Raw genomic sequence first — 57,671 nt, 5'->3', positions numbered from 1 at the left:
TGCGGTGACGAGCGGGAAGATTCTCGACGGAACGATTGTGACGACGGACATCGCGACCGACGGAGTGACGACAACGAACATCTTGGACGGAACGATCCTGACAGCCGACTTGGCGGACAACTCGGTAACGAGCGCGAAGATTGCCGACGGAACGATCCAGCAGGTTGACTTTGGTCCAGGCCTGACGCTGCCTCCAGGTGGCCCGGCTGGTGGCGATCTGATGGGGACATATCCGAACCCAGACATCGCCCCTGGCGTGGTGACCAGTGTGGAGTTGGCGGATGATGCCGTCACCAGCGCGAAGATTCTTGATGGCGCAATCTTGACGGCAGACTTGGCAGACAACTCGGTGACAACACCGAAGCTGGCCAACGATGCAGTGACGAGCGGGAAGATTCTCGACGGAACGATTGTGACGACGGACATCGCGACCGACGGAGTGACGACGACGAACATTTTGGACGGAACGATCCTGACAGCAGACTTGGCAGACAACTCGGTAACGAGCGCGAAGATTGCCGACGGAACGATCCAACAGGTTGACTTTGGTCCAGGCCTGACGCTGCCTCCAGGTGGTCCAGCTGGTGGCGATTTGATGGGAACATATCCGAACCCAGACATCGCTCCTGGCGTGGTGACAAGCGTGGAGTTGGCGGATGATGCCGTCACCAGCGCGAAGATTCTTGATGGCGCGATCCTGACAGCAGACTTGGCGGACAACTCGGTGACAACACCGAAGCTGGCCAACGATGCGGTGACGAGCGGGAAGATTCTCGACGGAACGATTGTGACGACGGACATCGCGACCGACGGAGTGACGACGACGAACATCTTGGACGGAACGATCCTGACAGCCGACTTGGCGGACAACTCGGTAACGAGCGCGAAGATTGCCGACGGAACGATCCAACAGGTTGACTTTGGTCCAGGCCTGACGCTGCCTCCAGGTGGCCCGGCTGGTGGCGATCTGATGGGAACATATCCGAACCCAGACATCGCCCCGGGTGTGGTGACGAGTGTGGAGTTGGCAAATGATGCGGTCACCAGCGCGAAGATTCTGAACGGAACGATTGCGAACATTGACTTGGCGAACGATGTGATCGCCTCGGCAAACATCATTGATGGCGCGATTCTGACGGCCGACATCGCCAACGACGCGGTGACAGGCGGAAAGATCGCCGATGGAGCGGTTGGAACGTCAAAGATCGCCGACGGTGCAGTCAACTCTGTGAAGATTCAAGATGGCTCGGTGACAACAAACGACATCGCCGACGGAACGATTGCGAACGCCGACTTGTCGGGCAGCTCGGTCTCGACGGCGAACATCATTGACGGAACGATCACGAACGCGGACATCGCGAACGACGCGGTGACGACGAACAACATCATTGATGGTGGGGTTCTCTCGGCAGACTTGGCCAACGGCGCAGTGACGAACGCGAAGTTGGGAGCCGACGCAGTGACGACCGACAAAATTCTGGACGGGACAGTTGGCACAGCCGACTTGGCCGATGGCGGAGTAGGCTCGATTGATCTTGCCAATGCCGCAGTAACGAACGCGAAGTTGGCAACGGATGCAGTCCAAACGACGAACATCTTGGACGGAACGATCCTGACGGCGGATTTGGCGGACAACTCGGTAACGAGCGCGAAGATTGCCGACGGAACGATCCAACAGGTTGACTTTGGTCCAGGCCTGACGCTGCCGCCAGGTGGCCCGGCTGGTGGCGATTTGATGGGAACATATCCGAACCCAGACATCGCTCCAGGTGTGGTGACGAGTGTGGAGTTGGCAAATGATGCGGTAACGAGCGCGAAGATTCTGAACGGAACGATCGCGAATGCGGACTTGGCGAATGATGTGATTGCCTCGGCGAACATCATTGACGGCGCGATTCTGACCGCAGATTTGGCGAACGATGCGGTGACGGCAGGGAAGCTGGCCGATGGAGCGGTTGAACGTCGAAGATCGTTGACGGAGCCGTTACGTCAATCAAGATTGCTGACGGAACGGTGACAACGAACGACATCGCCGACGGAACGATTGCCAACGCCGACTTGGCAGGCAGCTCGGTCTCGACGGCGAACATCATTGACGGAACGATCACGAACGCGGACATCGCGAACGACGCGGTGACGACGAACAACATCATTGATGGTGGGGTTCTCTCGGCAGACTTGGCCAACGGCGCGGTGACGAACGCGAAGTTGGGAGCCGACGCGGTGACGACCGACAAGATTCTGGACGGGACAGTTGGCACAGCCGACTTGGCCGATGGCGGAGTAGGCAGCATTGACTTGGCCAATGCCGCAGTAACAAACGCGAAGTTGGCAACGGATGCTGTCCAAACAACGAACATCTTGGACGGAACGATCCTGACAGCCGACTTGGCGGACAACTCGGTAACGAGCGCGAAGATTGCCGACGGAACGATCCAGCAGGCTGACTTTGGTCCAGGCCTGACGCTGCCGCCAGGTGGCCCGGCTGGTGGCGATTTGATGGGAACATATCCGAACCCAGACATCGCTCCAGGTGTGGTGACGAGTGTGGAGTTGGCAAATGATGCGGTAACGAGCGCGAAGATTCTGAACGGAACGATCGCGAATGCGGACTTGGCGAATGATGTGATTGCCTCGGCGAACATCATTGACGGCGCGATTCTGACCGCAGATTTGGCGAACGATGCGGTGACGGCAGGGAAGCTGGCCGATGGAGCGGTTGGAACGTCGAAGATCGTTGACGGAGCCGTTACGTCAATCAAGATTGCTGACGGAACGGTGACAACGAACGACATCGCCGACGGAACGATTGCCAACGCCGACTTGGCAGGCAGCTCGGTCTCGACGGCGAACATCATTGACGGAACGATCACGAACGCGGACATCGCGAACGACGCGGTGACGACGAACAACATCATTGATGGTGGGGTTCTCTCGGCAGACTTGGCCAACGGCGCGGTGACGAACGCGAAGTTGGGAGCCGACGCGGTGACGACCGACAAGATTCTGGACGGGACAGTTGGCACAGCCGACTTGGCCGATGGCGGAGTAGGCAGCATTGACTTGGCCAATGCCGCAGTAACGAACGCGAAGTTGGCAACGGATGCTGTCCAAACAACGAACATCTTGGACGGAACGATCCAAACGATTGACATTGCCGACAACGCAATTACGCAGGCGAAGATTGCTCCAGGCGTGACGCTGCCTCCAGGCGGCCCAGCCGGTGGTGATCTGACGGGAACGTATCCAAACCCAACGATTGCGAGCAATGCTGTGAACTCGGCAAAGATTGCCGATGCAAGCATCCTGACAGCCGATCTTGCTGATGATGCGGTGACGAGCGCGAAGATTCTGAACGGAACGATCGCGAATGTTGACTTGGCCACCGATGTGATTGCCTCGGCGAACATCATTGATGGCACAGTTCTGACCGCAGATTTGGCGAACGATGCAGTGACGGCAGCGAAGATTCTTGATGGTGCGGTAAGCACCACGAAACTTGCTGACGGCGCGGTGACATCCATCAAGATCGCCGACGGAGGAGTAGGGAACATTGATCTTGCTGCCGATGCCGTAACGAGCGATAAGATCGCCAACGGAACGATCCAGCAGGTTGATTTGGATCCAGGAATCTCGGTTCCACCAAATGGCCCTGCCGGTGGCGACCTAACAGGTAGCTATCCGAATCCAACGATTGCCAACAACGCTGTCAACAGCGTGAAGATCGCCGACAACTCGATCCAATCCATTGACATTCAGGATGGAGGAGTAACCGCGCTCGACATCGCCGACAACGCAATCGTCAACTCGAAGCTGGCCGATAACGCAGTGACATCCGCAGAAATCCTGGATGGCGCGGTGGTGACGGCTAAGCTGGGAGACGGTGCGGTGACCTCGATCAAGATTGCCGACAACGGGATCGCAAACATTGACCTTGGCCCGGATGCGGTGACAACCGACAAGATTGCCGACGGAACGATCACAGTCAACGACATGGGAGCCAACTCCATTAGTGGTGTGGTTCACATCATCAATGGCACGGTGAACACCGACGACATCGCCAACGGAACGATTGATGAGGAGGACATTGCCGACAGCCAGATCACGAACGTGAAGTTGGCCGACAACGCCGTTACCTCCATCAAGATTCTGGATGGAACCATCGTCAATGGAGACCTTGCTGTTGGTGCTGTGACAACCGGAACAATCTTGAACGGAACGATCTTAACGGAAGACCTTGCCGATGATGCAGTGACAACCGCAAAGATTCTGGACGGGACGATCACAACTGCCGATCTTGCCTTCGCAGGCTTGCCACCATCGGGTGCAGCAGGGGGCGATCTGACGGGAACCTATCCAAGCCCAGAGATTGCAGCCAATGCAGTAACAAGTGCTGAAATCCTTGATGGAACAATTGTTGCAGCAGACCTCGGTGCTGGCTCGGTGACAACAACCGCAATCCTTGATGGAACGATTGCTGCTGCCGATATGGGGGCGAACTCGGTTGCAAGTGGCAATATCATTGATGGAACAATCGCTACGGTTGATCTTGGTGCAGGCGTTGTCACCTCCAACGAGATTGCTGATGGCACGGTTGCTAACATTGACATGGCTGCCAACTCGATCAACAGTGGCAACATCGTTGATGGATCGGTCACCAGCACTGACATCACCGATGGCACGATTGCAACGGCGGATATCTCGGCTGGTGCAGTGACAACCACAGAGATTGCTGATGGCACGGTTGGCAACATTGATTTGGCCGCAAACTCGGTCAACACCGGCAACATTGTTGACGGCACGATTGGGAACATTGACATTGCACCTGGTGCAGTCAACAGCGCAAGCATTGCCGATGGAACCGTCACAAGCCTTGACATTACCGACGGCACGATTGCCCTTGCAGATATGGGGGCAAACTCCGTCAACAGCGCGACAATCGTTGATGGCTCGGTTTCGTTGACAACGGATGTGGCTGGCATCCTGCCAATCGCCAACGGTGGAACGAACGGCACAGCAGCACCAACCGCAGGTGCGGTTGCTTATGGCGATGGAACACAATATCAGTTCTCGTTAGCAGGCGTTGCCGGTCAGTTCTTGATCTCCGGTGGTGCGGCTGCTCCAACATGGAGCAACGTGCTGCCAGCGGGAACAACGCTACCGTTCGACCAAATCTCGACAGGAACCAACACCACTGCAGTAATGCAAGTTGGAACCGGCGCATCGCTGGCCCCAACGGGAACCGGTACGGTGACATCGAACGTCTTCATTGCAGCCGCCGGAACAAACGCGGTTGACTTGAATACGGCTGAGGTGGCGGGCATCCTTCCCGATGCCAACCTGACTGGAAACGTGGTGTTGGAAAACGCCAATAACGCGCTGACTGGCAACAACACGTTCGCCGGAACCAGCACGTTCAACGGAGCAACCACAACCACCGCCAACGCAACGTTCGACGCGAACATGACGTTGGGGAATGCACCGGCTGATGTTATCACCATCAATGGTGTGATTGATGCCAATGCCGCAGGAAACACTCTGGGCGATGGAACGGACGCTGTTCAGCTGACGATCAACGGTCCGGGTGCTGGGGCAGTCAACAACACGCTGGATGTGCTTGGCAATATCCACGCAGCGGGCACACTCTCGTCGGGCGCAACTATCGTGATTGACGGTGTTGCGAACCCACGGACAGTGACCTCGGACGGAGCATTGGTCATTGGTTCCGGCGCAGGGGCCAACCTGACGTTGGATGCAGGAGCGGGTGGCCAGATCAACCTTTTGGACAACACCGGGATCACGGGTAACCTGACCGTCTCGGGCATCATCAGCGGTGATGGCTCTGGGTTGACCAATTTGCCGGCAGCGGCAATGGCCAGCTTGCTTGCCGCCAACAACACATGGACCGGAACGAACACGTACAACAACACCGTGACGATGAACGGCACAGCCAACATCGGTGACGGCGGCGATGCAATCGTGTTGAACGGCTCATCGGTGACGGTGACAGGCTTGGGTAACGGTCCGGTTCGCTCAACGGCTGGGGTTCTGTCAACGGGGAATATCAACCTCTCATCGGAGGTGACAGGTACGTTGGCCGACGCAAGCCTCTCGACGAACGTTGCGCTGTTGAACGCTAACCAAACGTTCACGGGTGTCAACACCTTCTCGAACGTAGCCAACAACTTTACCGGTATCGGTACCGGCTTGACGGCACTGAATGCAAGCAACCTTACCAGTGGCACGGTGGCCGATGTTCGCTTAAGCGCAAACGTTGCTCTGTTGAACGCGAACAACGCGTTCACCGGAAACAACACCTATGCGGGCAGCAGCACGATGAACGGGGCATTGGTTGCAAACGACGCGGTCACATTAGGAAACGCAGCGGCTGACGCAATCACGGTGAACGGCACAATGACGGTTGGCAACGGCGCAAGCCTTGCCCCGACAGGAACCGGAACAGTGACGGCCAATCAGTTCGTAGGCGCGACCTCGGTGACCAACAATGTTGACCTGCAAGCAGCAGCGGGTGAGGTTAGCGGCGTGCTGCCGGAAGCAAACGGCGGCACAAGCGAAAGCACCTACGCAACGGGCGATATGTTGTACGCAAGCGCGGCCAACACGCTCGACAAGTTGACGGTTGGCGCGAACGGAGACATCTTGACGGTGGCGGCTGGGGTTCCAACATGGAGCAATAGCTTGCCAGCAACAACAACGATTCCGTTCAACCAAATCTCAAGCGGAAACAACACCACTGCAGCGATGACGGTCGGCAATGGTGCAACGCTTGCTCCGTCGGGAACCGGCGTTGTTACGTCGAACGACTTCGCACGCACCGGCTCGCTAACCGCAGCGGTTGATCTGGCGGTTGCAACCGAAGTCAACGGCATCCTGCCGATTGCCAACGGTGGTACAAACACCAGCACGGCACCAACAACAAACGGCGTGGTCTATGGAAACGCAGGTGCCTACACTTCGTCGGCAGCACCGGCCTCGACCACGCGCCGCTACATGGTGACCAGCACGATCGGAACCGGAGCACCAGCCTACGGACCGGAAATCATCTACGGTCAGCTTGTGCCAGTTGCTCCATTCGTGACGGTCTATCCGGTCGCCGAACCGAACGTGACGGCAACCTCGATCATCAACGTTACCTACCAGGATGTCTCCAGCTCCGGCCAGCGCACGCTGTACGTTACCGCAGTGACACCAGGTACCGGCTTCACGGTGACGATCTCGGCTGCACCAGCGGTTGGAGCCTCACCGGTGATCAACTACACGGTCATCAATCCGTAATTCAGCAGCAGGGCTGGCACAGTATCTGTGCCAGCCCTGCACTGGTATTCAGTCTGCAACGCAGAACTGCGTGCTCTCGCGCGCGCACGCGACAACCAATCACACGACAATCCTACCTTGATTCATTATGCGTACAATCGCTACACCGATAGCCCGTACATGCCTGGTTGCCGGAATACTGCTGACGAGCGGATTGTTGGTTGCTCCAACAACATCGAACGCACAAACCGGTCCACGTGACCTTTCGGCTGAACGGTTCGTTCTTGCACCCGATGCAAGCACGCCGTTCACCATAACCCTTGAAGCACCGGTTCTTACCGGCAATATCCTTCTGCAACTCCCAAATGGAGTTGGCACAGCCTACTTTATCCTCTCAGAATCCACCGGCGGGCAAACCATTAACGACGGCCTGACCGTCAACGATGGCGTAAGTCTGAACGGCGGCATCACTGGAACCGGTGGGTTTACTTTAACAACCGGGTTCTTTAGTGGTGACGGTCAGGGGCTTACAAACCTGAACGCCAGCAATCTTGCCAGCGGGACCGTTCCCAACGGACGGCTAAGCGGGACCTACAGCGGCGCCATCACGATGTCGAATCTGACAATGACTGGTGGAAGCATAAGCAATGCAACAATCAACAACACACCGATTGGTGGCACCACTGCCGCCAGCGGAACGTTCACCACGCTGACGGCAAACACGCAGCTCCGCGTTGCCGAGTCCGGTGGTGGTGGTGATTACACCATCTTCCAAGGGGGCGCGCAAGGGGGGAATATCACCTACACGCTTCCCACCGCTGCGCCAACAGGGAATGGCCAAGTGCTTTCCAGCACAACCGGGGGAACCATGAGCTGGGGACCCCAATTCCTCTCTGCTTCAGCCGCGCTCAATTTTGGGAACACTGGGGCTCAGACAAGCGCAGACCTTACCATCACCGTAAACGGTGCTGCTGCGGGCGATGCGGTCTTCCTGGGCACTCCGAACGGAAGCGTGAACGCGAACTCCACCTTTACCGCATGGGTGTCGGCGGCGAACACTGTGACGGTGCGGTTCAACAACTACAGCAGTGGCTCAATTGATCCTGCAAACGGCACGTTTACCGTCACTGTTGTGAAGTAAGTACGTGGCAACGCTGAAGGTGTGCCGTGGGCGTTTGCAGCCTGCGGCGCACCGCAACTAACATCATCGTGGAACTGGAACTACTTCGAGTCTTCCTCAACTCAACGGGTGAACTTCAATGCCTATCAATCATAACTCTCGATTAGCCCTGGCGCTTGCTGCTGCCGGCCTTGGTGTCGTCTCGGTGCAATCCTCACTTGCGCAAACTGGGCCTCGGGACCTTGCGGCCCAGCGGTTTGTGCTGGATGATGGAACGGGGAACGGGTTTTCCCTAACCTTGCAGGTTCCGGTCCTTACTGGGAACGTCACGCTGAACTTCCCAACCGCGCTTGGCACCGCCTATTTTATCCTCTCCAATTCCGTTTCTGGGCAGACCATCAACGGTCCGCTGACGCTGGATGGGGGAACAAACCTGACGCTGACAAACCCGCTGCGGGCAATTGATGGCGGCACCGGATTCGACACCTACACCACGGGCGATCTGCTGTTTGCCAACAGCACAACAACCTTGCAGCAGCTTGGTATCGGGACCTCGGGGCAGATGCTGATCAGCAATGGCACAACGCCAAACTGGAGCAACTCGCCAACGATTATCGGGGGGACCATTGATAACACGCCGATTGGAGGAACAACCCCCAGCACCGGCACATTCACAAACCTTGCGGTTACGGGAACCACCAGCTTAGGCGATGGTGTAGGCTCGGATGGCGTGACGGTGAACACCAACGGTGGAAATCTTCAGCTAACGGTGGGCGGGGGAGTCTTCTCGCTGAGCAACTCCACGGGGCTGAATGTTGCCACCGATGGGACGTTGAACGACGCTACCGGAGATTTCACCATCAACGACGCACTGACGCAAACCGGCGGCGGCCAAGTCACCTTCAGCGGCAACGTGGACGCGAACAACGGCTTGGACGTTGGCGGGGCCAACCTAACCGTTGGCGGGACCAACTTCACGGTGGATGTTGCTTCGGGGAACACCGCCACCAGCGGAACCTTAACCGTTGCCAGCACCACAACGCTGAACGGCAACGCCTTCATCGGCAATGGCAACGACGACGTTGCGGTCAACACCGGAACGGGCAACTTCTCCGTGAGCAACAGCACCGGATTGAACGTTGCAACCAACGGCACGTTAAGCGATGCCACCGGAAACCTCACGGTCAACGACAATCTTGATGTCACCGGTTCAACCGCTTTAGGCGATGGCGCAGGCACCGACAACCTAACAGTGACGACCAACGGTGGAAACATTTCGTTGGCTGCTGCTGGCGGAACCTTCGCTGTAAGCAACACCACGGGGCTGAACGTTGCCACCGACGGCACGTTAAGCGATGCCACCGGAACCTTGACCGTCAACGATGACCTGTCGGTAACCGGAAACACCACGTTGGGGGATGCGGCAACTGACGTAATCACCATGAACGGCGCATTCGATGCGAACGACCAGGGGAACGTGATTGGCAATAACGCCAACGCGCAGCAACTTCTGATTGATGGTGTGGTTGGCGGCACTGCCGAGCTTCAGCTTGACGGCGATGCCGACATTGATGGAAACCTGAATGTTGATGGGGCAACAACCCTGAACGGAGCGGCCACCATCGGCGACGGCAACGACAACGTGAACATCAATGCTGGCACAGGAACATTCCAGCTTAGCAGCAGCGGGTTGGACATTGCCACCAACGGCGACTTGAGCGATGATGGGGGAGCGGTGACAGTTGCCGATGGATTCTCGCAGACAGGCGGAGCGCAAGTGACGTTCAGCGGCAACGTTGATGCACAAAACGGCGTGGATGTCACCGGAGCCGACCTAACGGTTGGTGGCGCAAACTTCACCGTCACGGTGGGAAGTGGCAACACAGCCGTTGGTGGAACGCTGACCGTGACAGGGGCAACAAACCTGAACGGAGCGGCCAATATCGGCGACGGCAACGACAACGTGAACATCAATGCTGGCACAGGAACATTCCAGCTTAGCAGCAGCGGGTTGGACATTGCCACCAACGGCGACTTGAGCGACGGTGGCGGAGCGGTGACGGTTGCTGATGACCTGACGATCAACAGTGCTGGCGGTACCGATCTCACCATCACCGAGACCGGTGTTGACCGCAGCAACGCCGCCGACCAAACCTTCGCGATTGATAACAGCGGTGCTGGTGGCGTTCGCGTCCTGGTCAACGGTGCTACTTCGGTGACAAACTCGCGGGTGGCGGTTGCCAACGGGCACATCACCTCCCAACAGACCACGGCCCCCACAACCGGAACGCTTGGTGCTGGTGTTGCCAGTGCCACGCTGACAAGGGCAACAGACGTTGCTGGATTGTTGAATATCACAACCAACGGAACCCCAGCAGCCGGCGCACAAGCAACGGTAACGTTCAATCTTACCTACGGAACTGTACCAGTTGTGGTGCTAACCCCTGCAAACGGAAACGCCGTCGGCCCTGGTGCGCACGTCTCGGCAACAACAGGAGGGTTCACCGTCAGCTTTAGTGGTGTGCCTGCGGCTTCGTCAAGCCATCAGTTCAACTATGTTGTGATCGAGACCCAGTAAGGTTACGCAGAACGCGGGAGGAGTGATCCCTTCCCTGTTCGCGCATAGTTCCTCTTGCTCCCCTCTCCCGCCATGCTGCTGGCGATCTCATCTTCAGCGTGGCAGACTGGGAGAGGGGCAGGGATGAAGCGATGATGAATGTTTTTGCACCACACGTTGCTGCTTCAGCACCCCTTCCTCAACCAAGCCTATCATGAGCGGAATGCATTCTTGATGCAAAACTGAAGAGACTGGCTTCCCTTAGCTCCAACTTCTTGTAAACACTCGAACTACCATGATGACAATGTCCACACGGTTTACCCTTTCGCTGGCCGTCGTTGCTGCTTGTTCGGTTCTAACAGCAACAGCACAAAATCGCGATCTGCGCACGCAGAAGCTGGTTCTGGACGACAACAACAACAACATTGTCACCATTCAAACGCCGACCGGCCCAATTACCGGAGGGACCTTAACCATTCCCGATCCGGCTGGCGCGGGGCAGTTCTTGATTTCCACGCCATCGGGGGGGACGCAATCTGTCTCAGGGCATCTGCTCCCGGGCACCGATAATCTCTACGATTTAGGATCGGGGACTTTCCGGTGGCGGCATCTTTTCCTGAGTGGAAACTTGCAGCTTGGAAGCGGTCTTCGCATCACCGAGCCTGGGGGAACTGATTACACGGAGTTTGTTGCCCAAGCGCAAGCCAACAACATCACTTACACACTTCCGGCAGCCAACGGATCCGCCGGGCAAGTGCTTCGGATTGCCAGCAGCCCTGCGCCAACGGCAACCGCAGCAACGTTGGAATGGGGGGCAAGCAGCGGCTGGAATCTAACGGGCAACACAGGCACCACCGCCGGAACGAACTTTGTGGGCACCACCGACAACCAAGCGTTTGAGATTCACGTGGATGAAGCTGGCACCGCCACCGAAGGCCGCCGCCGAGTGATGCGGTTTGAACCAAACGCCACCAGCGCGAACATCATTGGCGGGTTCAACGGGAACAGCGTGACAAGCGGAGTGATTGGCGCAACGGTGTCAGGCGGTGGGTCAACTGGCAATGTGAACTCGGTCACGGATGACTATGGCGTGGTGGGTGGTGGGCAGAACAACCGTGCAGGGGATAACGCGGGAACAACATCCGATCAGAGGTATGCCACCGTGGGTGGCGGAAGGGACAACACGGCATCGAACAGCTATTCGACCGTGAGTGGAGGAAATGCCAACACGGCATCGGAGAGCTATTCGACGGTGGGTGGAGGAGTGACCAACACGGCATCGGAGAACTATTCGACCGTGGGTGGCGGAGCGAACAACACGGCATCGGGGAGTACTTCGACCGTGGGTGGGGGAGAGCTCAACACGGCATCGCAGATCTATTCGACGGTGGGTGGCGGCCGGAGCAACACGGCAGCCGGCGATTATTCGGCAATCCCCGGCGGTCGTGGGCTAACGCTGAGTGCCGCCCGCAGTTTCGGCTTCCTTGGCGGCAATACTGGGAGCAATGACATGACGATCTCCGATGCCAACGTAGCGGTCTTCGGCAACACCGATCTCTGGCTTGCCAACAACGACAACGCGCCAAGCGAGCTGCGGTTCTTCGAGGCGGAAACGGGCACGGGGGCATTCCCAAGCGGCACCAACTACACAGCGTTCAAAGCGGCATCGGTACAAACGGGGGATATCACCTACACGCTTCCGGCAGCGGCACCAAGCACCGATGAACGGCTGCTCCTTTCCACTTCTGGTGGTACGCTCTCCTGGGGGCGCAGGATGATAAAAGTGACGGTGAACCAAAACATTGCCAGCGTTGCTGCCAACGCATCGTCGGTGGAAACCTTCACTGTTGCCGGCGCCCCAACCTCAAGCTCGGTGATCGTCTCCCCACAAAACGCGCTTACCGATGGCTTGATTATCAGCTATGCCCGCGTCTCGGCTTCGGGTACGGTCGAGGTCAAGTTCCGCAACGAAACTGGCGCGGCAATTGACGAAGCGGCGATGGACTTTTACATAACCGTCATTGACTAATATCTGCCCCCTACAAGCCGTAGCGGCGCAGACGGATCAGGGTTGCTTTGCATCGGCCTGAACGGGGCTAAGCTCCGCTTGCCGATGGCAGTTTTGCAACAGAGCAGGGGATTTGCAGCAATCGCAAACCCCCTGTGCTGTTTTTGATAGAACAGAATGTGATTACCGGAAATACCAACACCGATGTTGGTAGATGATGGTAATGGAGTAAGAAGCATGGCGCGCGCCATGCCTGATGGATTCAAACATGGTTGTACTGCTTGGTGTAGAGGCCAACGGTACATCGCGAACTGGTTTGTAGTGGCAATCACACTGCGTGGGTTGGGGCTACACCAGTAATTCAGATAGCTCACAAGCAGTTGTGCCGTCGGTGTAGAGATACCAGCGGTACAAGGCAAGATCAAAACAAGGTACCACACCAAAAAAGCACAGTATTTTCACTGTGCTATCACCAAGAGGATTACCGATGATGAACGCTTCTGTGAAAAACGTATGCCGCAGCACGGTGCTTGTTGTTGTACTACTCTGTAGCCTTGCAACCGCTTCGGCCCAGTACACCCCCCACCCTCGGGACTTCGCCTCCCATCGGTTCCTAATGGATGACGGAACCGGAAACGGATTCTTCGGCATCATCCGGCTGAACGGAACCCTCACCAACCATATCTACTACGACTTCCCGGTCAACGCCAGCGGCAGCTTCATCTTCTCCAACTCCAGCGGCGGGCAAACAATCGCTGGCGGCCTTGCCGTCACCGGCGGCCTTACTGCCGATATGCTCGCCCTCTCAACCCCGCTTGCTGCCACCAGCGGCGGAACCGGGTTCAGCAGCTATGCCGTTGGTGATATGCTGTACGCCAACACCACAACCTCTCTGGCCCGCCTTCCGATTGGAAGCAACGGACTGATTTTAACCGTCAGCGGTGGCATTCCAACGTGGAGCAACACCGCCAGCAGTTTGTTGCTTCCGTTCAACCAGATCACCAACGGAACGAACACCGGGCAAGCGAACTTGGAGGTGGGGAATGGCTCGGCACTCTATCCTGTGGGAACTGGGGCAATCACCGCCAACCGGTTTGTCACCGCTGCTTCAATAACGGACAATGTGGATTTGGCGACAAGTGAGGTCAGCGGAATCCTTCCCGACCCAAACGTGAGCAACACCCTGACGATCACCGGTGGCTCGATTGATGGAACGCCCGTTGGAGCAACGACCGCCAGCACCGGCCGGTTCACAACAATCACGGGAACGGGCTTGCCAAGCGGCAGCACGTCCACGGTCTTCACGATGTCGAACAGTGGAGCATTGGAGACGCGGACGGCGGCATCGCTGGCAGGGCTGATTGGAGTAAGCACGGACGCAACACTGACGGGTGATGGAACCAGCGGCAGCCCATTGGGACTCAACCTTGCCAACGCGAACACGTGGACAGCAACGCAGACATTCCCAACAACCGCCGCGCAGGGTGATGCATTGATTGCCAGCACGAACAGCGGCAGCACAACGGTCAACGCGGTTCGGATTGGGAACGGGTTGACGAACACGCAAGTCAACGACGATTTAACGATCAGCGGCGGGACGGTGGATAACAGCCCTGTTGGAGCAACGACCGCCAGCACAGGCCGATTCACAACGATCACCGGAACGACGCTGCCAAGCGGCAGCACGTCCACAAACATCATCACGTCGAACGGTGGAGCATTGGAGACACGGACGGCGGCATCGCTGGCAGGGCTGATTGGAGTAAGCACGGACGCAACACTGACGGGTGATGGAACCAGCGGCAGCCCGTTGGGGATCAACCTTGCCAACGCGAACACATGGACGGCAACGCAGACATTCCCAACAACCGCCGCGCAGGGGAATGCATTGATTGCCAGCACAAACAGTGGCAGCAGCACGGTCAACGCGGTTCGTATTGGGAACGGGTTGACGAACACGCAAGTCAACGATGATCTAACGATCAGCGGCGGGACGGTGGATAACAGCCCCGTTGGGGCAACAACTCCAAGCACCGGAGCCTTCACCACACTTGATGCCAACGGCGCGGTGACGCTGGGGAATGGGAACGACAACATCACGCTGAATGCCGGAAGCGGAGTTATCAGCGCATCGGGTGACAAGATTGAGAACGTGGCGGATCCAACAGCGGCGCAAGATGCAGCAACGAAGAACTACATTGACAACACCGCGTTGGGTGGGGTGCTTGGCCCATTTGTTCAGCTTGGACCGGCGGCGTTGCAGACCTACACGGGAGCCAATCCCTTAATCCGGTTGAACGAGACGGGAGCCAGCGCACCAAACCTGATGGACCTGCGGACCGCCGGCACGCAGCATCTGGTGCTGACCAACGGTGGCGCACTGACGGTGACGAACATTGAGGGAACACCAATCGGCGCAACAACCCGCTCGACAGCAAACGTGACGGACTTGGATGCGAATGGCAATGTGACGTTGGGGAACGCCGCCGCCGACGTGGTGACGGTCAACGGAACAACGACGTTTGCCAACCCTGTCACTGCCAACGGAGCGGTGACGCTGGGGAATGGGAACGACAACATCACGCTGAACGCAGGAAGCGGGATCATCAGCGCGTCGGGGGATAAGATTGAGAACGTGGCGGATCCAACAGCGGCGCAGGATGCGGCAACGAAGAACTACGTGGATAATGGCTTCGTCCGTCTTGGCCCGACCTCGGCGCAAACCTACACGGGAGCCAATCCCTTGATCCGGTTGGATGAGACGGGCGGCAGCGCACCAAACCTGATGGACCTGCGGACCGCCGGCACGCAGCATCTGGTGCTGACCAACGGTGGCGCGCTGACGGTGACGAACATTGAGGGAACACCAATCGGCGCAACAACCCGCTCGACAGCAAACGTGACGGACTTGGATGCGAATGGCAATGTGACGTTGGGGAACGCCGCCGCCGACGTGGTGACGGTCAACGGAACAACGACGTTTGCCAACCCTGTCACTGCCAACGGAGCGGTGACGCTGGGGAATGGGAACGACAACATCACGCTGAACGCAGGAAGCGGGATCATCAGCGCGTCGGGGGATAAGATTGAGAACGTGGCGGATCCAACAGCGGCGCAGGATGCGGCAACGAAGAACTACGTGGATAATGGCTTCGTCCGTCTTGGCCCGACCTCGGCGCAAACCTACACGGGAGCCAATCCCTTGATCCGGTTGGATGAGACGGGCGGCAGCGCACCAAACCTGATGGACCTGCGGACCGCGGGAACGCAGCATTTGTTGCTGACGAACGCTGGCGCGCTGACGGCAACCAGCATCCAAGCAACGCCAATCGGGACAACCACCCGTTCGCTTGCAAACGTAACGGACTTGGATGCGAATGGAGATGTGACGTTGGGGAACGCCGCAGCCGATGCGGTGACGGTCAACGGAACGACGACGTTTGCCAACCCTGTCACTGCCAACGGAGCGGTGACGCTGGGGAATGGGAACGACAACATCACGCTGAATGCCGGAAGCGGGGTCATCAGCGCATCGGGGGACAAGATTGAGAACGTGGCGGATCCAACAGCGGCGCAGGATGCAGCAACGAAGAACTACATTGACAACACGGTGTTGGGGGAGTAGTTGGTCCATTCGTTCAGCTTGGACCGGCGGCGTTGCAGACCTACACGGGAGCCAACCCCTTGATTCGGTTGAACGAGACGGGTGGCGGAACACCAAACCTGATGGATTTGCGGACCGCTGGAACGCAGCATTTGTTGCTGACGAACGGTGGTTCGTTGACGGTGACGGCAATTGAGGGAAGCCCGATTGGTGGAACGACCCGAAGCACAGGAGCGTTCACCACACTTGATGCCAACGGTGCGGTGACGTTGGGGAACGGGAACGACAACATCACGCTGAACGCAGGAAGCGGGATCATCAGCGCGTCGGGGGACAAGATTGAGAACGTGGCGGATCCAACAGCGGCGCAGGATGCAGCAACGAAGAACTACATTGACAACACGGTGTTGGGGGGAGTAGTTGGTCCATTCGTTCAGCTTGGACCGGCGGCGTTGCAGACCTACACGGGAGCCAATCCCTTAATCCGGTTGAACGAGACGGGCGGCAGCGCACCAAACCTGATGGACCTGCGGACCGCCGGCACGCAGCATCTGGTGCTGACCAACGGTGGCGCGCTGACGGTGACGAACATTGAGGGAACACCAATCGGCGCAACAACCCGCTCGACAGCAAACGTGACGGACTTGGATGCGAATGGCAATGTGACGTTGGGGAACGCCGCCGCCGACGTGGTGACGGTCAACGGAACAACGACGTTTGCCAACCCTGTCACTGCCAACGGAGCGGTGACGCTGGGGAATGGGAACGACAACATCACGCTGAACGCAGGAAGCGGGATCATCAGCGCGTCGGGGGATAAGATTGAGAACGTGGCGGATCCAACAGCGGCGCAGGATGCGGCAACGAAGAACTACGTGGATAATGGCTTCGTCCGTCTTGGCCCGACCTCGGCGCAAACCTACACGGGAGCCAATCCCTTGATCCGGTTGGATGAGACGGGCGGCAGCGCACCAAACCTGATGGATCCAAGCAACGCCAATCGGGACAACCACCCGTTCGCTTGCAAACGTAACGGACTTGGATGCGAATGGAGATGTGACGTTGGGGAACGCCGCAGCCGATGCGGTGACGGTCAACGGAACGACGACGTTTGCCAACCCTGTCACTGCCAACGGAGCGGTGACGCTGGGGAATGGGAACGACAACATCACGCTGAATGCCGGAAGCGGGGTCATCAGCGCATCGGGGGACAAGATTGAGAACGTGGCGGATCCAACAGCGGCGCAGGATGCAGCAACGAAGAACTACATTGACAACACGGTGTTGGGGGGAGTAGTTGGTCCATTCGTTCAGCTTGGACCGGCGGCGTTGCAGACCTACACGGGAGCCAACCCCTTGATTCGGTTGAACGAGACGGGTGGCGGAACACCAAACCTGATGGATTTGCGGACCGCTGGAACGCAGCATTTGTTGCTGACGAACGGTGGTTCGTTGACGGTGACGGCAATTGAGGGAAGCCCGATTGGTGGAACGACCCGAAGCACAGGAGCGTTCACCACACTTGATGCCAACGGTGCGGTGACGTTGGGGAACGGGAACGACAACATCACGCTGAACGCAGGAAGCGGGATCATCAGCGCGTCGGGGGATAAGATTGAGAACGTGGCGGATCCAACAGCGGCGCAGGATGCGGCAACGAAGAACTACGTGGATAATGGCTTCGTCCGTCTTGGCCCGGCCTCGGCGCAAACCTACACGGGAGCCAATCCCTTGATCCGGTTGGATGAGACGGGCGGCAGCGCACCAAACCTGATGGATTTGCGGACTGCGGGAACGCAGCATTTGGTGCTGACGAACGCTGGCGCGCTGACGGCAACCAGCATCCAAGCAACGCCAATCGGGACAACCACCCGTTCGCTTGCAAACGTAACGGACTTGGATGCGAATGGAGATGTGACGTTGGGGAATGCCGCAGCCGATGCGGTGACGGTCAACGGAACGACGACGTTTGCCAACCCTGTCACTGCCAACGGTGCGGTGACGCTGGGGAATGGGAACGACAACATCACGCTGAATGCGGGAAGCGGGGTCATCAGCGCATCGGGGGACAAGATTGAGAACGTGGCGGATCCAACAGCGGCGCAGGATGCAGCAACGAAGAACTATGTGGATAACCAAGTGACCTCGGCAGCATGGGCGTTGGGGGGGAATAGTGCTCCATCATCGAACATCTTCGGGACCATTTCGGCAACCGACATTGATATCCGCACCAGCAACGCCACTCGGATGACGGTTGGAAGCGGCGGCGGTATCGGCATTAACGCAACGCCGGTTGCAACCACAAAACTTGCAATCGGAACCGTGGATCCGGCGGGGGGAATTGGGCTTGGGGTGAACATGACCGGGACCACAACCTCCACTGGCATCAAAGTCACCAACGTCGGTGCGTCGGGAACGAACGATGCTGGCATTGCGGTCTCTTCCAGTGCTGCTGGCACCGGAACGGGGATCCGCATTGGCGGCGGGGCTGGGTAATAACCTTGGAACGGGGATCACAATCACCGGTGGAACCGGCATTATTTACAACGCAGCCACCGCAGGAAGCGGTACGGGGATAACGGTGGGGGGAACAACGCGCCCAGCCACGGGGGGAAGTTTTGAGGCATCAACGGTGGCGGTGGAAGCACAAACGGGAGCAACCGGAAACGGCGTGATTGCCTCAACAGCAACATCCCCAGTTGCCCCGCCAACCGGCGTTGCCATTGCCGGGTTCAGCCAAAACAATACCGGCAACACCACCAGCCGTGGCGTGTATGGCCAAGCAGCCACCACCGGCACCGGAGCCAGCACCACCACGTATGGGGCTGTTGGAATTGCAGACAACACCGGGGGAACAAACAGCGGGTTGGCGGTTGGTGTGCATGGGTCCGCCTCGGGTGCTGGCAACGGGACCAACGCAGTGGTTGGCGGGTTCTTCCAAACCACTGGCTCCACCGGAAACCGTTTTGCAATCGTGGCCAACGGCGGCGGCGATGTCTATCTGGGAAGCAGCGATGCCGACCGGCCTTCAACCTTAACTACTGGCAGCTACATCGGCACCGGCAACACCAACACCACCTACATGAACGCCATCCGCTCCAGCGGAACCGCTGGAACCGCGAACGTGCGGATGGGTTCGCTAAGTGGTGCGGCGCTGACCGGAAGCTATAGCCCGGGCGCAAACGATGGCATCATCGTTGCCGACAACAACGGCGATTTGCTGAAGCGTTCGATTGGCTCGGTGATTGCAAACACAGCGGTTCAGTACAGCGTAAGCAGCGCGCAAGCCACCGCAACGCCCCGCACCAACCACCTGTTCGACGTTGCGTATGCCGGGGCCGCACCAAACGCTGCGGCAACGGGCGCACGCATCACGTCGGAGGCAGCGGGGGGGAACAACAATGCCACAGCATTAACACTGGTGGCAACCCCAGCCGGAACCGGAACCGCAACCGCAGTGAACGCCACAGGCAACATCGTCCTTGCAACAACCGGATCGCAGATCAGCAACAGTGCGGGGGATGTCACCGTTGCCGACAACGTGGTGGTGAACAGCGGAGCCGGCACGGACCTCACCATCTCCGAATCCGGTGTTGACCGCAACAACGCCGCCGACCAAACCTTCGCGATTGATAACAGCGGTGCTGGTGGCGTGCGCGTCCTGGTCAACGGCGCAACATCGGTGACAAACTCACGCGTGGCGATTGCCAACGGGCACGTGACCTCGCAACAGACCACAGCACCAACAACTGGAACGCTGGGCGCAGGCGTTGCCACCGCCGTACTGACACGGGCAACGGACGTTGCAGGATTGTTGAACATTACAACCAACGGAACCCCCGCAACCGGTGCACAGACAACGGTAACGTTCAACCTCCCTTACGGCACTGCTCCGATTGTGGTGGTGACCCCAGCCAACGGTGCTGGTGTTGGTGTTGGTGTTCACGTCACAGCAACAACAACAGGGTTCACCGTCAACTTCAATGGTTTGCCAGCGGCTTCAACAAGCCATCAATTCAGCTACCATGTGATCGAGACCCAGTAAGGAACATGGATAACCTCCACGATCAAGAGTAGAGACTTGATCGTGGAGCCAACGCCCCCCCCTCTCTCGATTGCAGGGGCTGGAATTGCACAGGTACAGTCACAATACGCTTGAACAACAGAGGATACAATGTTCATACGGCTCACACTTTCGCTGGCCACAGCCGTGGCCTGTACGGTTCTAACAGCAACAGCGCAAAACCGCGATCTACGAGCAGAGAAACTTGTTCTGGATGACAACAACGGCAATGCCATCACCATTCAAACGCCGACCGGTCCAATTACCGGAGGGACCTTAACCATTCCCGATCCGGCTGGCGCGGGGCAGTTCTTGATTTCCACGCCATCGGGGGGGACGCAATCTGTCTCAGGGCATCTGCTCCCGGGCACCGATAATCTCTACGATTTAGGATCGGGGACTTTCCGGTGGCGGCATCTTTTCCTGAGTGGAAACTTGCAGCTTGGAAGCGGACTTCGCATCACCGAGCCTGGGGGAACTGACTACACGGAGTTTGTTGCCCAAGCGCAAGCCAACAACATCACCTACACGCTGCCAGCTGTCAACGGAACCGCCGGGCAAGTGCTGCAGATTGCCAGCATCCCGGCACCAACGCTCACTGCTGCAACGTTGGAGTGGGCGGCAGCCGCCAGCAGCGGCTGGAATCTAACGGGGAACGCGGGCACGACCGCCGGAACGAACTTCGTGGGGACCACCGACGACGAGCCGTTCGAGATTCACGTGGATGAAGCCGGCACCGCCACCGAAGGCCGCCGCCGAGTGATGCGGTTCGAGCCAAACGCCACCAGCCCGAACATCATTGGCGGGTTCAACGGGAACAGCGTGACGGCTGGTGTGGTTGGTGCAACGCTGGCCGGCGGTGGGGCCAATGGCTTCTTGAACACGATCACCGATGACTATGGCGTGGTGGGTGGTGGGCAGAACAACCGTGCAGGGGATAACGCGGGAACAACATCCGATCAGAGGTATGCCACCGTGGGTGGCGGAAGGGACAACACGGCGTCGAACAGCTATTCGACCGTGAGTGGAGGAAATGCCAACACGGCATCGGAGAGCTATTCGACCGTGAGTGGAGGAGTGACCAACACGGCATCGGAGAACTATTCGACCGTGGGTGGCGGAGCGAACAACACGGCATCGGGGAGTACTTCGACCGTGGGTGGGGGAGAGCAACACGGCATCGCAGATCTATTCGACGGTGGGTGGCGGCCGGAGCAACACGGCAGCCGGCGATTATTCGGCAATCCCCGGCGGTCGTGGGCTAACGCTGAGTGCCGCCCGCAGTTTCGGCTTCCTTGGCGGCAATACTGGGAGCAATGACATGACGATCACCGATGCCAACGTAGCGGTCTTCGGCAACACCAATCTCTGGCTTGCCAACAACAACAACGCACCAAGCGAGCTACGGTTCTTCGAGGCGTACAACACTGCAGGGGCATTCCCAAGCGGCACCAACTACACAGCGTTCAAAGCGCAGACACAAGCCAACGACATCACTTACACGCTTCCGGCAGCCAACGGAACCGATGGCCAAGTGCTGCGGCTGGCAACTGGGGCAACCGCAACGGCTGGCACGTTGGAGTGGGCAACCGCCAGCGGGCTGACGCTCCCATTTAGCAACACCACCAGCAGCGCAAGCACGCTGTTCGACATCACCAACAGCGGCGCGGGGCAAGCCTCCAACTTCAATATCAGCGGGGCAAAAACTGCAAGCACAACCACGATGGTGGTGGATAACGATGCCACCAACACCACAACCAATGCCATCAACAAAACTGTCCTTTCGGTGGCAAGCAGCGGCGATTTTAGTGGCGCAGGCGGCGGCAGCACAACGGCAACCGGCGTTGATATCAACATGACCGGAACCGGCGGCGATGTGAACAAAGGAATGACCATTGCCGTGGCGGGAAGCGATGCTATCGGGTTGCAGATGTCTAGCGGGCGACTGGTCTATTCGGTTGCCTCAATCGCCCATCCAAATGGAGCTGCGTTTACCGCGCCAAATAACGCAGCAATTATCAAAGTAACTGATGGCGGCTCGGATGGATCCAGATCGGACCTGACGCTTTCCACAACTGGCGTGATTGAAGGCCAAGTGGTATGGGTCTATAACGGCGATGTTGACGACAACGTACGGGTTCAAAGCACCCCAACACGCATACTAAATTCAGGTGCGACTGACAGAGACCTATGGCCGTTCATCTACATTGATGGCGCCTGGAGGCCGCTCCGGTAAGCTGCGGTTGGGGGCACAAGATGAGATGAGGGGGGAACTGATAGGCAAGCACATCCATCAACGGAGCTTCCCATTTTTCCCCCACATCACTCCTTCCCGATTACTGCGATTGCTGCGTCGGGGAAATACCATTGCAGGATCTGCGTGGCCGATTTCCCCCGGCGCGCAAGCGTTACCCCGCCGGCGCAGCATAGCCCCACGCGGTGCCCAAACCCGCGCCCGCTGAACCAAAATTTCCCGTTGCGCCGCTCAATCTTCTCCACCGTGTTGCTTAGCACCACGTTGAACCCAATTGCCCGCCCAACAGCAATCTTAAAATCATCGTTGATGAAGGGAGGGAAGGGGGCTTGTTTCACCAATTCCTCAAGCTGCGGCGTGGCCCTGGCCGCCCGTTTCCACCGGTGCCATTTCCCACGCTTGCAGAAACCACACGCCACCGAACGGTATCCAGGTTCCTCCTTGTGCCACACTTGCTGCGGCGTTAAGGTCCGCCCGCCACAGTTTGCAGAGTAGTAGCAGGGATAGATGTTCCCAACCACACACCGCACCCGCTCCGATTCGGCAACGGCCCGCTTGGCCGTGGGGGAAGGATTGATGTTGTCGGCACGTTGGCAATGGGTGTTGTCGCAAAGGTCCGCGCTGGGTTGGTGGCGGCCACGGTGGGTCCGCAGGTAGTTCCGTTGCAGCACCGAAAGGGCAATCAAATACTGCAACGGCTCGCCAACCGTGGATTCCGATGCCAGCGCCACCGTTAGATATTCCCGCTCCGGAATCGTGGCCACCACCATCAGTTGCCCAGCCGCTGCGGCAATCCGTAGCTCCCCAGAAACGCGCCGCCGCCGTCCATCCGATTGCAGCATTATCCCTTCTCCCACAATCTTCACCTCTGCTCCGCCATGCCCCTGCGCAATCACGCCGCCATCCTTCGCCACAGTGACCTCAATCCGTGTTCCGCTGCTTGCTTGCTCGCTCGATTGCCCCTCCGTTCCCCCAATGGTGAACGTGAAGGGGGTAGTTGAGGAGATCACCACGCTGCGGGGCGTGGATTGCGCAAACAGAAGCAACCGCACCGCAGGCTCCACCGGTGGAGCCGTTTCTGGCGATGCCAAAATGGAGCAGAGCAACAGCAGTGTGGCAAGCATCACATCAGCCTCCCGAACACCGCCCCGGCAATGCCCGCCGCATCGCTTCCGGTTCCGTTGGGATTCAGCACAACCACCGCGTACCGTGGGCGGTCCGCCGGCGCAAACCCAACAAACCAACCGGCCGTGCGGCGGCGCGTTCCGTCCCGATACACCGTCCCGGTTTTTCCGCTCACCGTGAACGCCCTGTGCCACGCCCCTTTCCCGGTTCCCTTCTGGACGCACTGGCGAAGCCCCTGATACAGCGGGCGATAGCGCGTTCCGGAAAGCTGGAACGGGGCGATTGCCAGCCGCCCCCGCGTGGCAAGCGTCAGGGCAAGCCGAAGCATCTGGGCAGGGGAGACGGCGAACGATTCGCCAAGAAGATTCTGGACGTTGATCTGCGGCACCGCCGGCGCGCCGATTGGTTCCCCGGGGAAGTTGCACGGCCCGATCATCCCCAACTGCTTCGCCGCCCGAAGCAACTCAGGGTGGCTGATGCCGGCGGCGATATGCTGAAAATAGAGGTTGCACGACCCCGCAAACGCCGGAACAAACCGCACCTTCCCATGCCCCGTTCCCAGCCAGCAGCGGACCGGCGTTCCGGCCACCGTGTCGTGGCCGGTGCAGGTGAATTCCGTTCGGGAATTGAACCCACCGCGCTGCATCCACGCAACGGCAATGGCGATTTTGAAAATGGAGCCGGGGAAGTAGGTCCGCTGGAATGCCTGATCGGCACGAACCCCGCCAAGCAGTTTTCCGGTTCGTGCATCGGCCACCAGCACCACCACGCCGCTGGTCCGCTCCGCCTCCGGCAACGGAGGCAACTGCCCCGGCAATGGAGCAACCGGCCGGGCCACCATCAGCCCAAGCAGCAACAGAAACAGCCGAAGCCAGCAGCCATGATTCATGGAGTGAAATTACAGAATGCCCCGTTGCCAACCCGCACCCGCTTGCAGCGGCAGTTGATGGAGGGGGGGAGGTAGCCGCCCCGATTGAATCGGAGCAACCCCCGCAAGGGTAGCCGCCCCGACCTTCGTCGGGATTGATAAAAAGTCTTTAGCCTTCGGCGTCATCTTCGGTTTTCGTGCGTTGGCTCCGTGCGCGGCTCCCCCTCTTGGGAGGGGGCTGGGGGGTGGGTTGGGGACACCCGCAAAACCGCGCCCATTTTCCGAATCTCAGGATCAGAGCCATCCGGAGCCAACAGAAAGCACCGCGTGTTCGGTGGCTTCGCCGAACCCACCCCGCCCTGTCGGGCACCCCTCCGTTGGAGGGGAACGCTTCGGGAGGGTTCGGAGAAAACTGGTGGGCTGCTCCGTGAGATGTAGAGAGAACTAGACCTCATTTCCCCCCAGCATTGGGGGGAACGCTTCGCCCGATAGGGCGAAGCAGGGGGGCGCGGCGGGTTCAACCATTACTCTCCGTTTCCCGACTTCGCTGCGGTTGCGTGGTATCTTTGCCGGCATGATGAACAAGCGGAAACCAATCCAGAAATCTTCCTCGCCGAAAACCCATTCGCCGAAGGCTTCCTCGCAAAAACCTTCCTCGCCGAAAACCCATTCGCCGAAGGCTTCTTCGCAAAAAACTTCTTCGCAAAAAACTTCCTCGGCAAAGAACGAAGGGGTGCGGCTCAACAAAGTGATTGCCGATTCTGGCGCGGCCTCGCGCCGGGCTGCCGATGAGATGATCCGCGAAGGGCGGGTGAAAATTAATGGCAGCGTGGTGACGGAGCTTGGGACCCGTGTGAAAGGGAACGATAAGGTCACGATTGACAACAAGCTGATCAGCGACCCGCCGCGCCATTCCTACGTCCTGCTGAACAAACCGAAGGACACCATCACCACCACCAGCGACGAGCGTGGCCGCCGGACGGTGCTGGACCTTGTGGAATATCACGACCGCATCTACCCCGTTGGCCGCCTGGACCGCAACACCACCGGCGTGCTTCTTCTCACCAACGATGGCGACCTTTCCCACCGCCTGATGCACCCCCGCTACGGCGTTGAACGCCTGTACGATGTGGAGCTTGATAAGCCGCTGGAGAATCGCCACGCCCGCAAAATTGCCGCCGGGGTGACGTTTGAAAATGGGGAGGAGACCCAGCCGTGCGAGCTGTTTGTGGAGGAACGCGATGCCCGCGTGCTCAGCATCCAACTGCGCGAAGGGAAGAACCGCGAGGTCCGGCGATTGTTTGAGGAGTTCGGCTACACCGTCGTGCGGCTGCATCGCTCCCAGTATGCCGGGCTTACCGTTCGCGGCCTTGCCCGCGGCGAGTGGCGGCCCCTGACCCGCCGCGAAATCTCCGCCCTTCGCCGCTTGGTAAACTTGCATGACGAGGTCTAAACGAATTGCCGTTGTTGGCGGCGGCGCGGCGGGGATGCTTGCTGCGCTGGCGGCCAGTAATGCCGGCCAACACGCCACCCTGTTCGAGCGGAACAAACGGCTTGGCATCAAGATTTTGATCTCCGGCGGTGGCAAGTGCAACATCACCCACAACGCCCCGCCACGCCAGATGGAGGAAGGGTTCATCCGCCCCGAGGCTCGCTTCCTTCGCTATGCCTTCCACACCCTGACCTCCGAAACTCTCCTTTCCATGCTCCATGCCGAAGGGGTGGAAACATTCGTCCGGCCCAATGGGCGGGTCTTCCCCGTTAGCGGCAGTGCCGATGATGTCCTGAGCGCGTTCGAGCGGATGCTGCAGCGGGCCCGGGTCCAGGTGGAAACCAACGCCCACGTCCAAGCGGTCCTTGTGGAAGATGGGGCCGCCGTGGGGGTTCAGTTGGATGGCCAAACGGTTCCGTTCGATGCCGTGGTGGTGGCAACCGGCGGCGTAAGCTACCGGAAAGTTGGAACCACCGGCGATGGCATCGCTTGGGGGGAATCGCTGGGGCTTCCGGTGGTTCCGTTGCGCGCGGCGTTGGCCCCCATCTACTTCACCCCAGCTCCGCACGCCAGCTGGCAAGGGGTTGCCCTTCGCGACGTTCGGCTGACGTTCGCACCAACGTTGAACGAGTTGGGAATCCCCAACGCAAAGGACTTCAACCAAACGTGGCGCGATGACCTTCTGCTGACGCATCGCGGCGCAAGCGGGCCGGCCACGCTCGAGATCAGTCGGGCGGTTGCGCTGGCGCAGGAAGCCGGGGCCACGCCAATCCTTCTTGCCGACGTTGCCCCGGACCAACACCCCGATGACCTTCTGGATATTTTTCTGAACCGCTTGCAGGATTCGCCCACCAGCGAAATCCAAACGTTTGTTTCCGGATTCGTCCCCCAAGCCGTTGTGGAAAGTGTGTTGGAGCAAGCGGGGATTGAGCCAGGAAGAAAATTGGGCGCGATACGCCGCCACGAGCGGGGGCAGATGGTTGCCACGCTGAAACGGTGGCGCGTTGGGACCGTTGGCCAGGTCCCGATTGACCGGGGGGAAGTTACCGCCGGGGGGATCGCGCTTTCGGCAGTGGACCCCACCACCATGCGGTCCCGTGCGGTGCCGAACCTCTATTTCGCTGGCGAGGCGTTGGACGTTGCCGGGCGGGTGGGAGGATACAACCTGCAGGCCGCTTTCTCCACCGGCTGGGTGGCTGGCCGGGCCGCAGCAATCAACCCAGAAGAAGCATGACGTTTACTGAGCTTTTCAACGCCGAGGTTCGCATCCAGCGGGACGTTCCCTACCTTGCCGACTCCGGCGATCCGCGCCACGTTCTGGACGTGTACGCCCCGCCCGATGCTGATGGCCTTCCGGTCGTGATCTATTTCTACGGCGGCGGATGGCGCAGCGGCGATAAGCGATTGTTCGAGCATCTGGGGCGCGCCTTTGCGGTGCGGGGAATCGTGGCCGTCACGGTCAACTACCGGCTGACCCCGCAGGTGAAGCACCCCGCCCATGCCGACGATTGCGCCCAAGCCGTGCGGTGGGTCCACCAGCGGATTGGTGAGTTCGGCGGGAACCCCAACGCGCTGTTTCTGATGGGCCATTCGGCAGGGGCACATCTTGCCGCGTTCATCGCTTTGAACCCTGATGTCCAAGCCCGCAATCAGTTCCCCGCCGAAGCGGTGCGCGGGGTGGTTGCCGTCAGCGGTGTGTACAACCTGAACACCCATGCCGAAAGCCCCGGCTTCACCAGCCTGGAGTTGATTCACGAGGCGTTCGGGGGGGAAGCGGAGGAATTGCACACGGCCTCCCCGGTTCATCACATCCGCGATTTCCATCCTCCATTTTTGGTGATGGCTGCCGAGCAGGACCCTGAGCGGATGCGCGACGGCGGAAAGGAGTTCGCCAACGCGCTGCGCCAGGCCGGGAACGATGCCCGGTTCGTCAGCATCCGTGGCCGCGACCATTTCTCCATCGTCCGCCGCTTCGGTCCCACCGGCGACACTACGGTGGAGGCGATTGTGCAGTTCATCAACTACTGGGGATAAGTTGCCTTCCGGGAAGGTGGGGGGGTGGTTCGTTCGTTCATCAACCATCAACTTCAATGGGCTGGCTACTGGGTTGTTTTTTTTCGGGTGATGTTCCCGGGGGCGGTGCCGAATCGGTGCGGCAGCGGATTCGCGCTGTTGCTGGCGCGGCCACGTTCACCGTTGGCCAGCAAGGGATGGCGATGGTTGGCGGCGGGACCGAACTCACGTTCCATTCCCGTTCCCACGACCATTCCGGCTGGGCTGTGTGCGGCGTGGGAATTGCCGAAGAAGCTGATGGCTGCCGATTGCTGCAAACCGAGGATTGGACCGCGCTGATGGAGCAACCCGAGCCGCCGCTTCGCCAGCTGAACGGGCATTTCATCACCCTCCGCTGGGACCGCAACGGGCTGGTTGCCGCCAACGATCGGCTTGGCCTTCGCACGCTCTATCTTGCCCCGCACAACGGGGGCCTCATCTTCTCCACCCGGCTCGATTACCTTTGCCGCGTTGCTGGCCTTTCGCAGGTGGATTTCCGCAACTTCGGCCCCCACTTCCTGACGTTCAACCAATGGCAAAGCCGAAGCCTGATTGTTGGCGCGGAGCGATTGGGGCAGGGGGGAAGGGGGGCGTTCAGCAACGGGAAATTGCAGCTGACCGAGCAACTCTATTTCCCAACAACCGAGCCGGCGCATTCGGTTGAAACCAGCTTGGGGCGATTCCTCCGTCCGGCGATTCCGGCGGGGCGGCAGCTTGCGCTTGGGCTGTCCGGCGGGTTCGATTCGCGGCTGCTGCTGGCGCTGTTGCTGGCGCGGAAGGAGCCGTTCACAACGTACACCTTTGGCGAGCCGACCGAGCCGGACGTTGCGCTGGCAAAACAGCTTGCGGCGGCGCACGGGATTGCTTGCCACCACTTCAATCTTCCCCCCCAGGACCCCGCCAGCGCGCTCCCGTCGTTGGTGGAGTACGCCGCGCAAACGATGGTAGTGGAACCCCTTTCCACCTGGTCCCGGTTGCGTTACTACCCGCAGCTTCCGGCGGAGCGTTGGGTGCTGGTGGATGGGGGATATGGGGAGATTGGACGGCGGCAATTCTTTGGGCGATTTCTGAAAGGTGGGACCGCCGCGCTTGCCACCGGGTCCCCCGATGACCTGCTCCCGTTTGTGCTGCTTCGCCGCGCCACGTTGTTCAACGCGGAGACGACGGCGGTGATGATGGAGGGGGTGAAGGAGCAGTTGCGATTGCTGTGGGAAGCGTCGCCGCCGGTGAAGAGGTTCGGCGTTGGGAACTTGCTTGATTTGTGGATTGCCCGGGCGCGGTTCCCGAACGTTGGGGGAATCGAGCAGGCGCGGGTTGATTCCCTTGCGGTGAATTTCATGCCCTTTGCGCAGCCCAGTTTTCTTGATGCCGTGTTCTCCACCCCCGAATCGGAGCGGCGGAATGCGCGGCTCTATCGCCAGCTTCTTCACCGTGCGGCCCCGTCGCTTGAGCGGTTCCCGCTGGTGAAAGGGGTAACGACCTACCCGTATCGGTTGGGGACGATTGGGTCCCACCTGTGGGTTCGCGCAAAAAAAATCTTCCGCCCGGAAGCCCCCCACACGCTTCGCCAAAATTTCCTTGCGGCGATGCGGGAGTTCATTCTGGACCGATGGAGTTCGCAGGAAGTGCAGAGTTACCCCCACTACGACCACGCCGCAATCGGCGCAGCAATCCGCCGCTGGAACGCCGGCGATGCCACCGCCGAAGCAGAAGTGGATTGGTGGCTGGCATTCGAGCTGTGGCGGGGTGGGTAACGGCTCCGATCTTTATCAGGGTAGGGGCAGGTCTTTAGCCTGCCCAGTCTTGGCAGTCGGGGTAGCGGCCCCGACCTTTATCGGGGCCCAGTCAGATGGCGCCGAAGGCTAAAGACCTTTTATCAATCCCGACGGAGGTCGGGGCGGCTACCTTTGTTCGGTACGTTGCTCGGCAGTCGGGGTAGCGGCAGGTCTTTAGCCTGCCCAGTCAAAAGACACCGAAGGCTAAAGACCTTCGGCTACCTTTTCGGCGCGTTGCTTGGCAGTCAGGGTAGCGGCCCCGATCTTTATCGGGGCCCAGTCTTGGCAGTCAGATGGCGTCGAAGGCTAAAGACCTTTTATCAATCCCGACGGAGGTCGGGGCGGCTACCTTTGTTCGGCGCGTTGCTTGGCAGTCAGGGTGCTGGTGTTGGAAGTTGCCGCAGCCTGCAAAAAAAAGAAGCGATTGGCGGCTGTGAGGAACTCACAGGTGCGCCAACCGCTCCGGTCCGGTTTGCTTTGGTTCGCTTATGCTTGCTCTTCTTTCTTCCGCCCCATCAATGCCCCGGCGGCGATCATGCCGAACATCACCACGTTCAACCCCAGCGAGGCGTATTTGCCGGTCTGGAATCCTCCGCTGACGTAGTTCATCTCAATCTTGTGCTTCCCCGCCGGGACCACAAGGCCGCGCAGCAGATAGTCCGTTTGGATGACCTCCGCCTCCTTCCCGTCAATCGTTGCGCGCCACCCTGGCGGGTAGTGAATCTCGCTAATCACCAGGAAGTTTTTCCCGGGGGCCTCAACATCCATGGCGATGTGGTGCGGCTCGTACTTCGTAATCTTCACGCTCCCTTTTGCTGCCGCGCTGGCGGTGCTTCCGGTGGTGTCGGGAACAAGGTTTCCGGTGGAGTCCAGCTTCATTTTGTCCTGCATTCCGGCGGCGTATCCAACCGGCTCCACCTGCTCTTTCAGCGGCGCAACAAGGTAGGCAACGTCGCGTGGGTCAAAGCCGTTCGATTTAATCATCTCCAGAATCGCTTTCTCATTTGCCACCTCAACCCGGTTCACAAACCAAGCGCGGGGCATCGCGCTGTTGTTCTGCATCACCGTCACCCCACGTTGCGAGCGGAAGGCCGGGGTCATCCCTTGTTGTTCGGCGGCTTTGGCTTGCTCGTTCGGCATAATCAGGTACTTCGTGTTCAGAAGGTCCCATGCCAGCGGTGAGGTTGGGACATCGCCGTTTCCGGCAACGTCCAGAAGGTTTTGGTAGCTCCGCATTTTTGCCGAGGAATATCCAAGGATATGTTCCTGGAAATGCCGGGCCGGGAAATTCGGCTGGGTGGCAAGGTTCAGGATGCGGTATTTCTCGGTGTCCTTTTTCAGGAACTCATCAACGTCGGTGGGGTCGAACTGCGCCATCACCTCTTTTGCTGGCGTTCCCTCCATCGGGATAAACGCCACGCGCCACAGGTCCACGGTGGAAATGGCAATCAACGCCCCCACCATCACCACGCTGCTAATCCGCCCTTTGGCGTAGAAGTACGCCAGCCCAAGCCCCCCCGCGCCAAACAGCAGCGTCAGGAACAGATCGGTCATGGCGCGGCTGTGCATGTAGCTTGCGGCCTCGGCACTTGCCGAAAGGAGTTTCCCCGATTGCGCCACCGCCTCGTTGTAGCTGCTGCCGGAAGAAAGGAACAGCAGAATCAGAAGGGTCAGCCCGCCAAACCCGGCTATCCAGCCGATCATTCCTTTTGCCACGGTTGCGTCGCCGGCCTCGCGGCGGGCAATCAATTCTTTCAGCCCCAAGCCGGCAAGGATCGGGAAGACGAACTCCAACAACACCAGCGATTGGCTTGGCGCGCGGAACTTGTTGAAGCCCGGGACAAGGTCGTAGAAGAGTTTGTAGAGAAGGTCAAAATTGCGCCCGAAGGAGAGGATAAGGCCGAACACCCCGATTGCCAACAATGCCTGGGCAAAGCGGTTGCGGCGGTTGATCCAAAATCCCCACAGCCCCAACGCCAGCACCACCGCCCCCATGTAGTGGGCCGCATCGGTGAAGCTCATCTGGCCCCAGTAAGTGGCCATGTGCCCTTCGGGGTCAATGCCGTTTTGCTGAAGCAGTTGCGGGTTGAAGCTGGCCACCACATCGCGCGGAAGCTCCATCTTCCCAAACCCGTAGTAGCTGGGGGAGAAGAACGTCACCATCTCCTGGGGGGAGAAGCTCCAGTTGGTGGAGTATTCCCACCCTTGCCCAACCTCCATTGCCCCTTCCTTGTGGGTGGGGTCGGCGGTGATCGAGGCCGCGCCACGGGTGGAGTAGGGGAGGTACTCCTGCACGGCAAGGTTGCGGTCCAGCCCCATGCCGTAGGCAAACGCGCCGGCCACCACCAGCGTGGCGATTGCCAAACCTACGTTCGCGGTTGTGCCGGTTTTCTGGGCGGCCGGGTCCTTCTGGCGAAGCGCGCCGACCAGCTCCACCAGCAAGTAGATTCCAACAGCGCACGCGCCGTAGAACGCCGTTTGCAAGTGGCTTGCTTCCCACAGAATGTGGATTGCCAAAATCAGCAACCCGGCATAGAGCAGGCTCCAGCGGTGGATCAATTTTTCCAGGCAGAGGAAGATGTAGGGGAAGGTCATCAGCACCAAGATTTTGGTGTTGTGGCCAATCATAATGTAGATGATGATCCAGGTGCTGAAGATTGCCGCCAGGGCAACAAACAGGGCAACCCCGCGCGTGGCTTTCTTGGTGCGCATCAGAAGGTACATCCCCAACCCGTACAGGAAGTAGTGGAACACCACGCGGGTGACGGGATAGTTGATAAAGCCGATGATATGCTCGCTGCTGTAGAACAGCTTCATCGTCAGGTCCCACCAGCGGTCGCCGGTGACAAGGAAGGAGGCAAAAGCGGGCATACCGCTGAAGATGTACGGTATCCAAAGGGGTGGTTCCCCTTTGGCATCTTGGGCATCAAGGTAGGGGCGGAAACTTTCCCAGGAGACGAAATCGCTTGCGCCAAACAGCATATCGCCAAAAATCTGCTTGCTGAAAAACAGCACAAGCAGCAGAAGGATTGCCCCCACAAACAGGAGCGATTGCACGCGGGGATCCATCCCCGCAAAGGGGGACCGCGCAGGGCCAATCTGCTTCGGGGTGGATTGCTTGGAAGACGCTGCGGAACGGCGCGGGGCCTCGGAGCGTGGAGTTGCCATACGTCGGTTAGTTCAGTTCTTTTTGAATGGACTGTTGTGAACGAAGGGCCGCAATATACTTCCGAAGCGCGAAGTGTAAGCGAAGGGGGGCATCGGTCGCCCTGAAGGGGCAGGCTATCATAGCCCAGGGCAACGCCCTGGGAATCTGGGGGATTTGGGAATCGTCCTCCCCGAATATCCACACCGCCCTGAAGGGGCAACCCCATTCACCCATCAATCGTGCACGGACCGCACCCATTGGAAATCCAGACCCTCAACAACATATCCAACCAGATGGAGGTCGCCCGTTCAGTTCCCCAGGGCGGTGCCCTGGGCTGGCATGGGTCGCCCCTTCAGGGCTGGTGTTGCGTGGGGTTGGTTCAGTTCCCAGGGCGGTGCCCTGGCTGGCATGGGTCGCCCCTTCAGGGCTGGTGTTGCGTGGGACTTGGCCGTGATGGCGCCGAAGGCTAAAGACCTTTTATCAATCCCGACGGAGGTCGGGACGGCTACCTTCTCCGGCTCCCCCTCTCCGTCAGTTGCTGGCGTGGTGCTCAGGGAACGAAGTCACGGAGAGGGGGTTGGGGGGTGAGGTTGAGTAGGGCTGGACGGCAGAGGGGGAAGGGAAATCTCCCCGCCCCCGTTGCCAGCGTCTTGTTATCCCATCTCCGCCAACACTTCCCGAATCACGGCGAAGCCTTCATCAATCAGTTCGGCGGTGATGTTCAAGGCTGGGCGGAAGCGGATGGAGTGGTCGCCGCAGCCCAGGATCATCAGCCCGCGCTGGTAGCAGCGTTCGCGGAAGGCGTTCCGAAGCTCGCCGTTTGGAAGGTCCATTGCGCAAAGCAGTCCGCGCCCGCGCACGTTGCTCACAAGGTTCGGGAACTGCTGCTGAAGCTCCTGCAAACGGCCCAGCAGATGCGCCCCAACCGTGCGTGCGTTCTCCACCAAGTTCTCTTCCTCAATCACCTCCAACACTTTTGTGAACCGGACCATATCCACAAGGTTCCCCCCCCACGTGGAGTTGATGCGGCTGGAGGTGTGGAAGACGTTATCGGGGACTTCGTCCACCCGCGGCCCAACAAGGATTCCGCAGACCTGCGTTTTCTTCCCAAAGGTGATGATGTCGGGGATCACTCCCAACCCCTGGTGGGCCCACATGGTTCCGGTAAGGCCAACGCCGGTTTGGACCTCATCGAAAATCAACAAGGCTTCGTGTTGGTCGCACAAGCTGCGCAGCTGGGCAAGGAACTCTGGGCGGAAGTGGTTGTCGCCCCCTTCGGCCTGGATTGGCTCAAGGATGATGCAAGCAATCCCGTCGGGGTTTTGGCGGAAGGCTTCTTCGATTTCGGCAACGGCCTGTTGTTCCAGCTGGATCGTCCGCTCAAGGTTTTCCCCCTCCAGCGGGAAGGTTGCGCCCGGGCTGGTGATGCGCGGCCACCCGGTGAATTTTGGGAAGAGCGCGGTTTTGGTGGGGTCCGTGTTCGTTAGGGTCATCGTGTATCCGCTGCGCCCGTGGAAGGCGTGGCGGAAGTGGATCACGCTGTGGCCCCGTTCGTCGGTGTGGCCTTTGGCGAAGTTCTTCCGCACCTTCCAGTCGAAAGCAACTTTCAGCGCGTTCTCCACCGCCAGCGCGCCCCCTTCGATAAAGAAGCTGTAGCGGAAGTGCGCGGGGACCGCCACGCGGAAAAAGGCATCAACGAACTCCGCCATTTCCACGGTGTACAGGTCGCTGCAGCTGGGCTTGTGCAGGGCCACTTTGCCAATCTTGTTGATGAACTCTGGGTTGTTCAGCTTCGGGTGGTTCATCCCGATGGGGTTGCTGGCAAAGAAGGTGAAGAAGTCAATAAAACGCTGGCCGGTGATGGCATCGTACAGATAGGACCCGTGGCTCCGTTCAAGGTCCAGCACCATCGGGAATCCGTCGGCCAGCATGTGGCGGCCAAGCGTTTGGTGGACTTCGTTCGGGGCGATTGTTCCGGCTGTGTTCAGCGTGGTTCCGTGTTCCACTGATGTTTTTATCATGATCTATTCTCTCCTATGAATGTGTTGTTAGCAGTAGTCGTTGTTCGCATGAAATCGCGTGGCTGGGTGGGGGCATCCATAGATGCTTCCGCAACACCACACCGCAGAATGCCTACGCAAGCGGCGGGCGCACTGCTGCGCCGGTTCTTGCTACGGAATCTGGGAATGAAGAAGTGTGTGTGTGTGGAGGAAATCAGGCGGAGAGGGGGAGTGCGCTGGCGGTGGCAATCCAATGGCGCAGTCGCGCACCCAGGATCATCGCCGAAGGGAACGATCCCCCGCGAATGGTCCCGGTGGACCGGAGTAGGTTGCCGCTATGAAGAGTTTTAATGCGCACGGGGCAAAGATACGACGCAAACCCACCCCCAGCCACCCCGCAAAATAATCGTCACAGGTGCTTGCCAATGTGTGGGGCGGTGGTGTAATTTGCCCGCCGCTACAATCGCAGGCAGTCTGCTTGTGTTCCGCCCCCCCCTCTTCTTGCATCGGCCAACCCCCAGTTGATGCGGCTGCCTGTTTCGGCCCATTCAAGACCTTCAACTTTCACAGAACCGTTCACACATTTTTAGGAGAGACGGATGCACAATTCCTACCGTATTGCAGCTTGCTTGCTTGCAGTGGCTGGCTGGCTGGTGTTTGCCCAGCAAAGGACCGTTGGGCAGTGGGCATCATTGCCCGAAATCTCATCAACTGCATATCGCAGCTGGCATCAGACGGCCACCATGGATGGCAAGCTGTATGTTTTTGGCGGGTTAGAATCTCAGATCGGCCAGTCGAGCGGATCGTTCGTTTCAAGTTCGATTATGCTGGACATGACCGGCGGAGCAACGAAGTGGGTGCGGATTGCCAATATGCCGGAAGCCCGTGCAGGGGGATATGCTGCGGCAATCAACGGAAAAATCTACATCGCTGGGGGCTACTACACTAGCGGCAACACGCGGGTGATGGCGGCATCGGTGTTGGAGTATGACCCGGCAACGGATCAGTTCACAAAAAAAGCCGACATCCCAACGCCGGTGTACCAGGTTGCTGGCGCGGTGGTTGGCGGAAAAATCTACATCCTTAACGGGTACAACTCGGCTGGAACGGTGACATCCGGCACGCAAGTCTATGATCCGGCAACCGACACGTGGGCTGCGCAATCGGCACCGCCGGCTGCCAGCGCGTACTCCGCTGCCGCAGCGGTTGATAACACCATCTACTTGATTGGCGGAACCAACTCCAGCGCGTATAACAACTTTGTGTACAAGGGCCTGGTTGCTGAAGATGGGAGCATCGCATGGAGCAGCGGGGCCAGCTATCCAACGCCACTAACCCGCTTGGCCGTTGGGTCGCTGAATGGGAAAGTGTATGCAACCGCAGGGGCGTACAACGGCACCGCGCTGGATGCCACGTATTCCTACGATCCGGCAAAGAATAAATGGGAATCAACATACGCGCTTCCTGCTGGCACCTACAACGTTGCATCAATGCCAAGCGATGGCACTGGGTTGTATATGGTCAGCGGGTATCAAACCCCGAAGGTGTACAAATACACCGAAGGCGAACCGACGGCGATTGGGCAGATCTCCCCAACAAGCCGTAGCGAGATTATGAAGCCAGATACCACAAGGAACTTTACGGTCACGGTGCGCAATACCGGCATCGTTCCGCTATCGGCAACCATCACGATCCCAAACGATGCTTCGTGGTTGGCCGTTACCCCACTGGAAGCGGTGGATGTTCCTGCTGGCAGCTCGAAGAACGTCACCTTTACGATTGACACCAAAGGGCTGGCCGAGCAGAATTACGAGGCAAACGTTGAGTTCGCAACGAACGCCAAGGGCCAGGAGAAACTTTCGTTAATGGTGAACCTGACCGTGACAACGAAGATGGAGAAACGCCGCCCGTTGCAGGAAGTCTTCACATCATCAACCTGCCCCCCGTGCAAGCCGGGGAACGATAATCTGCACACGATCCTGAAGCTCTATCCGGTGGACGATTACACCGTGGTGAAATACCAGCAAGACTTCCCCGGAACTGGCGACCCTTATGCCACAAACGAAACAGTGAACCGCCGTGGGTATTACGGGATCAACTCTATTCCAAGAATGGAGGTTGATGGCGGCTGGGATGGGAACGCCAACAGCTACACGCCACAGCTGTACGCCGCATTTACCAGCGTGCCGACGTTCCACAAAATCAACTCCTCAATAAAAGTTGAAGGAACCACCGTTACGGTGACAACCGAGATTGTTCCCGGCATTGACATCAACTCCAATAACCTGCGATTGCACACGCTGATTATCGAAAATCGTACGGAGAAGAATGTCAAATCCAATGGTGAGAAGGAGTTCTTCCAGGTCGTCAAGAAAATGCTCCCCGATGACAAAGGAAGAGCCATCGAGCCGTTAAAAGCTGGCGTCCCCGTGACCTTTACCGAGACGTTTACCTTCCAGGGGAGCTATCGCTTATCGCTTGATGGGCAGGCTGCCAACCGGATCAACCACACAACAGAAAATTCTGTTGAGAACTTCAAGAACCTGAACGCTGTTGTGTTCCTTCAGGATAACGCCACCCGTGAGGTCTTCCAATCAGCATGGCCCGAACCGGTTGAAGGGGCGATCAGCAGCGTTGCGGTGGAGCCAAGCAATCAGGCCAACGGCCTTGCGGTGCTGGCCAATCGCGACAACACCATCGTGACGCTTAACTACGCCACCCAGGAACCAAACGCCACCGTGGCGATTGCCATTTACGACCTGCTTGGCAACCGCGTCTATGCTGCCGAACGGAACATTGCCGAGACAGGAAACCAAGTGGAGATGATCGCCAACGGACGGCTGAAAACCGGGGTCTATCTTGCCGAAGTGACAACGCCCGCTGGTGTGAAACGAGCCAAGTTCGTCCTGGCACGGTAAGCACTGCGAACCGTTTTCATCAATACTGTTGCGGCTCTTGAAGAACCTTCTTCAAGAGCCGCTTCGGTTTGCTGGTTATCGTGCTTCCAAGATCAAGAAAACTCCACCAGATCATGCCGCGTTAGGATGCCGGAGATCGTGCCGTAATCTTCAATCAAAATTGCGCGGGCATCTTTCAAGTAGCGAATGGCGTTGCTGGCTTCGGTGGTGTGCTTCACCACGGGGAAACTCTCCTCCATCACCTCGCTGACGGAACGGTCCAGCAGCTCGCGGTCGTCCAGCACAGCGGCCATCACTCGGTTGTCGCGCAGGGAACCAACGGGCGTTCCATCCTCCATCACCGGAAGCTGGCTGAAGCCGTGGGCGTTCATCAGGTTCAACGCGTCGCGCACGCTCATCCCTGGCGTGGCCGATAGCATGGCGATTCGCCCTTCGCGCCGCACTTTCAGCTCCTGCACCATCCCCAGCGTGATCTTCTCACGTTCCAAAAATCCTTTCTCCTGCAACCACTCGTCGGAGTGATGTTTGGTTAGATACCGCTCGCCGGTGTCGCACACAATCACCACCATCACATCCCCTTCGTTCATGCTGCGGGCTTTTGCGGCGGCGGCGGCAAAGTTCATTCCGGTGGAGCCTCCGGTGAAGATTCCTTCCTCGCGTGCAAGCCGCCGCGCCATCACGAACGCCTCGCGGTCGCTGACGTTGAAGACCTCATCCACCACGTTGAAATTAAGGTTGCCGGGGATCCGCTCCTGCCCAACGCCTTCCACCAAGTAGGGGAGTGCTTCAACCAGCCGCCCGGTCTCCTTGTAGGTTTTCAGCGAGGACCCCGTTGGGTCCGCACCGATCACCTTGATGTTCGGGTTCTTCTCCTTGAAAAATCTTCCGCACCCGCTGATTGTTCCCCCGGTTCCCATCCCGGCAATGAAATGGGTGATGCGCCCTTCGGTCTGCTCCCAGATTTCTGGGGCGGTCCCGTAGTAGTGGGCTTCGGGGTTTGCGGGGTTGTCGTACTGGTTCAGCATCAGCGCGTTCGGAAGCTCGCTGGCCAGCCGTTGCGCGGTGTTGAAATAATATTCCGGCGAGCTTGCCTTTGCCGCGCTGCTGACAATCAGGACCTCGGCCCCCATGGCTTTCAGGTAGCGGACCCGCTCCACGGATGCTTTGTCGGTCATCACGAACAGGGTGCGGTAGCCTTTCTGGATTGCCGCCAGCACCAAGCCAATTCCGGTGTTGCCGCTGGTTGGCTCGATAATCAACCCGCCAGGCTTGATCTTCCCCTCGCGCTCGGCGGCCTCTATCATCCTGATGCCGATCCGATCTTTGACCGATCCGCCAGGGTTCGCGCTCTCCATTTTTGCCAGAACGGTCCCTTTGGTTGGGCCAATAACCTTGTTGATTTGTAGAAGTGGAGTGTTGCCGATCAGTTCGGTAACGGAGTTGATAACGTGCATGATGGAAAGGATAAAAACTCTGCGTGATATGCCGCCGCGTCGTGCGTCTGCGGCGCGAACTTCCCGCAAACATAGCCCCCAAACCCAACGCCCGCCAACCGTGCGGCGGTTGCGGGAAACATCTTTACTTTTTCGGCATGGCAACAACCTCCGCGCGGCTTCCGCTGACGTTCCATCGTTTCCATCGCCCAATCCGCCGGCAGCTGCTGGCGTGGTTCCGGCAGCAGGGGAAGGAATTCCCGTGGCGGAAATTGGCGCGGGAGGAAGGGGCCGAAACCATCGTTGATCCGTACGTGGTGCTGGTAAGCGAGGTGATGTTGCAGCAGACGCAATCGGCGCGGGTGGCTGGGCGGCTGCCGGAATTTTTGCGGCAGTTCCCAACGGTTGCGGCGTTGGCTTCGTCGGGGAAAGGTGAGCTGCTGCGGGCGTGGCGGGGGATGGGCTACAACCGCCGCGCACTCCGGTTGCAGGAATCGGCGCGGGCGATTGTGGAGGAACATTCCGGCCTGTTCCCCTCCGGTGCGGATCAGCTTCGGGCGTTGCCGGGGTTGGGGGAATACACCGTGGCGGCAATCCAATGCTTTGCGTTTGGGATGGATGTTCCGGTGGTGGATGTGAATATCCAGCGGGTGATCTCGCGGCTCTTTTTCCGGTGCCACTCCCCGCGCCAGGCAATGCCGCCCGCAACGGTGGAAGCTGTTGCGGCGGCGATTCTTCCGGCGGGGGAATCGTTCCGTTGGCACCAAGCGTTGATGGACCTTGGCTCCACCATCTGCACCGCCCGCAAACCAAACTGCGCCGCGTGCCCGGTGCGCCAAGATTGCGCGTCGGCAGGCATCCCGCAGCGTGCGCTGTTCCATCCCGATGACGTTCGCCCCTCCGAGCCAACCCTGTGCGGAATCCCGCGCCGGTTCTGGCGAGGGAAGATGGTGGAAGCATTGCGCGATGCCGATGGACCAATCCCCGCGCACGCCGTTGTGGAACGCGCAGCCGAACGGTTGGGCTATCGAGAAAAAATGAGCGTGAGGGAGGAGCGTGAGGGGCTGGGCATTTTGAACAGGCTGATTGAGGAGGGATTGGCCACAAGAATCGGGGTGCAAGAAGGCCCCCTGCGCCAATCGGATGCCGTGATGCTGCCGGCGTAAGTGGCTGCCCGCAAATTTTCTCCATCCCCCCAAAAAAAAAACCGAGCCGGAAACCATTGCTGATTTCCGGCTCGATCGTTCCAACCCCTTCAAGAGATTATCGTTTGACCGTTGCCAGCAGGCGGGTCCAACGCTCCAACTGCTCCGGCGTAAGGTTGCTTGTCACGCAGCCTTCAAAGCTGGTTTGGCATTCTTTCACCTGGGCATCGTAGTTCGCGTTCAACGCTGTGACGCTGGCAATGTAGTTTTCGCGAAGTGCCTTTATGGCCGAGTCACGCTCTGGACCTTTTGGCTGCGAACGGAGTTCGCGGTAGGCGGCATCAAATTGTGCTTTCAAGGCTTGGCGTGCCGCGCCGTAGGTTTTTGCAGCATCGCCCACGCAGCGGCGGTAGCTCTCGAAGCAAATGCGGACCGCCGAATCTTGCTCGCTGGTCAGCTGCAATTGTTTGATGATCCGGCTGTACGTTCCCATCTGCAAGCGGCCGTAATCGCGTGGACCTTTTGGGGGCTTCACTGCGGTGTCGCGTGGTGGTTTCACCCCGGTGTCACGTGGGTCGCGTGGTGGCTTCACCCCGGTGTCGCGAGGATCACGTGGCGGCTTTGGCGGCTTCACTCCGGTGTCGCGAGGGTCACGCGGTGGCTTTGGCGGCTTCACTCCGGTATCACGTGGGTCACGCGGTGGTTTTGGCGGCTTCACTCCGGTATCACGTGGGTCACGCGGTGGTTTTGGTGGCTTCACCCCGGTGTCGCGTCCATCTTTCCCGCCGCCCGGGCGAATGCCGGTGTCTGGAGGATTGGCGTTTGGCGTGGTAAGCTCGCCGCTGCTGGCGATCAATTCCTCAAGTGATGGAAGCTCGCTCACGTCGCTCATCGCCGAAGCATCAGGGCGAAGCACGTAGTAAGGATCAGTAGTGGCTGCTGCTGCTGCGGCTGGCTCGGTGATGTTGTTCTCTGAGCAACCAACGGCAACGCCCAACGCTAAGGCAATCGCGCCGGCGTAGGGAAGAAGGCGGTTCAACATTCGGGAACTCCTTGATGGTTATGGAAATGGCTGTTGTTGACGTGTTCGGAAGGGAAGCAGCGGTAGGACGTTGTTGCTTCCAAAGCAGGTGAGCCAAGGCCCTGGTAAAAAGTAACGTGCAGAAAAGAAAATGTGATTACTCCGCCCGCGCAATCACCAGCATCCGCGCCGAGTGGCGGGGGTGGAATGCCGACCCGTGGTAATCGCCAAACCATTCCACCGGAACAAGCCCGGCATCGTTCAACATCTGCGCCAGCGTGTCGGGCGGGTAGAGCCGGACCGATTCGTGGAACTCCATCTGCTCGGCACCCGCATGGATGGTGATGGTTTTTTCCACGCGGTCGTCAACAATCTGCCGGTGTTCAACCACCTCAAGGTCATCCACCCATTTCCTGCTGCTGTTCAGAAGTGAGCTGCGCAACTGCTGTTCGTTCAGCACATCCAGCGCGTAATACCCGCCGGGTCGCAATGCCTGGCGGACCCGTTCCAGCACCAAAAAATCATCGGCGGGGCTGTCGAAGTAACCGAAGCTGGTGAACAGCTGCACAGCAAGGTCAAATTCCTGGTGGAAGGTGATGTGCCGCATATCGGAGCGGAGAAAACGGATATGGTCCTCCACCCCTTCCTTTGCGGCGGCGGTCAGCGCGTGGCCAAGCAGGGTGGGGGAAAGGTCCACCGCCGTAACCTGCAGCCCCCGCTGCGCCAGCGTGATGGAGTGGCGGCCCGGGCCGCACGCCAAATCAAGCGCGTGGGATGGCACGTGGCCAGCGGCAGCGGTTGCCCGCAGAATAAGCTCCACACAGTGGGTGGCTTCGGCACGGTCGCGGTGGGCGTAGAGCTTCAGGTACAGCTCGTTGCGGAACCACCGCTCGAACCACTCTTCGGTTTGTTTGTGCGGTTCGGGGGTTGGTTGGTGCGATTGCTCAGGCTTCAACACGCCCCTCCAACGCCCGCGAGATGGTTGCTTCATCAACAAACTCCAATGCCGACCCCAACGGAACTCCGCGAGCAATTCGGGTGACTTTCACGCCAAGCGGCTTCAGGAGTTTTGCCAGATAGAGCGTGGTCATCTCCCCTTCAACATTGGGGTTCAGCGCAAGGATCACCTCCTGTTCGCCGCTCCCAATCCGTGCCAGCAGTTCCTTGATTTTCAAATCGTCCGGCCCAACTCCATCCAGCGGGTGGATCACCCCGCCAAGCACGTGGTACAGGCCATGATAATCGTTGGTTTTCTCCACCGCCAAAACGTCGCTTGGTTCGCCAACCACGCAGATCACGTTCCGGTCCCGTTTTGGGGATTGGCAGATTGCGCAGGGGTCCTGCTCGGTGATGTTTTGGCAGATGGAGCAGTAGGCGGTTTTGTCCTTCATGTCAACAAGGGCGCGGGCCATTGCCACCACCTCTTCGCGGGGTTGTTTCAGCAGATAGAGGGCGATGCGTTGCGCGGTCTTCCGGCCAATGGTGGGAAGGCTGCTTAAATGCTCGATCACCGACTCGAGCGATTGGGAAGTGTGAAGCATGATGATGGAAAAGGGTAGCGACGGTCAACTTTTTTGGCAATATCACCCATTACCAAGCAGGCAAAGCGTCGAAGATTCTTTCAGGTTGTGAAAATATGCTGTATGTTCGGCGCGACGTGAAAACACACGCACGTCGCTCACACAACAAACAACTAAACAAAGGGGACAGCCATGGGCCTTGTTGACCGCGCAAAGAACATTATCCTTACCCCAAAAACGGAATGGCCGGTGATTGAAACGGAAGAACCGGACACCGGGGGAATGATTACCGGCTACGCCTTGCCACTAATGTTGCTTCCAGTGGTGGGAACAATTATCGGCACCTGGATTGCTTAGCCCGTCGGGTCTGATGTATGGGGTTGCAGCAGGGTTGGCCTGGCTGATTACCTCCCTCATTGTCATCGTTGTTGCCGCGTTTATTGTGAACGTGCTTGCTTCGTCGTTCGGATCGGTTGCCAACCAGGGGCGCGCCTTCCAGTTGGTGATCTACTCGAATACAGCAGGATGGGTGGCTGGTATTCTGTCAATTATCCCAGTCCTGGGTGGGTTTGCAGCGATAGCTGGTGGACTTTATGGGATATACCTGATGTACCTCGGGCTTCCGCACACCATGAAAACCCCCGACGACAAGCGGGTGATCTATGTGATCATTGTGTTGGCGGTCAACTTCCTCGTTATTTTTGTACTGGGTGGCATGATTCTCACTACCGTACTGGGGATCCTTGGCCTTTCGGTACTATCGGCAGCGTCAGCGGTGGGGCAATAATCACCCACACCAAACAGCCGTAACCAACAGTGGCCATCGCGGGGAGCGATGGCCACTCTGTTTTTGCACAATTGGGAAGAACCTACAGAAGAACCTACAGTGGCAGGTTCCCATGCTTCCGCCACGGGTTGGTGTCCTGCTTGTTCCGGAGCAACCGCAGCGCGTGGATCAGGCGCGGGCGGGTGTCGGCCGGTTCGATCACGTCATCAATGTAGCCACGCTCGGCGGCAAGGTAGGGGTGGGCGAACTTCTCCCGATACTCGGCATCCTTGGCGGCCAGCGCGGCTTCCGGGTCGGCGGATTCGGCAATCTCCTTTCGGAACAAAATCTCCACCGCCCCTTTGCTTCCCATCACCGCAATCTCCGCGCTTGGCCATGCCACGTTGAAATCGCCACGGATATGCTTGCTGTTCATCACGTCGTACGCGCCGCCGTAGGCTTTGCGGGTGATGACGGTCATTTTCGGGACGGTGGCTTCGCAGAAAGCATACAGGAGCTTTGCCCCGTGGCGGATAATTCCCCGCCATTCTTGATCGGTTCCGGGAAGGAATCCGGGGACATCCTCGAACACCACCAGCGGGATATTGAAGCAATCGCAGAAGCGGACAAACCGCGCCCCTTTCACCGAAGCATCAATATCCAGCACCCCCGCAAGCACCGCCGGTTGGTTGGCCACAATCCCCACCGATTGCCCGCCCAATCGCGCAAACCCAACCACGATGTTGTCGGCAAACCCTTCGTGGATTTCCATGAAGGAACGGTGGTCCACCACGCGGTTAATCACTTCCTTGATGTCGTACGGCTTGTTCGGGTTGTCGGGGATGATGGCGTTCAGCATGAAGTCGCGGCGGTCGGCGGGGTCGTCAAGGTCAACGGTTGGCGGTTGTTCGCGGTTGTTCTGCGGCATGTATCCAAGCATCCGCCGGATTGCCAGCAGCGCGTCCACCTCGGTCCGTTCGGCAAGGTGCGCAACGCCCGATTTGGTTGCGTGGGTTGTTGCCCCGCCAAGCTCCTCCTGCGTTACGTCCTCGTGGGTGACGGTTTTCACCACGTTCGGCCCGGTAACGAACATGTAGCTGGAGCCTTGCACCATCACCACAAAGTCAGTAATGGCCGGGGAATAGACCGCTCCGCCGGCGCAGGGGCCAAGGATTGCCGAGATCTGCGGGACCACCCCGGAAGCCAGCGTGTTCCGCAAAAAAATGTCGGCATATCCCCCAAGCGACACCACCCCTTCCTGGATTCGTGCGCCGCCGGAGTCGTTCAGCCCCACCACCGGCGCGCCGATCTTCATGGCAAGGTCCATGATCTTGCAGATCTTCTCGGCATGCGCTTCCGACAACGACCCGCCGAACACCGTGAAATCTTGCGAGAAGACGCAGACCGTCCGCCCGTTAATCGTCCCGGTTCCGGTCACGACTCCATCGCCCAGATACTTCTGTTCGTCCAACCCAAAATCGCGCGAGCGGTGCTGCACAAACGCATCAATTTCCACAAAGCTCCCTTCATCCAGCAATGCCTCAAGGCGTTCGCGGGCGGTGAGTTTCCCTTTTTTATGCTGGTCCCGGATCCGCCGCTCTCCGCCGCCAAGCCTTGACTCGGCACGCATCCGGCTTAGCCGTTCAAATGGATTTTCGGCGGGTGTGGGGTCCGGCATTGGTGCAGCTGCTCCGTTGCCGTTGGTGTTGGCGGTTCCAACAAGCTCTTGTTCTATCATGGTTCGGTGTTGATGCTGTGAAAAAAACGTTGGGCGAAGTTACGAATCCCCCCTCTAACATTTCGTTGTTGGCTACCCCACCTTGCCCGCCGTACCTTGTTGGCTTGATATACCGGTAGCCTCTGTTTTTCCCAGAATCCAGCACAATGGCGGCACGCAAAAAACCAGCAACCACAACACCTTCGGACCCTTCTGCCAGTAGCGCAGCAAAGAAGGGGACGAAGAAGGGAGCAGAGAAGGAAACCACCCTTCCTAAAAAAACGACCGGGAAGAAAAAGGGGGAAGCTGTTCCCCCCGTGCCGGAAGCTGTTGCCGCCGCCAAACCCCGTGTTGGCCGCCCGAAAAAGAAATCCACCCCGGAACCTTCGGCCACCACGCTTGCTGGCCCGGCCAACGCCGTGGCAAGTGCCGGAATCTCGCTCCGCTACCGCGCTTTGCGGGGGGGCAATGGCCAGGTTGCTCGCCCGGAGCGGGACCAGCGGCCGAACCGCACCCTTGTGATCCGCAACGCCAACGTCCACAATTTGCGTGGGGTGTCGCTGGAGCTTCCGCGCAACCAGTTGATTGTGGTGACGGGGGTTTCCGGATCGGGGAAATCATCGCTGGCGTTCGACACCATCTACGCCGAGGGGCAGCGGCGGTTTGTGGAATCCCTTTCCTCCTACGCCCGCCAGTTCCTTGCCCGGATGCCGAAGCCCGATGTGGAAAGCATCACGGGGCTTGCCCCGGCAATCGCCATCGAGCAGAAGACGATCAGCAAAAACCCCCGCTCGCTGGTGGCAACCACCACCGAGGTGTACGACTTTCTGCGGGTCTTCTACGCCCGCATCGGGGTGACGCTCTGCAAAACCTGCAACAACCCGGTCCGCAAGGATACGCCGCGGACGGTGCAGGAACGGCTGCGCCAGCTTCCCGACGGAGCGCGGCTGTACGTCCTGTTCCCGCTTCACTCCCACGACAAACAGACCGTGGCGCAGGAATTCGAGAACCTTCGGCAAAAAGGATTCTTCCGGGTAATCATTGGGGACTTGACCGAGATTGTTGATTTGAACGAGGGCGCGCCGGATCGCGTGGAGAAGGATCAAGTGTTTGTGCTGGCCGACCGATTGGTGAAGCAGGACGACCCAGAAACCATGACCCGCATTGCCGACGCGGTGCAAACGGCCTTCAACGAAGGGGACGGGCGCGCAGTGGTGGCGGTGCTGGAAACCGGCGAACGCCTTCGGTTCAGCACCCGCTACGAGTGCGCAACCTGCTCCATCCGCTACGAAGAACCCTCGCCGAAACTCTTCAGCTTCAACAACCCGTTTGGGGCCTGCCCCGAGTGCCAGGGGTTTGGGCGTGCGGTTGGGATTGACATGGAGCTTGTCTTCCCCGATCCAACCAAAACCATTCGCCAGGGGGCAATCTCTCCGTTCACCACCCCGAAGCATTCCGAGCATTTCAACAAGCTGCTGAAAGTTGCCCCGAAGTCCGGGCTGCGGCTGGATGTTCCAATCGGCCAGCTATCGGAGAAAGAGTGGGAGATGGTGATGGATGGGTTCGACGGCTACGTCGGGATCAACGGGTTTTTCAAGATGGTGGATGAGCAGACCTACAAGATGCACTATCGGGTCTTCCTTTCCCGCTACCGTGGCTACACCACCTGCCCAAAGTGCAAAGGGGCGCGGCTGCGGACCTCGGCAGCGCGGGTGTTCATCCACGGGAAATCCATCCCGAACCTGATTGCCATGACCATCCAGCAAGCCAACGATTGGTTTGCCAAGTTGGAGCTAACCCCGTACGAGCGGGACGTTGCCGACCGCCTTTTGTCGGAAATCCGGGGGCGGCTGAAACTGCTTGATGATGTTGGGCTGGGCTATCTGCGGCTGGACCGTTTAAGCCACACGCTGAGCGGTGGCGAGTCGCAGCGGATCAATCTGGCAACCTCCATCGGCTCGAAGTTGGTGGGGGCAATGTACGTGTTGGACGAACCTTCCATCGGGCTTCACAGTCGCGACACCGAGCGGTTGATCCGCATCATGCAATCGCTGCGGGATTTGGGGAACACCGTGATTGTGGTGGAGCACGACCCCGACATCATCCGCGCTGCCGATGTGGTTGTTGACATCGGTCCAAAAGCGGGGGAGCATGGGGGGAAGATCATGTTTCAGGGAAGCGTTCCGCAACTGCTGCAGGCCAAAGACTCCCTGACCGGGGCCTATCTTACCGGAGCCAAAAGCGTGGACCTGCCAAAGGAGCGGCGCAAGCCTGGCAAGGAACGGATTGCCCTGCGCGGCGCAAGCGAGCACAACCTGAAGAACGTGGACATCACCTTCCCGCTCCGGACCCTGACGGTGGTGACAGGCGTTTCCGGTTCGGGGAAATCAACGTTGGTTCATGAGCTGCTTTATCCCGCGCTGGCCCATCTGAAAGGGGAGACCGGCAAGATGCCGAAACGGCTGGCGGCGATTGAAGGGGATCAGTTCGTTGGTGGGGTGGAGATGGTGGACCAATCCCCGATTGGCCGCACGCCACGCTCGAACCCCGTCACCTACGTGAAGGCCTTCGATGCCATTCGCGAATTATACGCGCTGACCCCCGGGGCACGGCTGCACGGTTGGAAACCGGGATACTTCAGCTTCAACGTTCCGGGTGGGCGGTGCGAAACGTGCCAGGGGGAAGGGGTGGTGAAAGTGGAGATGCAGTTCCTTGCGGACCTGTACCTTACGTGCGATACCTGCAAAGGCCGCCGGTTCAACAAAGAAATCTTGAACGCAACGTGGCGCGGCAAAAGCATTGTTGACGTTTTGGAGATGACCGTGGACGAAGCGATTGAGCACTTCCGGGGGGAACGCCGCGTGACCGGGCGGCTGCAAGCACTGCATGATGTTGGGCTTGGCTACATCCGGCTGGGCCAACCGGCCACCACGCTTAGCGGCGGGGAAGCGCAGCGGGTGAAGCTGGCCGCCAACCTTGTTTCCCCCGCCCACGACCACACCTTGTTCATTTTGGACGAGCCAACAACCGGCCTCCATTTCGACGACATCGCCACGCTGCTCCGCTCCTTCAACGCGCTGATTGATGCCGGGCACTCGCTGATTGTGATCGAGCATAATTTGGACGTTATCCGGGCCGCCGATTGGGTGATTGACCTGGGGCCGGAAGCTGGGGAAGCCGGCGGGCAAGTGGTTGCCGAAGGAACCCCCGAGCAAGTGGCGCAATCCCAGAAATCACACACCGGGAAGTTCTTGCGTGGGGTGCTGGGCAAGTAACGCATGGGCGGCAGCCGGCGCGGTGGGGTGGCGCAGAATAGGGATGAAAAAATGCCTTACTGAGGTGGCGAATTTGGCGTAACTCGCGCCGCCGTTGCGGTGGCCGTTGCCGAACAACCCAGTGCTGCGGGATAGTCACTTATTGTATGTTTGCGTTTTGGCCAATTTGGTGCAGGGGGAACCGCTCCCCGCGCACCGGTGGCAGAAGTACCAGCATTGAACAACACACAGGACATGGTTGCATGAGCCTTCTTGAACAGATCAACCAAAAACAGTTTTCCGTTGCCGTGATCGGCTTGGGGTACGTTGGGCTTCCCCTTGCGGTGGAGTTTGCCAACGCCGGAATCCCAACGCTTGGGATTGACGTTGACCCCGAAAAAATCGCCACCCTGAACCGTGGCGAAAACTACATCCAGGACCTTGACACGGCGGTGGTGGGCGCGGTGCTGCAAAACGGGACCTTGCGCGCCAGCACCGACGAAACGCTCCTTTCCAACTACGACATCATCTACATCTGCGTCCCAACCCCTTTCTCGGCCAACAAGGACCCCGACATCTCCTACGTCCTGCAGGCCGCCGAATCTGTCCAGCGGAATTTGCGGGCCGGGCAGTGCATCATCCTGAAAAGCACAACCTTCCCGAACACCACCGAAGGCCACGTCCAGCCGATTCTGGAACGGGGCGGAATGAAGGTCGGAACCGATTTCCACCTTGCCTTCTCCCCCGAACGGATTGACCCCGGGAACAAAACGTGGCACACCGCCAACACCCCAATCGTGGTGGGGGGCGTAACCGAAGAATGCACCCGCATTGCCGCCGCCGCAAACCGCGTCATCATCGAAAAAGTGGTGGAGGTTAGCTCCCCAAAAGTTGCCGAGATGGAGAAGCTGCTGGAGAATATCTTCCGCTCGGTGAACATCGCTTTGGTGAACGAACTTGCGCAGCTGTGCGACCGGATGGGAGGGGTGAATATCTGGGAAGTGGTGGAAGCCGCCGCAACCAAGCCGTTTGGGTTCATGCCCTTTTTCCCGGGTCCGGGAATCGGCGGCCACTGCATCTTGATTGACCCCTACTACCTTAGCTGGCAAGCGCGGGAATACGACTTCGTCACCAACTTCATCACCCTTGCTGCCGAGGTGAACGAGTCCATGCCGTTCTACGTGCAGCGGATGGTGATTCGCCAGATTGCTAACTCCACCGTGCGGCTGCAGGATGCCAAAATCTTGATCTGCGGCGTGGCCTTCAAGCGCGACGTTGACGACCTTCGCCACAGCCCCGCGCTTCGGGTGATGGAGTTGTTGCAGCAGGACGGGGCCGCAAACCTTCGCTACGTGGACCCTTACATCCCCACCGTTGACGTTCACGGAACCGTGCTGCACGCGCAGCCCTATTCGGACCAGCTGGTTGCCGAAAGCGACGTGGTGGTGATCACCACGGATCACACCAACTTCGACTACGAAGCGATTGTCCGCAACGCCCGCGTGGTGATTGATACCCGCAACGCCACCAAACACGTCCGCGAAGGGCGGGAGAAGATTCACCTGCTGGGGAGCGGCAACGGATGACGATTATCTCGGTGGTGGGCGCACGCCCAAATTTTATGAAAGCCGCGCCAGTGAAACACGCCTTCGACCGCGTTGATGGCGTTCGGCATCTGCTGGTCCACACGGGCCAGCATTACGACCCCAATATGTCCGATGTCTTCTTCAACGACCTGGGCATGGGGAAGCCAGACCTGTTCCTCGGCGTGGGGTCGGGAAGCCATGCCGAGCAGACGGCGCGGGTGATGGTGGAGTTCGAAAAAGTCTGCATTGCCGAACGCCCCGCAATCGTGATCGTTTATGGCGATGTCAACTCCACAATGGCCGCGGCGATTGTGGCAAAAAAACTCCATATCCCGGTGGCTCACGTCGAGTCAGGCCTGCGGAGTTTTGACCGGGGGATGCCGGAGGAGATCAACCGGATTGTCACCGACTCCATCACCGATCTCTTCTTTGTCACCGAGGAGAGCGGTCGCCAGAACCTTCTGCTTGATGGCGTTCGTCCCCAGCAAATTCATCTGGTGGGGAACACCATGATTGATTCCCTTGCACGCCTAACCGAAGGACTTGCAGCGGCAGAGGCCGGGGCCGAGGGAAGCACCCCAGGCGATTACATCGTCCTGACGCTTCACCGCCCAAGCAACGTTGACGACCCCGCCGCGCTTGCCCAGTTGATTGAAGCGATTGAGGAAGGGGCGGGGGGATGCGCCATTCGCTTCCCGGTTCACCCGCGGACCGAGTCGGTGCTGCAGTCCGGGCTTCGCCAGCCGATGGTTGAGAGCGGGCGTTGGGAGCTGCTTCCGCCGGCGGGGTATCGCCAGTTCATTCAGATGGTGATGAACGCCCGCGCCGTTGTCACCGATTCCGGCGGCATCCAGGAAGAAACAACGTGGCTTGGGGTTCCATGCGTCACGCTGCGCCCCTCCACCGAACGCCCTTCCACCGTTGAGCTTGGCACCAATAACCTTGTGGGCGTTGCCCCGCTTGCCGTCCGCGAAGGGGTTCGGCGTGCGGTTGCGGGGTCTGGCCGCATTCGGCACACGGTACCGCCGTTGTGGGATGGCCACGCCGCCCAGCGGATCGTCCGCACGGTCCTTCAGTTCCTTCAGTAATTCTCCGTTCATCAACTCGTACAGCCTTTCCATGCTGGTCCCACACGTTCGCATCGTTCCTTCTATTCTCCACGCGGTTCTTGTCTTGATGCTGCTTGCCGTTGGCGTTGCCACGTTGCTGGCCCAACCGAAGCCGGTCACGGGTGAGCAAAGCGCGTCGTCCGGCAGCGATGAATCGCCGTTTGGGAAAATGGAGGCTGGGAAGGTCGTTGATTTGAAAGAGGTGCTTCCCATCGAGCGGCAGATCAATCCGGCAAGCTACCGGCTTGGTCCCACCGATCAACTGATGCTCTCAATCCCCGGATTCGAGCAAGCCAATGGCGGGCAGTTTCCGCTGGCGGTTGGGATGGACAACACCGTGCTGCTGCCGCGCGGCCTTCCGTTAGTGGATGTTCGCGGCATGACGCTGCTTGGCTTCCGCCAAACGGTGGATTCGCTGTTCCGTGCACGCGGCGGAAGGGTCTATCAAAGCGGCGTGGCGGTGGCGTTGCTAAGCCCCCGCGCCATTTACGTGCGGGTCAGCGGCGACGTTCCTTCGCCGGGGCCGTACGTGCTTAGCGCGGCGGATCGTGCAAGCACCGCAATCGGTGCGGCCAACCGGCTGCCGAAGGACCTCCCCGACAAACAAAAAGGGGAGCTTGAGCGGGTGGAATATCAGCGCAACCAAAGCGGCATTGGGACCCGCGACATCGGCTACACGTTAAGCGGGAACCGCATCGTCCGCCGCCTTGTGATCCGCCACAACGACGGAACCAGCGACTACGCGGACCTTGCCCGCTACCGCGCATTTGGCAACGACTCCGACAATCCAACCCTTCGCGAAGGGGATGAAGTGGTGGTGGAAAAAACATCACCGTTCGACCCCACCATCGCGATTGCTGGCGCGGTAAACGCCACCAGCGAGGTTCCCTATCGCCAGGGGGATAACGCCTTGATGCTGCTGCGGCTTGCCAGCGGCGTGCGCGAAGATGCCGACCTTGACGGAGCTTACATTGCCCGATACTCTGCCGCCGGCACCGAGCGGGTTCCGCTGAACATTCGCGACACGGCGGCGCTGGCTTCGCAGATGCTTTCCCCGGGCGATCAGATTGTGATTCCACGGCAAGCCGCCACGCGGGCCACGATCCGCACAGGCTTTGTGACGGTGGAAGGGGAGGTGATGAACCCGGCGGTCTATCCGGTGGTCAACGGCCAGACGAAACTCTCGGAAGTGATTGCCGCCGCTGGCGGAATGACCCCCAACGCCTCGCTTTCCGGTGCCCACATCATTCGCGGCCTGGACCCGAACAAGTACCGCACAAAACCACTGCTGTCGGACCCGATTGCCGGCATGGCCAATAGCACCCTGAACCTGGAAGACTCTACCCGTTTTAAGTTCGATAACGAGCTTCAGGAGAACCGCGTCTCGGTAGATTTTGTTGAACTGTTCGCCAAAGGAAACCAGCAGCAAGATGTCACCCTGCTGGGGGGTGATGAGATCATCATCCCGCGCGACCCGGGCGGGGTGTACGTTTATGGCCGCGTGCAACGGCCAGGCTGGGTGGCGATAAAAGAGGGGGTGGAGAACGAGTACTACGTGAAAGCCGCCGGCGGCTACACCGAGGCCGCAAACGCCGACCGCGTGATTGTGGAGAAGTACGGAACCGGAGTGTGGGAAGATATCTGCTGCACCCAGATCACCTCCGGCGACCGCATCTACGTCCCGGGCGACCGCGACACCCCAGCGCGAACGTCGCTGGAAATTGCCGGAACAATCATCGGCATCACCTCGGGCATTCTGTTGATTGCCAACACCGTCATCAACATCATTGATGCGCTCACCAAGAAGGAGTAAGCCATGAGGATCTGGTTGGCTTTGCTGCTTGGGTTGCTGCTTGCCGGTTGGCAAGGGGCGATTGCGCAAACCGAGCTTCTTCCGCTGGACCACCCCGCAACCCGCACGCTGATCCGCGCACGTGAGTTCGGCGGGATTCCGGAGTTCCCCCGCGAGCATCTTCCAATCTCCCGTGGCGATGCCTTGCGATTTCTGGATGCCGCCGCCGCCGATACGACGCTTCCCAACAGTATCCGCCGCAGCGCGGCCTACCATGCCGCAAGCATCGGCGCGGACCAATCGCGGATCCCGATTGCGGTGCTGTTCAAAACCGGAAGCGATTCCCCAAGCCAGTGGATCACGGATGATCTATTCAGCAATCTTCCGCTGGCCTACTTCGAGTTCCGCGACACCGCCCAGGGCGTGCGGGTGATTGCCGAGCCGATCCTTGATGGTGAGTTCCGCACGGCTCCAAACGATAAGCTGCAAACTGGCATTCTGCAAGCCGGGGCGCAGCTTCGCGGGACGCTGCTGGACCACGTCGGATTCGGTGCGCGGCTGACCAACGGGACCGTGGTGGGCGACACGCTTCTTGCGCTTCGGGATCCGCGGCTGAAGCGGGCGGGGAAGTTCGGGGTAATCGGGCAGGGGCGCGATGTTGACTTCTCCTCCGGCCACCTGCGGGCGCAGTTCGGCGGGCTTGCTGCCGAGCTTGGGCGCGAGCGGATTCAGCTTGGCGGCGGGCTGGAGGAAAGCCTTCTGCTTGGCTCCTTGCTCCCCTCCAACGTTGACTACTTGCGGCTGACGGCGGGGTTCGGGCGGTTTGCTTTCAGCCACATTCATGCCGCGCTGTTGGCCGATGCAACGTTGGAAAATGGAACACCTCCGTTCGGTCCCTTTGCCGAGATTCCACCGAAATATCTGGCCGCCCACTTGGTCAGCATCGGCCCGTTTGCTGGGCTGCGGGCCTCCCTGGGCGAGGCAGTAATCTACAGCGGTCGCCCGTTCGAGATCGGCTATCTGAACCCGTTCAACTTCCTGAAATCGCAGGAGCATTACCTTCGCGACCGGGATAATTCTTTCATGTACGCCAGCCTTGCGGCCAACCCGTTCGACGGCGTTTTTTTGGAGGGGGAGTTCATGTTGGATGATCTGATTTTTGGCAACATCGGGACCAACTATTGGGGGAACAAAACGGCGTGGCGCGTGGCGGGGAAAGCCCTTGCCTTCCCGATTGACCAAGCGGACATCGGCATCAGCTACACGCGGATTGAACCTTATACCTACACCCATTTCGACAACTCCATCGGGGCGTATATCCACGATGGAGTATCGTTGGCAGCGGGCGGGTTGGAGCCAAATTCCTACATGATGGAGGCGCGGCTGGCACTGACGCTGCTTCCCAACCTAACGGCGCAGCTTACCGCAGGGTATGGCAAGCATGGCGCGAACATCGTGGCCGACACCGGGCTGGTGCGGAACGTTGGCGGCGACGTTCGCGAAGGGTTCCTTGGTGGCCGCGATTCCTACGAAGTCACCTTCCTTGATGGCGATGTTGAGGAAGCAACGCGGCTTCGGTTGGAGCTTGAGTACGAGCTGCTTCGCGATGTCCGTATCCGATTCGTCGGGTTCCGGAACGCCACCAGCCGCACGGCGCAAGCCGATGAAGAGGACCTGCAAGCATGGATTGGAGTGAGGATAGGAGGGTGAGGTCCCGAAGCGGGGCGCGCCCGCACGGATAAAGCCGCAGAAGCCGGCAAGGCAGCCAGAAATTTTTCCCGACAAAAGAGATTTACCCGAGACAATGCCTTCTTCACGAGAACAACTGATTATTGAGCAACCGGACGAGCGGATGAAACTGAGCGGGCAGGTGATGCTGTTCGAGCAGTACCGTTTGCTTCGGAAAACGTGGTTCTGGGTGCTCCTCCTTTCGTTGATGGCAACGGCGGGGATGGCGTACTATGCCTACTACGTCGTCGAGCCGGAGTTTGTGGCTTCGGCGGTGGCGGTTCCGCCGAACAAGTCCGGAACGCCGCTGGACAACCTGTTCGGCAACATCGCTGCCAGCTTGAAAGATGCTGCGTTAGGGCGGTTGGTTGGGCGGGCCGCAAGCGAGAACGGCTACACCCGGGCTGCATTGCTGATGAGCCGTTCGGTGCAGGATAGCCTGATTGCCCGCTACGACCTGTACCGCCATTACGACATCCCGAAGGATCGGCCCGACCTGATGTACGGAAGAATTTCCGATAACATTGACATCGAGCCGCAGAACGAAGGGACCATTATCATCAGCATCTACGACACGGACCCGAAGCTGGCGCAGAAAATGGCCACCGATGTGGTGGAGATTGCCAACGCAATCTCGCGCGATTTGAACCGCCGCGAGTCGCAGCCGATTACCCAGTATGTTGAGCAGCGGTACATCCAAGTCAAACGGATGCAGGATTCGCTACAGCTTCGGTTGGGCGCGTTCATGGAATCCACACGACTGTTTGCGCCGGAGGAGCAAGCGGTGGTGATTAGCGAGTCGGTGCAGAAGACGGAGATCGAAATTGGAAGGCAGCGCGCACGGGTGAAAGTCTTAACCGAACAGCTGGGTGCCGACGACCCGCAAGTGGTGGTGGAAAAAGCAGTGCTGACGCAGCTTGAAGATCAGGGGCGGAAACTGGCTGCCGGAAATGTTGGCGTGCTTCCCGGGGTGAAACTCAATTCCTTGCCGAAATCTGCCGTTGAGTATTTGGACCTGAAAGGGAACTACGAAGTCAACGCCAAAGTGCTGGCGTTGTTGGAGCCGATGTACGAGCAGATGAAGTTGGAGGAAGCGCGGAACATCCCGGTGCTGAACATCCTTGATGCCGCGTTTGTGCCGCCAACAAAAGCCCGCCCAAAACGCTCGCTGCTGATTGCCGGGGCGTTTATCGGGACCTTCCTGACGTGCTATCTGGTTATCGCGATTGTTAGCTACTTCCAGAATTTCAACCGCCGTTACCGTGCCTATGTTGTTGGCAGCGTCCCCGCCGCACCGTTGGCCCAGCCACTGAAGCAATCGCCGGAAACTGGAAGCAAACTGATCGAGAAATAGGAGTAGAGAGAAAGAGATCCGCCTGTGTCCAGCACCACGCAGAATTTCCCGATCCCTTCGTTCATCCCAACCGGACGGACCTTCACGGTTTGGACGGTGGTGGCGTTGGCCCTTGGGTTGGCCGCCGCCTGCTATCTGGGAAACATGGGTTTTGAAATGACCGGAGTTGAGGCCGCTTTCCTCGGGCTTCCGGTGGCGTTGCTTGCGCTGGTTTGTGTATGGCATAACGAGAAGCTCTGGATCTATTCGGCGGTGCTGGGCGAAGCGTTCAACCTGCTTGGTGGGGGGGAAGGGATCACCGCTGGCGATGTGGCGTTTGGGGTGTGGGTGATTGGCGGTGTGATGATCTGGCTTGGGAAAGAACTTCTGGTCTATCGCCGCCCCATCATCCGCTCCAGTTTTGACTTCCTGTTTATCTCGTTCTTCCTGTTCTCTAGCCTGCTTTCCATTCTCACGTTTTCCATCAACGATGGAATGGTCTCGCGGTTCTTCACCGAATGGCTTTCGGTGGCCAACTTGTTGCTCTATTTCCCTGTGCGCTCAATCTTGAACAAGCGTGAGGATGTGATCTGGTTGTTGACCCTCTTCTCTATTGTTGCATTGTTCAACAGCTTGTTCGCCATCACCATGTACAAGCAGAAGTTGGTGAACGCGGTGGTTGAAGCGGAGCTGATGGCCACCCGCTCCGTCTCGCATGAGAATGTAGCAATGGCATGGATGCTGGTCTGCGCAACCGTCTTTGGTTATGCGCGCAGCTTGCGGCTGGGGGTGCTTGCGTTGTGTGGGATGGGGCTGGGGTTTGTTGGGTTGCTGATCAGTTTATCGCGTGGGCCAATCCTGTCGGGGTTTGGCGCGTTGGTGATGATGCTTTTCCTTGTTGGTGGTGCAGTTCGCAAACGACTTCTGGTTGCTATCTGCGCGATGCTGCTTGGCGGGGTTGGGTTGGGGTACGCGATGTTCCCTGGAGTGATTGAGACAATTGGCGCG

General features: G+C 59.1%; 35 protein-coding genes (2 of these 35 cut by a window edge). 25 read left to right on the top strand and 10 right to left on the bottom strand.

All coding sequences use genetic code 11. The features are described 5' to 3' along the window. The 10 genes from IPM61_00400 to IPM61_00355 form a co-directional block, all read left to right on the top strand. A protein-coding gene (locus IPM61_00400) for a hypothetical protein (GenBank protein ID MBK8909767.1) crosses the window boundary here: on the top strand, positions 1 to 2,017 show its 3' end. The gene continues 6,359 nt to the left of window position 1, outside the view; the window shows 2,017 of its 8,376 coding nt (coding positions 6,360-8,376); its start codon lies beyond the left edge, outside the window; its stop codon occupies positions 2,015 to 2,017. Beyond that, positions 2,014 to 7,296 carry a hypothetical protein gene (locus IPM61_00395; protein ID MBK8909766.1) on the top strand — a complete coding sequence of 1,761 codons (5,283 nt, stop codon included), beginning with the start codon at positions 2,014 to 2,016 and terminating at the stop codon, positions 7,294 to 7,296. Before IPM61_00400 ends, IPM61_00395 begins: the two co-directional genes overlap by 4 nt. Positions 7,297 to 7,423: 127 nt before the next feature. Beyond that, positions 7,424 to 8,416, top strand: coding sequence for a hypothetical protein (locus IPM61_00390; GenBank protein ID MBK8909765.1), 993 nt, complete (start codon positions 7,424 to 7,426; stop codon positions 8,414 to 8,416). 118 nt (positions 8,417 to 8,534) lie between these two features. Then, positions 8,535 to 10,973, top strand: coding sequence for an S-layer family protein (locus tag IPM61_00385; protein MBK8909764.1), 2,439 nt, complete (start codon positions 8,535 to 8,537; stop codon positions 10,971 to 10,973). A gap of 274 nt (positions 10,974 to 11,247) precedes the next feature. Continuing rightward, entirely contained in the window at positions 11,248 to 12,981 is a 1,734-nt protein-coding gene (locus tag IPM61_00380; GenBank protein MBK8909763.1) for a hypothetical protein, read from the top strand. Positions 12,982 to 13,447: 466 nt separating this feature from the next. After that, positions 13,448 to 16,585 (top strand): hypothetical protein, encoded by a 3,138-nt coding sequence (locus tag IPM61_00375; protein ID MBK8909762.1) that lies wholly within the window; start codon positions 13,448 to 13,450, stop codon positions 16,583 to 16,585. A 1,017-nt stretch (positions 16,586 to 17,602) separates the two neighbouring features. After that, on the top strand, positions 17,603 to 19,060 hold the full coding sequence (locus tag IPM61_00370; protein ID MBK8909761.1) for a hypothetical protein: 1,458 nt from the start codon (positions 17,603 to 17,605) through the stop codon (positions 19,058 to 19,060). Beyond that, positions 18,996 to 20,609 (top strand): hypothetical protein, encoded by a 1,614-nt coding sequence (locus tag IPM61_00365; GenBank protein MBK8909760.1) that lies wholly within the window; start codon positions 18,996 to 18,998, stop codon positions 20,607 to 20,609. Before IPM61_00370 ends, IPM61_00365 begins: the two co-directional genes overlap by 65 nt. Before the next feature lie 129 nt (positions 20,610 to 20,738). Next, entirely contained in the window at positions 20,739 to 21,947 is a 1,209-nt protein-coding gene (locus tag IPM61_00360) for a hypothetical protein (protein ID MBK8909759.1), read from the top strand. Between the two features lies 1 nt (position 21,948). Next, positions 21,949 to 22,863, top strand: coding sequence for a hypothetical protein (locus tag IPM61_00355; GenBank protein ID MBK8909758.1), 915 nt, complete (start codon positions 21,949 to 21,951; stop codon positions 22,861 to 22,863). A gap of 86 nt (positions 22,864 to 22,949) precedes the next feature. Here the strand turns inward: IPM61_00355 and IPM61_00350 are convergent, their stop codons facing one another. Then, on the bottom strand, positions 22,950 to 24,005 hold the full coding sequence (locus IPM61_00350) for a hypothetical protein (GenBank protein ID MBK8909757.1): 1,056 nt from the start codon (positions 24,003 to 24,005) through the stop codon (positions 22,950 to 22,952). Beyond that, the gene (locus IPM61_00345; protein ID MBK8909756.1) at positions 24,005 to 24,895 is read right to left on the bottom strand and encodes a hypothetical protein; all 891 of its coding nucleotides are present in this window, start codon (positions 24,893 to 24,895) and stop codon (positions 24,005 to 24,007) included. Before IPM61_00345 ends, IPM61_00350 begins: the two co-directional genes overlap by 1 nt. 556 nt (positions 24,896 to 25,451) lie before the next feature. On the opposite strand from IPM61_00345, the gene IPM61_00340 reads away from it, so the two are divergent. From IPM61_00340 to IPM61_00325, 4 genes are read left to right on the top strand one after another with little or no spacing between them, the layout of a single operon-like run. After that, positions 25,452 to 26,327, top strand: a complete 876-nt coding sequence (locus IPM61_00340; protein ID MBK8909755.1) for an rRNA pseudouridine synthase — start codon at positions 25,452 to 25,454, stop codon at positions 26,325 to 26,327. Continuing rightward, entirely contained in the window at positions 26,314 to 27,600 is a 1,287-nt protein-coding gene (locus IPM61_00335; GenBank protein MBK8909754.1) for an aminoacetone oxidase family FAD-binding enzyme, read from the top strand. The genes IPM61_00340 and IPM61_00335 overlap by 14 nt, the downstream gene beginning before the upstream one ends. Further along, positions 27,597 to 28,400 carry an alpha/beta hydrolase gene (locus tag IPM61_00330; GenBank protein ID MBK8909753.1) on the top strand — a complete coding sequence of 268 codons (804 nt, stop codon included), beginning with the start codon at positions 27,597 to 27,599 and terminating at the stop codon, positions 28,398 to 28,400. The genes IPM61_00335 and IPM61_00330 overlap by 4 nt, the downstream gene beginning before the upstream one ends. Positions 28,401 to 28,456: 56 nt before the next feature. Next, complete coding sequence (locus IPM61_00325) at positions 28,457 to 30,172, top strand: hypothetical protein (GenBank protein ID MBK8909752.1); 1,716 nt, start codon at positions 28,457 to 28,459, stop codon at positions 30,170 to 30,172. A 507-nt stretch (positions 30,173 to 30,679) separates the two neighbouring features. Here the strand turns inward: IPM61_00325 and IPM61_00320 are convergent. The 3 genes from IPM61_00320 to IPM61_00310 all read right to left on the bottom strand — a co-directional run bounded on the left by IPM61_00320 (position 30,680) and on the right by IPM61_00310 (position 35,699). Further along, positions 30,680 to 33,361, bottom strand: a complete 2,682-nt coding sequence (locus IPM61_00320) for a YfhO family protein (GenBank protein MBK8909751.1) — start codon at positions 33,359 to 33,361, stop codon at positions 30,680 to 30,682. A 633-nt stretch (positions 33,362 to 33,994) separates the two neighbouring features. Further along, a complete protein-coding gene (locus IPM61_00315) occupies positions 33,995 to 35,362 on the bottom strand; it encodes an L-lysine 6-transaminase (protein ID MBK8909750.1) in 1,368 nt (455 codons plus the stop codon). A 193-nt stretch (positions 35,363 to 35,555) separates the two neighbouring features. Next, on the bottom strand, positions 35,556 to 35,699 hold the full coding sequence (locus IPM61_00310) for a hypothetical protein (protein ID MBK8909749.1): 144 nt from the start codon (positions 35,697 to 35,699) through the stop codon (positions 35,556 to 35,558). 241 nt (positions 35,700 to 35,940) lie between these two features. Between IPM61_00310 and IPM61_00305 the strand changes: the two genes are divergently transcribed. Next, on the top strand, positions 35,941 to 38,259 hold the full coding sequence (locus tag IPM61_00305; GenBank protein ID MBK8909748.1) for a T9SS type A sorting domain-containing protein: 2,319 nt from the start codon (positions 35,941 to 35,943) through the stop codon (positions 38,257 to 38,259). 92 nt (positions 38,260 to 38,351) lie between these two features. Here IPM61_00305 and IPM61_00300 read toward each other — a convergent pair whose 3' ends face one another. Then, positions 38,352 to 39,713, bottom strand: coding sequence for a pyridoxal-phosphate dependent enzyme (locus IPM61_00300; protein MBK8909747.1), 1,362 nt, complete (start codon positions 39,711 to 39,713; stop codon positions 38,352 to 38,354). A gap of 137 nt (positions 39,714 to 39,850) precedes the next feature. Between IPM61_00300 and IPM61_00295 the strand changes: the two genes are divergently transcribed. Next, the gene (locus IPM61_00295) at positions 39,851 to 40,858 is read left to right on the top strand and encodes an A/G-specific adenine glycosylase (protein MBK8909746.1); all 1,008 of its coding nucleotides are present in this window, start codon (positions 39,851 to 39,853) and stop codon (positions 40,856 to 40,858) included. A gap of 97 nt (positions 40,859 to 40,955) precedes the next feature. On the opposite strand, the gene IPM61_00290 is transcribed toward IPM61_00295, so the two are convergent. The 3 genes from IPM61_00290 to recR all read right to left on the bottom strand — a co-directional run bounded on the left by IPM61_00290 (position 40,956) and on the right by recR (position 43,399). Further along, entirely contained in the window at positions 40,956 to 41,879 is a 924-nt protein-coding gene (locus tag IPM61_00290) for a hypothetical protein (protein ID MBK8909745.1), read from the bottom strand. Between the two features lie 136 nt (positions 41,880 to 42,015). Then, positions 42,016 to 42,849, bottom strand: coding sequence for a class I SAM-dependent methyltransferase (locus IPM61_00285; GenBank protein MBK8909744.1), 834 nt, complete (start codon positions 42,847 to 42,849; stop codon positions 42,016 to 42,018). After that, positions 42,803 to 43,399, bottom strand: a complete 597-nt coding sequence (gene recR / locus IPM61_00280) for a recombination protein RecR (GenBank protein MBK8909743.1) — start codon at positions 43,397 to 43,399, stop codon at positions 42,803 to 42,805. The genes IPM61_00285 and recR overlap by 47 nt, the downstream gene beginning before the upstream one ends. A gap of 171 nt (positions 43,400 to 43,570) precedes the next feature. Between recR and IPM61_00275 the strand changes: the two genes are divergently transcribed. Then, a complete protein-coding gene (locus tag IPM61_00275; GenBank protein MBK8909742.1) occupies positions 43,571 to 43,735 on the top strand; it encodes a hypothetical protein in 165 nt (54 codons plus the stop codon). Positions 43,736 to 43,769: 34 nt separating this feature from the next. Then, complete coding sequence (locus tag IPM61_00270) at positions 43,770 to 44,165, top strand: YIP1 family protein (GenBank protein MBK8909741.1); 396 nt, start codon at positions 43,770 to 43,772, stop codon at positions 44,163 to 44,165. A 94-nt stretch (positions 44,166 to 44,259) separates the two neighbouring features. Here IPM61_00270 and IPM61_00265 read toward each other — a convergent pair whose 3' ends face one another. Further along, complete coding sequence (locus IPM61_00265) at positions 44,260 to 45,822, bottom strand: acyl-CoA carboxylase subunit beta (protein MBK8909740.1); 1,563 nt, start codon at positions 45,820 to 45,822, stop codon at positions 44,260 to 44,262. Positions 45,823 to 46,028: 206 nt separating this feature from the next. Here IPM61_00265 and uvrA point away from each other — a divergent pair, with 206 nt between their 5' ends. The 7 genes from uvrA to IPM61_00230 form a co-directional block, all read left to right on the top strand. Beyond that, positions 46,029 to 49,136, top strand: a complete 3,108-nt coding sequence (gene uvrA, locus IPM61_00260) for an excinuclease ABC subunit UvrA (protein ID MBK8909739.1) — start codon at positions 46,029 to 46,031, stop codon at positions 49,134 to 49,136. Between the two features lie 242 nt (positions 49,137 to 49,378). After that, positions 49,379 to 50,701, top strand: a complete 1,323-nt coding sequence (locus IPM61_00255) for a nucleotide sugar dehydrogenase (protein ID MBK8909738.1) — start codon at positions 49,379 to 49,381, stop codon at positions 50,699 to 50,701. After that, positions 50,698 to 51,789 (top strand): UDP-N-acetylglucosamine 2-epimerase (non-hydrolyzing), encoded by a 1,092-nt coding sequence (gene wecB / locus IPM61_00250; GenBank protein ID MBK8909737.1) that lies wholly within the window; start codon positions 50,698 to 50,700, stop codon positions 51,787 to 51,789. The genes IPM61_00255 and wecB overlap by 4 nt, the downstream gene beginning before the upstream one ends. 31 nt (positions 51,790 to 51,820) lie before the next feature. After that, a complete protein-coding gene (locus IPM61_00245) occupies positions 51,821 to 53,623 on the top strand; it encodes an SLBB domain-containing protein (GenBank protein MBK8909736.1) in 1,803 nt (600 codons plus the stop codon). Positions 53,624 to 53,626: 3 nt separating this feature from the next. Then, a complete protein-coding gene (locus IPM61_00240; GenBank protein ID MBK8909735.1) occupies positions 53,627 to 55,312 on the top strand; it encodes a hypothetical protein in 1,686 nt (561 codons plus the stop codon). A 94-nt stretch (positions 55,313 to 55,406) separates the two neighbouring features. After that, on the top strand, positions 55,407 to 56,684 hold the full coding sequence (locus IPM61_00235) for a hypothetical protein (protein MBK8909734.1): 1,278 nt from the start codon (positions 55,407 to 55,409) through the stop codon (positions 56,682 to 56,684). A gap of 24 nt (positions 56,685 to 56,708) precedes the next feature. Beyond that, positions 56,709 to 57,671 carry the 5' portion of an O-antigen ligase family protein gene (locus IPM61_00230; GenBank protein ID MBK8909733.1) on the top strand. The gene runs 558 nt beyond the window's last position, so 963 of the gene's 1,521 nt are visible here — the first part of the coding sequence; the start codon lies at positions 56,709 to 56,711; its stop codon lies beyond the right edge, outside the window.

It is taken from the genome of Chlorobiota bacterium, from assembly GCA_016710285.1.
In the GTDB taxonomy this organism is placed as follows: domain Bacteria; phylum Bacteroidota; class Ignavibacteria; order OLB7; family OLB7; genus OLB7.
The sequence above is the reverse complement of the archived record's forward strand: the minus strand, read 5'-3'. Positions and strand labels throughout refer to the sequence as shown.

Coding starts and splice junctions, on each gene's coding strand:
- IPM61_00390 (MBK8909765.1), top strand. CDS start 7,424: ATGCGTACAATCGCTACACCGATAGCCCGTACATGCCTGGTTGCCGGA.
- IPM61_00385 (MBK8909764.1), top strand. CDS start 8,535: ATGCCTATCAATCATAACTCTCGATTAGCCCTGGCGCTTGCTGCTGCC.
- IPM61_00380 (MBK8909763.1), top strand. CDS start 11,248: ATGATGACAATGTCCACACGGTTTACCCTTTCGCTGGCCGTCGTTGCT.
- IPM61_00375 (MBK8909762.1), top strand. CDS start 13,448: ATGATGAACGCTTCTGTGAAAAACGTATGCCGCAGCACGGTGCTTGTT.
- IPM61_00360 (MBK8909759.1), top strand. CDS start 20,739: ATGTTCATACGGCTCACACTTTCGCTGGCCACAGCCGTGGCCTGTACG.
- IPM61_00355 (MBK8909758.1), top strand. CDS start 21,949: ATGACGATCACCGATGCCAACGTAGCGGTCTTCGGCAACACCAATCTC.
- IPM61_00350 (MBK8909757.1), bottom strand. CDS start 24,005: ATGCTTGCCACACTGCTGTTGCTCTGCTCCATTTTGGCATCGCCAGAA.
- IPM61_00345 (MBK8909756.1), bottom strand. CDS start 24,895: ATGAATCATGGCTGCTGGCTTCGGCTGTTTCTGTTGCTGCTTGGGCTG.
- IPM61_00340 (MBK8909755.1), top strand. CDS start 25,452: ATGAACAAGCGGAAACCAATCCAGAAATCTTCCTCGCCGAAAACCCAT.
- IPM61_00335 (MBK8909754.1), top strand. CDS start 26,314: ATGACGAGGTCTAAACGAATTGCCGTTGTTGGCGGCGGCGCGGCGGGG.
- IPM61_00330 (MBK8909753.1), top strand. CDS start 27,597: ATGACGTTTACTGAGCTTTTCAACGCCGAGGTTCGCATCCAGCGGGAC.
- IPM61_00325 (MBK8909752.1), top strand. CDS start 28,457: ATGGGCTGGCTACTGGGTTGTTTTTTTTCGGGTGATGTTCCCGGGGGC.
- IPM61_00320 (MBK8909751.1), bottom strand. CDS start 33,361: ATGGCAACTCCACGCTCCGAGGCCCCGCGCCGTTCCGCAGCGTCTTCC.
- IPM61_00315 (MBK8909750.1), bottom strand. CDS start 35,362: ATGATAAAAACATCAGTGGAACACGGAACCACGCTGAACACAGCCGGA.
- IPM61_00305 (MBK8909748.1), top strand. CDS start 35,941: ATGCACAATTCCTACCGTATTGCAGCTTGCTTGCTTGCAGTGGCTGGC.
- IPM61_00300 (MBK8909747.1), bottom strand. CDS start 39,713: ATGCACGTTATCAACTCCGTTACCGAACTGATCGGCAACACTCCACTT.
- IPM61_00295 (MBK8909746.1), top strand. CDS start 39,851: ATGGCAACAACCTCCGCGCGGCTTCCGCTGACGTTCCATCGTTTCCAT.
- IPM61_00290 (MBK8909745.1), bottom strand. CDS start 41,879: ATGTTGAACCGCCTTCTTCCCTACGCCGGCGCGATTGCCTTAGCGTTG.
- IPM61_00285 (MBK8909744.1), bottom strand. CDS start 42,849: ATGAAGCAACCATCTCGCGGGCGTTGGAGGGGCGTGTTGAAGCCTGAG.
- recR (MBK8909743.1), bottom strand. CDS start 43,399: ATGCTTCACACTTCCCAATCGCTCGAGTCGGTGATCGAGCATTTAAGC.
- IPM61_00275 (MBK8909742.1), top strand. CDS start 43,571: ATGGGCCTTGTTGACCGCGCAAAGAACATTATCCTTACCCCAAAAACG.
- IPM61_00265 (MBK8909740.1), bottom strand. CDS start 45,822: ATGCCGGACCCCACACCCGCCGAAAATCCATTTGAACGGCTAAGCCGG.
- uvrA (MBK8909739.1), top strand. CDS start 46,029: ATGGCGGCACGCAAAAAACCAGCAACCACAACACCTTCGGACCCTTCT.
- IPM61_00255 (MBK8909738.1), top strand. CDS start 49,379: ATGAGCCTTCTTGAACAGATCAACCAAAAACAGTTTTCCGTTGCCGTG.
- wecB (MBK8909737.1), top strand. CDS start 50,698: ATGACGATTATCTCGGTGGTGGGCGCACGCCCAAATTTTATGAAAGCC.
- IPM61_00245 (MBK8909736.1), top strand. CDS start 51,821: ATGCTGGTCCCACACGTTCGCATCGTTCCTTCTATTCTCCACGCGGTT.
- IPM61_00240 (MBK8909735.1), top strand. CDS start 53,627: ATGAGGATCTGGTTGGCTTTGCTGCTTGGGTTGCTGCTTGCCGGTTGG.
- IPM61_00235 (MBK8909734.1), top strand. CDS start 55,407: ATGCCTTCTTCACGAGAACAACTGATTATTGAGCAACCGGACGAGCGG.